Raw genomic sequence first — 57671 nt, 5'->3', positions numbered from 1 at the left:
CAAGACAAACAAGCCTTTTTACTCACTGAGCTTAACTCGCGCAGGCCGCTAATACCTAAGCGTTGGCAGCCAAGCCCAGAGGTGCAAGAAGTACTCGACACCTTTGACGTGATTGCACAGCAAGACGAGCAAACATTTGGCTTATATATTATTTCGATGGCGCGCACAGCCTCCGATATTTTAGCGGTACAATTGCTGTTAAAAGAAAGCGGTTGTAGTTTTAAACTACCGGTTGCGCCGTTATTTGAAACCTTAGATGATTTAAATGATGGCCACAATGTTATTACTACTTTGTTGGATAATGACTGGTACAGAGGCCAAATTAACAACACCCAAAACGTTATGATAGGTTACTCAGACTCAGCAAAAGACGCCGGTATGATGGCAGCTGGTTGGGCGCAGTACGAAGCAATGGATAAGCTAGTACAGTTAGCCGACAAACGCGGCATAGAGCTGGTGTTATTTCATGGCCGTGGCGGTACGGTAGGGCGAGGCGGCGCACCCGCTGCACAAGCCCTACATTCACAACCACCGGGGTCATTAAAAGGCGGACTGCGAGTAACCGAGCAAGGCGAGATGATCCGCTTTAAATTTGGTTTACCCGATGTTGCGCTACAAAGCTTAAATATTTACGCCGGCGCTGTACTGCAAAGTAATTTATTACCACCGCCAGAGCCTAAACCACAATGGCGCGAAGTAATGGCTTTGATCAGCGAAGAGTCGTGCGAGCATTATCGTAACGTGGTACGCCACGATGAAAACTTTGTACCTTACTTTAGAATGGCAACCCCAGAACTTGAGCTTTCTAAACTGCCGCTTGGCTCGCGCCCTGCAAAACGCAACCCTACAGGTGGGGTCGAAAGCTTGCGGGCAATACCGTGGATTTTTGCATGGAGCCAAAACCGTTTAATGCTGCCAGCATGGTTAGGCGCATTAACAGGATTACAAGCGGCCTTGGCAAAATACGGCGTTGAAACCTTGCAAGAAATGAGCTTACAATGGCCATTTTTTAGATCGCGCCTAGAAATGCTCGAAATGGTATTTAGTAAGGCCGACAGCTGGTTAAGTGAGCATTACGATAATGCGCTGGTGGAAGATATGTACAAACCACTTGGTGTTACCTTGCGCAAAGAGCTCGCTGAAGCGATTAGTTTAGTACAGTCGCTTAGCCCGCAAAAAAGCTTATTGGCCGATCAGCCATGGATCAAAGAGTCAATTGCGCTGCGTAACCCTTATACCGATCCGCTTAATGTGTTGCAGGTAGAGTTACTTCGCCGTGCGCGCTCAAGCGACAACGGCAGTGAAGGCGATATAGATAACGCGTTAATGATCACCATGACCGGCATAGCTGCAGGTATGCGCAATACTGGTTAATAGCCAAATAAAAATAAGGGGGTTGCGCAGCGCCGTAACCCCTTATTTTATGCATATGCGCTGGCATTTTATGCGCTAACCTTTTAAACTACTTAGCCATTGAATAACAAAAAATATATTATGGCTTCTGCAACCTTTTTAGTACAAGCAAACACCGCACTTAGTAATACCCACATCTCTTTAAGCGTAGCGCAAACACAGGCTTTACGTAGCCAATTAAATACCCAGCGCGGTATTTTAAACGCAAATAATATTAACCAACTATGCGCGCAACTTAATGTAACAAACGACGCCTTATTACAAGGTTTAGTGCCTTTAGCGTCTGAGTTTGCGGTAGCACCCGTATCGAGCTTTCATGTAGGTGCAATCGTTAAAGCACTTGATGAAAGCGGCGAGGTTAATTTTTACTTTGGTGCTAATGCCGAGTTTAACCGCCAAGCACTTAGTTTAGTGGTGCACGCAGAGCAGTCTGCAATTAATAATGCTTGGTTAAATGGCGCGAAAAAAATACTAAAAATAGCGATTAGTGACGCACCTTGTGGTTATTGCCGCCAATTTATGAACGAATTAGCTGATGCGCGTGAATTTGATATTTTACTGCCCGAGCAGCAATTTAAACTTGCAGACTTGTTACCGCATTCGTTTGGCCCCACCGATTTAGGCAATCAGTACAGCTTATTTAATCCAGCCCCGCAGGCTCGCTCATTTAACAATACAGAAGTAGAGCAACAGCTGGCAGCCTATGCGTTAGCAGCCTATGTACCGTATAGCCAAAACTACAGCGCAGTAAAAATCACTACGTTTAACAACGGTGACTTTTATGGCAGTTACGCAGAAAACGCTGCATACAGCCCTAGCTTATCGCCATTGCAAAGTGCATTAAGTCAGTTGTTTTTAGCCGGTTTGAGTTTTGATCAACATACCGTAAAGGGAATAACACTGTTAGAAACCGCTGGTCATGAAAACCAAGCAGGAGTGGCTCAAGCAGTGCTAGCAAGCTTTGTAAACTTGCCACCACTTGAGCTAATTAGTGCGCCATTAAGTGAGTAACTTGGCAAACTGACACACTAAAAAGTACTGTTACTTAGCGAGCAGTACTTTAGCTGCTTCTAATACTACCGCAACTGATTTTCTTTCAATTTCGCCGTGGTCAACATTAGGAATTTCTTGGCGAGTACGATTAACTAATACACCGGCTACGCACGCTGCTTGTAAACCAAGTGCCGCACACATAGTAAATAAGGTTGCCGATTCCATTTCGTAGTTCATCACACCCAATTTTTGCCACTCTTCACAGCTGCCTTGTAACGACTTTGGTACATAACCAGAGTGCGTATCGTAACGCTCTTGCCCTGGGTAAAATGTGTCGCTTGATGCAGTAATACCAATATGAAAATCGATATTAAGGTTTTCACAGGCTTTAACCATAGCTTGGGTAGCAAAAAAGTCAGATACCGCAGGGTAGCTAAGCGGCGCAAAATGCTGGCTTGCACCATCTAAACGCACAGAGGCTTGGCTAATTAAAATATCGCCTTCGTTAATGTGTGGTTGAATTGCGCCAGTAGTACCAATACGCAAAAAGCTGTGCACGCCAAGTTGGGCTAATTCTTCAACGGCAATCGACGTCGATGGACCGCCAATACCGGTAGAGCATATAACCACAGAATGGCCATTAAGCTCACCTAAATAAACATGAAATTCACGCGTTTTAGCCAGGCAAGTTGGGTTATCTAAAAATTGCGAAATACGTGCAGCACGATCCGGATCGCCCGGAACAATAGCCAGTTTTGCACCTTTAAGATCGTCAATACATAACCCTAAGTGAAATACCTTTTCCATAACTAAGCCTTTATAAAATTACTATCAATTTAGCATCATTACTATAATTGTTTGTTTAGTACAGGACGTATGTCCGTGTTGATTTGTTTTGATTTATTCACCCACATTGAATATTCAAGCATATATTAAAATTACCCGTAAAATGAGGCGGTTGACTTGTATAGGCAGACATTATATTGATCGTCTAAAGTAATGAGTAAATTATCATAAACAACAGGCACATTTACACTAAGTTGTTTTTATTCATATGGTTAGTTGTTATTTTTTGGATGGTATATACATTAGTGAAGCAAGGCTAATTTAACGTTAGTTTGCTTTTAGCAAGCAGTACTAATGTTATTGTTAGTATTTAAATATTAGCAATTTTGCATAACTAATCAGTACCACGCAAAACATATAGATTTATAAGGGTTTACCATGAGCACCGAATTTCAGGAATTTAAAAGCAAAATTGAGCATTGTTTGTGCGCACCAGGTGATGGTGTATATACAGTTAACACTGCAAAAGAGCGCAAAGCTGCATTAAGAAATAAGCTTTATGGGCAAACCGAAAACATTGGCCCATTATGGCGTGAGTCGCTTAACGAGTTACCCAATTCGCCGCATAAAGCGGTTATGCTAGGTATTAGCTCAGATTGTGGCGGCGGTATTTTACGTGGCGCAAACTGGGGGCCGTTATTTTTACGCTCAGCGTTACTTGATCAGCAACCTCAGTGCCGCTCATTCGATTTAGGCGACGTACGCGTTATTCCTCATTTATTACATGATAAATACTTAAACAAAGCCACTATAACCAATTGCCAAAAAGCATTATACGGCAACGAAAATAACGACTATTACGTTAGCCCACTGTCGATCACTGAAGATGTGTGCGACAGCTTTTATGCAACATTTGAAAATAAAGGCATTTTTGGTATTGGCGGCGATCATTCAATTAGTTACCCATTAACAAAAGCGTATTTAAAAGCTAAGCGCGCACAAGGCAAGCGTACCGCAATTATTCATTTTGATGCCCATACCGACTTGTTGGTTGAGCGCTTAGGCATTGATTTATGTTTTGGCTCTTGGTGTACGCATATTTTAGAGTTTTTACCTGCGCCACATCATTTAATTCAATTTGGTATTCGTTCAAGCGGTAAACCGAAAGAGCATTGGGAAAGCACCTTTGGTGTTAAACAACATTGGGCGCATGAAATTATAGAACGCGGTGCAGCAGCCGTTGCCGCAGATGCCATTGCCCAGCTTAAAGCCGACAACGTTGACGAAGTGTATGTTAGCTTTGATATTGACGCCCTTGATGAAAAATTTGCCTCTGCAACAGGCACACCAGAGGCAAACGGCTTAACGCCACAGCACGCACTGGATATTTTATCAGCCATAGCCGATGAATTTCCGATCACCGGTGCCGATATGATGGAAATTGCGCCTTTTACCGACAGCTCGTTAGTAGGGCAGTCAAGTTCAGAAACCACCTTACGAGAAGGCGCTAAAATTTCGGCGTTTTTGATTAGTGCGATGAACAAGTAATCTTAAAGCAGGTCGAAAGGCCTGCTTATTGTATTGATAATAAAAGCCTTTTAATAAATATTAAATTTAAATTGCCCCGTTTAAAAAAGCGACTATAATCCAGCTGCTTTTGCTATAAAAGCGTATTTTATTGGAGCTATAAATGGGTGATTTAGTCGGGATTGGCTTATTAATCTTGATCAGTGCGTTGTTTGCAATGTCGGAAATTGCGATTGCAGCATCGCGTAAAATAAAATTAAGAGTAATGGCTGATGAGGGCAATGTTCAAGCAGCGGCAGTATTAAAGCTACAAGAACAACCTGGGGCATTTTTTGCCATGATCCAAATAACCCTTAATGCTATTGCTATATTAGGCGGCATTGTGGGTGAGCAAGCACTTTCGCCTTATGTGCAAAATGTTTTGCAGTTTTTTTATCAAGGCCCATTACTGGCACAAATTAGTTTTTTACTGTCGTTTTTAACCATTACTTCACTGTTTATTTTATTTGCAGATTTACTACCTAAACGTTTGGCAATGATTTTGCCAGAGGCCGTTGCTGTGCGCGTGGTAACAATAATGCGCTGGGTTACCTATGCCTTAACGCCCTTGGTATTATTTTTTAATGGTTTAACAAATATTATTTTGCGTATTTTTAAAGTACCAAGCGAGCGCGAAGATATTGTAACCACAGAAGACATTGTTGCCATGATGGATGCTGGTGCAGAATACGGCAGCCTACAGCAACAAGAATACGATTTAATCGGTAACGTATTTGACCTAGAAGCGCGCTTTATATCGAGTGTGATGTCGCCGCGCGACCAAATAGTTTATTTTGATATTAATGAGTCGAGCCATGATATTGCTAACAAAATAATAGAGCATCCACATAATCACTTTTTAGTGTGTAACGATAATTTAGATAAATTAATCGGCTCTGTAGAATCAAAAGATATTTTACGCCAAGTACTTAAAGGCGATGCAGCGAATATTAATAGCGAAATGCTCGAAAAAGATATTTTTTATCTGCCCGAAACCCTCAGTTTATCAGAGGCATTAAATGCGTTTAAAACAGCCGTACAGCCTTTTGCTGTGGTAGTTAACGAATACGCATTAGTAGTAGGCATAGTAACGGTAAAAGATTTAATGAAAGGCTTTATGGGCGACTTAATTACTCACAGCGATGATGAGTTAATTGTTGAGCGCGACCAAAACTCCTGGTTAGTTGATGGTTTAACCCCCATAGTTGAGCTGGCTAAAGTACTTGATATTGATGAGTTTCCTCATCAAAGTCATTACGAAACCGTGGCCGGATATTTAATTTATACCATGAAACGCATTCCAAAACGTGCAGAATACATTCAATACGCCGGCTTTAAATTTGAAGTGGTAGATGTTGAAGGCATTCGGGTTGAGCAGTTACTGGTATCAAAAATAGTACCCACGCCAGAGCCACCGCAAAGCTAAGTACAAACTAAGTTAGCTCGCTATCAGCAAGTAAAAAGTAGCAAGTAAACAGTCAAAATCACAAAGTAAAAACACCTTATTTTATTATTTTAAGGTGTTACTACGTAGGTTGGTTTGAGCGCAGCGAAACCCAACGAAAAAAGGCAGTGCCAGTTAACATTAGCGTTATGTATTATCGATTACCTAAAAAGTACCGAATGTAGGTCGGATAAGCAAAGCGCCATCCGACACAGTAAAATATCTTGCCAATTATTATTATCAGCATTTTATATTGTCGAATTGCTAGAAAGTGCCATGAACGGACCTTCAAGGCGTTAATTTGAAACTTTGTTGGGTGGCGCCTTCGGCTTAACCAACCTACCTTTTGACGTTGATTGAGGTAGGTTGGTTTGAGCGCAGCGAAGCCCAACGAAAAAAGCAGCCTCAATTAACATTAGCGTTTTGTATTATCGATTACCTAAGGAAGCACCGAATGTAGGTCGGATAAGCGAAGCGCCATCCGACACAGTAAAATATCTTGCCAATTATTATTATCAGCATTTTATGTTATCGAATGGCTTGAAAGAGAATCGAAGGGGTCAAATCTTGACTTCATACATCACAATTCTTGACTGACCGTTTATCGTTCTATGCAGCTCAACTAAATGTCTATACCAATCACCATTCAAAGCATAACCACGCTGAATTCAGCCCTATTTGGGCTTTACCCAATGCCCTAGGGGAGTTTTGACTGTAAGCAAATAGTCGCTTTAGTCAACCAAATTTACATATGTTTACAGCATTAAATCTAGTTAAAAATAATTCTTAATTAGCATTGGAAAGTGCATGCAAATAATTTAGAATGAACGTTCATTCTAAAGTTTAAATTCAAGTTAAAAGGTAATTTAATATGCAGCGTTCCCGCATCGCGCTATTGGTATTTTCGGCCCTCGTTGGTTCTGTCGTTTTAACTGGTTGTGATCAGGCTGCTGAGCAACCTAAAGCTACTGCTTCTCAAGGCACTCCAGTAGGTGTAGTTACGATAAAAAGCCAAACACTTACACTTAAACAAGAATTACCAGGGCGTGTAAGTGCATATCAAATAGCAGAAATTCGTCCTCAAGTTAGCGGTATTGTGCAATCTCGTTTGTTTACAGAAGGTACGCAAGTAGAAAAAGGCCAAGCGCTATATCAAATAAATCCAGCCATTTTTGAAGCTGAGCTTGCAGCAAGTGAAGCAGCTGTAGCCCGTGCTGAGGCGAGTATTGCCAGCAGTAAATCAAAAGCTGCGCGTTATAAAGAGTTGTTGGCAATTAAAGCTGTAAGTCAGCAAGACTTTGACGAAGCAGATGCAACTGCTAAACAGGCAAAGGCTGAGTTACTTACTGCGAAAGCGCAATTACAGGCTGCACAAATTAATTTAGATTACAGCCATGTAGCATCGCCTATTGGTGGTCAAATTAGTAAATCGAGTGTGACTGTTGGTGCTTTGGTAAGTGCTAATCAAGCAATGGCATTGGCAACAGTAACGCAGCTTGATCCAATTTATGTTGATTTAACACAATCGAGTAATGAGTTAACCAAGCTTAAAAAAGCATTGTCGTCGGGCTCGTTAAGTGTTGATGCAGATATTCAAACCGAGGTTGAGCTTTATATGGAAGACGGTTCGGTTTATCCGCATAAGGGCACCTTACAGTTTTCAGAAGTAACGGTTAATCCAAGTACGGGTTCGGTAACATTGCGAGCTAAATTTTCTAACCCTGAGAAACTACTTTTACCGGGTATGTATGCCCGTGCATCTATTGTTGAAGGGGTTCAAGAAAATGCTGTTTTGGTTCCGCAGCGTGGTGTAACGCGTAATACCAAAGGCCAGCCAACGGCTATGGTGGTAAGTGAAAATAATACAGTAGAGAGCCGAGTACTAGAGGTTGATAGAACAATAGGTTCGAACTGGTTAGTGACTAAAGGTTTATCTGCTGGTGATAAGTTAATTGTTGAAGGCTTACAAAAAATTCGTCCTGGCGCGCCAGTGATTGTCACTGAAGCAACACCTTTAGCCACTCAAGCGCAATAACGGAGAGTTTAAATGTCACGATATTTTATCGATAAACCGATATTTGCTTGGGTACTCGCTATTATTGTTATGTTAGCGGGTATTTTAGCAGTTAAAAGTTTACCTATTGCACAGTATCCTTCTATTGCACCGCCTGCGATTAGTATTACTGCAAATTACCCAGGTGCATCAGCGCAAACCTTAGAAGACTCTGTAACGCAAGTTATTGAGCAAAAAATGAAAGGGCTAGACGGCTTGTTATATATGTCGTCAACGTCAGAGTCGAGTGGCTCAGCAACGCTTACATTAACGTTTAATGCTGATACAGACCCTGATATTGCTCAGGTTCAAGTACAAAACAAATTAGCAACCGCAACGCCGTTGTTACCAGAGGAAGTACAACGCCAAGGTGTTGTAGTAGCCAAAGCGGCGCGTAACTTTTTATTAGTATTAGGTTTTGTGTCTAAAGATGGCAGCATGACTAATATTGATATTGGTGATTATGTAGCCTCAAACGTGCAAGATATTGTTTCTCGTGTTGATGGTGTAGGTGAAGCGCAGTTATTTGGCTCGCAGTACGCTATGCGTATTTGGTTAGATCCAGCAAAATTACAAAACTTTAAGTTAACGCCAAACGATATTGGCGCGGCAATTACTGCACAAAATGCGCAGGTTTCTGCCGGCCAACTCGGTGGTATGCCTGCGATTGCAGGGCAGCAGTTAAATGCGACAATAACGGCACAAAGCCGTTTGAAAACACCTGATCAGTTTGAAAACATTTTAGTTAAAACCAATAGTGATGGCTCAGTAGTGCGTCTAAAAGATGTAGCTAGAGTAGAACTGGGCGGTGAAAATTATGGTGTAGTTGCACGTTTTAATGGTGATCCGGCTGCGGGTATTGGTATAAAGCTTGCCAGTGGTGCTAACGCACTAGATACCGCAGAGGGCGTTAAAAAAGCATTAGAGGACTTAAAACCGTTTTTTCCTGAAGGTTTAGATGTTGTTATTCCTTACGACACCACACCATTTGTATCTTTGTCGATAGAAAAAGTAGTACACACGTTAATTGAAGCTGTGATACTTGTGTTTGTTGTAATGTATTTGTTTTTACAAAACTTTCGTGCAACGTTAATTCCTACTATTGCAGTACCTGTTGTACTACTGGGTACGTTTGCAATTTTGTATACCTTTGGTTATTCAATCAATACGTTAACTATGTTTGCTATGGTACTTGCCATTGGCCTGTTGGTTGATGATGCGATTGTTGTAGTAGAAAACGTAGAGCGCTTAATGACTGAAGAAAAACTCTCGGCATTAGATGCAACACGTAAATCAATGGACGAAATTAAAGGCGCATTGGTAGGTATTGCTATGGTGCTGTCGGCAGTATTTATTCCGATGGCGTTTTTTAGTGGCTCTACCGGTGTTATTTACCGTCAGTTCTCTATTACTATTGTGTCGGCAATGGGCTTGTCGGTATTAGTGGCGCTTATTTTAACGCCTGCATTATGTGCAACCTTACTTAAGCCAAGCCATGTACACGATAAAACATCATTTATTGGACGTTTTTTCTCTGGCTTTAACCGTGGCTTTGATAAAACAAACCGCGGCGCGCAAGGTATTGTTGGGCGTATGATCAGCCAATCAAAGCGCTACTTACTTATTTATGGTGTGCTTGTGGGTGGTATGGTATATGTGTTTTCAAGCTTACCAACTGCTTTTTTACCAGACGAAGACCAAGGTATATTATTTAACCAAGTAATGTTGCCTGCAGGCTCTACCATTGAGCGAACGTTAGGTGTAGTTGAAAAAGTAGAAAACCATTATTTGAATGATCAAACCGAAGCGGTAAGTTCTATCTTTACGGTAACAGGCTTTAGTTTTGCCGGTTCTGGGCAAAACTCAGCAATTGGTTTTGTGAGCTTAAAGCATTGGGATGAGCGCCAGCGTGACGACTTATCGGTAAATGCAGTAGCAGGTAAAGGGATGGGGTATTTTTCAACCATAAAAGAAGCGTTTGTATTTGCTTTCCCACCACCGGCAATTGTAGAGCTTGGTACAGCTAATGGCTTTAATATGTTTTTACAAGACCGCGTAGGCTTAGGCCATGACGAGTTATTAAATGCACGTAATATGCTATTGGGTATGGCAAGTAAAAGCCCTGTTTTAGCGGGTGTGCGTCCAAATGGCCAAGAAGACATGCCAGAGCTGCAACTTGATATTGACCTTGCAAAAGCGGAAGCATTGGGCGTTACTCAAACCGATATAAATAGTACTTTGTCTACCGCATGGGGTAGCCGCTATGTTAATGACTTTATTGACCGCGGCCGCGTGAAAAAAGTATACATGCAAGGCGAAGCTGATTCGCGCATGGTGCCAGAGGACTTAAATAAGTGGTACGTGCGTAATAATAATGGCGATATGGTGCCGTTTGCAGCATTTGCTAGTTCGCACTGGTCTTACGGCTCACCACGCTTAGAGCGCTACAATGGTTTTTCTGCGATGGAAATTCAAGGTAGTGCAGCACCTGGCTATAGTACAGGGCAGGCTATGGATGAAATGGAGCGTTTAGTTAAGCAATTGCCAAACGGTATTGCTTCTGAGTGGTCGGGTATATCTTATCAAGAACGCTCAAGTGGTGGGCAAGCGCCTTTACTGTATGGATTGTCGCTGTTGTTTGTATTTTTATGTTTAGCTGCGTTATACGAAAGTTGGTCAGTACCATTTGCTGTAATGATTATTGTGCCACTGGGTATATTTGGTGCGATTATGGCGGCATTAATTGGTAACTTATCAAACGATATTTACTTACAAGTAGGCTTGTTAACCACCATAGGTTTGGCTTCTAAAAACGCGATATTAATAGTTGAATTTGCTATTCATAAAATGGAAGAAGGCCTGAGCTTAGTGGATGCTGCAATAGCTGCTGTTAAACTGCGTTTACGCCCAGTATTAATGACCTCGCTGGCCTTTATTTGTGGTGTTGTACCTTTGGCTATTGCGTCGAGCGCAGGGTCGGGTGCACAAAATGCGCTGGGTATCTCTATTATTGGTGGTACTTTAGCTGCCTCTACCTTAGTGGTGTTATTTGTGCCTTTGTTTTTTGTTTTAGTACGTAAAACATTCTCAAGTAAATCGGCAGTAGCAACGAAGGAGAGCGAATAATGAACTTAAAAACATTAGGTTTAAACGCACTTACTTTAGCTGTATTAACGGGGTGCCAACTTGCCCCAGAGCAACAAGAAATAGCTTTACCTGTGCCTGATGCGTATGCATCGGGTGCAGAGCAAACGCAAGCTACGCAGCTAAATTGGCAGCAGTTTTTTAACGATGAAAAACTGCAAGCGTTAATTGCACAGAGCCTTGAGCATAATAAAGACTTACAAATTGCTGCATTAAATGTGCAGCGCGTGCGTGGCTTATATCAAATAGAAGACTCGGCATTATTTCCATCGCTTGATATAAATGGATCTGGATCGCGTCAGCGCTTGCCGGGTGATTTATCGAGTACTGGTGAGCCGCGTATTAATTCGCAGTACAGTGCTACCGTAGGTATTACCTCGTATGAGCTTGATATATGGGGCAAGGTGCGCAATCAGTCAGCGCAAGCACTGCAAACCTTATACTCTACGCAGCTGAGCCAATACAGTATGCAAGTGTCGCTTATTGCTGAGCTTGCTAATGCCTGGCTTAACTATGCAACCGACCAGCAGTTATTAGCACTGGCCGAGGAAACCCTAACGTCGCAACAGTCGTCGTTATCACTTACTCAACAAAGTTTTGATTTAGGTGCTGCATCAGCAATTACCCTAGAGCAACTTAAAAGTACGGTTGCTACAGCTAAAGTTGATATAGCAAAGTATAAGCGTTTATTAAAACGCGATAAAAATGCGCTTGATTTACTAGTAGGTAATAGCGTTGCCAGTGATTTACTGCCAAATGCGTCACTTAATCATTTACTCGACTTACCAGAAGTACCAGTTGGTTTACCGTCTGATTTACTCACGCAACGCCCTGACATTAAAGCGGCTGAGCATCAGTTGTTAGCGGCTAATGCAAATATTGGTATTGCGCGTGCTGCGTTTTACCCAAGTATTAGTTTAACCGCTAATGCGGGTACTGCATCAAGCGACTTAAGTGGTTTATTTGATGGTGGCTCGGGTACGTGGAGTTTTGTACCTACTATTAATTTGCCTATTTTTAATATGGGCCGTAACCAAGCTAATTTAGATGTTGCTAAAGCGGCGCAACAAATAGCGCTTACCACCTATCAGCAAAAAATTCAGCAAGCGTTTCGTGAAGTTGCTGACGTACTTGCAGATAGAGAAGGTTATAACGCCCAGCTAAGCGCACTTGAGCAGTTAGTGCAAAGCCGTCAAGCAACCTTTGATATTTCGCAAGCGCGTTACGACAAAGGTGCCGACAGTTACTTGCAAGTTCTTGATTCGCAAAGAACTTGGTACAGTGCCCAACAGCAGTTAATTACGGGTAAGCAAGCATTACTTGCCAGTAAAATTAACTTATACAAAGCAGTTGGCGGCGGTTGGCAAGTTACCTCACCAGCGGTGCAAGATTAAGTAGTCTATATGGCCTATAGCTTTTGCTATAGGCCATCACTAGAATGTTAAATTTATAATACTTCTAATTTAACAGCGCTTTATTTGCTGTAACTAAATATTTAGATGCAATTGGTTTTTATAATAGACAGGTTAAATAGTGGAGTTGTAAGTGACCCATAAAAGTAAAAGACATGCAGATCCTGCATTAGTCGAAGCACGGCGCACACAAGTACTAGATGCTGCAGCAGACTGCTTTCGTCGCAAAGGCTATCATGGGGCAGGCATGGCTGAAATTGCAAGAACTGCGGGTATGAGTGCCGGCCATATCTATAACTACTTTGAAAGTAAAGAAGCAATAATAGAGAGTATTATTGAGCAAGATATGCAAGAAATGTTTTCTATATTTCAAGAGTTTGAAGAGCAGCCTGGCGATATCCTCACAATACTTTTAGGCAGTTTGCACAAAGGAGTGCAAAGGCATATGGATACCGGGGCGTGTGTAATCGATTTAGACATGATGGCAGAAGCGGCCAGAAACAATAAAGTGGCTACGTTACTACACGAGGCTGATACCCAAGCGCGCGATAGAATGAGACAGTTATTAATTAGCGACAGAAGCTTGTTAAAATCACACTCAGAGCAAGAACTCGATAGCCGTATTAATGTTATTTTTTCGATGATGGCGGGCTTATTTCTTCGAAAAATGCTCTACCCAGAACTCACCGAAGAAACAGTATTAATAGCACTTCGCCCAGCGATGAAAACGCTACTCATGCCTTTTGAAGTGCATGACGAAGTACTGTAAAAAGCACTATAAAAAGTGCTCAAAATTGGTATTAGGGCGGTTACAGGTTAAAACCGCTCGATTGACCATTGTAATGCAATCAGTGCTATAGCAAATGAACCCACCGGCATTAACCATTTCTTATACCACTGATAGCCTCTTATGCTGATTAACACCGGCAATGCTATGAGTAAAATACTGAGCTGACCAATTTCTACCCCTAAGTTAAATGCTACAATACTCAATAGCTGATAATCGCTCGACAACCCCAACTCACCCAATACACTAGCAAACCCCATGCCGTGCAATAAACCAAAGGCAAATGTTACCCAACCTAAACGTAATACCAGTGGCCATACATTATTAAGTGCAGCAAAAAGTACTGACAGGGCAATACCTAGCTCTACCCAGCGGCTATTTGGCGATACTAAATTCATAGCGGTTGTAGTAAGCGTAATTGAATGGGCTAGGGTAAAGGCGGTAACTATCCACGCGGTGTGTTTAATAATTTGTTTTTTTGAGCTAATACCTTGCCATTGTTTTTCGGTGCGGGTAAGTACGCAGGTAAGTAATAAGGCGATTAAAAATAAAATATGATCAATACCAATCCAAATATGCAATATTCCTTGATATACATATTGATTAAAGGTGCTTAAGTAGCTTGATTGGCTAAAATTAAATGTTTGTTTTGCGTTAGCTGCGCTAAACACTCGCGATAAATTATTAATATTTACAATGGCTTTGTGGTTACCATCGGTATTAAAAAAGGCGCTGTAATGTAAGCTAGTTTCAGTTTGATCAGCGCAGCTAAACAGCAGCGGTATTACTAAATAGGGTTGATTAAAGTGACTATCTAATTGATACGCCCCTTGGGTAGAGAGCGTGCATGCCTGTTGTTGCTGAACTAGCTGTAAATTAGCATACACAAAACTATTAATAGAGCTGCGTTTGGCTTTTATTTCAGCCCAGGTTATTTGTTTATCGTTATTAATATCGAACGCCACGACTTGCTCTAAATCGGTTATATTTACTTGCCACTGACCACTATACTGATTTTGGCTAGCAGCGGTATTATTTAAAGTTATATAGCCGGTACTTAACTGATGAGCAAAGCTATTAGTGGCCACTAAACTCGTTGCTAAAGTGAGAATAAATACACAAAATGTTTTCATAGTGTTGCTCGCTGCATGGCTTTGGCTTGTATTAATAATTGCTTATCGGTGCTCATTTTAGCTTGTTGCCAATTTATATTGGCCCAGTACAGAGCTTTATCACTATTTGGCGCTACTGCAATATAATAGTGGGCTAGATCACTGGCATGAAAGGTATCTTGACGTAGTTCGCGCAGCGCCACACGGCTTTTCATCATTGTTTGCCACTTTGTACTAACCGCATTAGTATTTTTTTCAGCAATAGCCAACCTGAGTAGAATAGCATCTTCTAAATTACTGTTATCTGTTAGCAAACCAGCTAAAGTATTGAGCACTTGCTGCGTGTTATTATGTGCTAATTGAGTATCGGCCCACAGTACAATAAGGCTCACCGGCGCAGACTGTAAATCGACATAGCTAATGTAGCTCAGCGCAGTTTGGTAATTATTTAATCGATAGCTCATTTCACTTAGTACATGGGCAGTGGCTAAGCTAATATTTTTATTATGGGTAATCTTTTTTAATGCATTATAGCTTTGTATTAGTTGCTCTTGCTGGCTTTGTACATCTAACACGCAAGTACTTACGGTAATAAGGCTTACTTGCCCAATTAATGCCGTACAATGCCCTTTGGCAGCAGTAAATTCACCTTTGGTCATGTAAATATTAGCCAGTAATAAATGACTATTACTGTGATTTGGCTCAGCAACTAATACTTCAGTGGCAATTTTAATTGCAGCATCAAATTGGTGCTCTTTTTGTAGTACTCGTGCATATAAATAACCAATTAGTGGAGTGGGGTTTTGGTTATACAAAGTTGCTAAATGTGTTTTTAACACACCTTGCAAACGTTCAGTTTGCCCAGCATATTGGCTATTTATAACTAGTTCGTTTATTTCAGCAACAGACAGTTGAGCTACTATATTTGAGTTGCTAGGGGCAATAATTGCATTATCGGCGGGGGTAAAAGCGCTGGCAAATACATTGCTTGAAAATAACATACCCATAAGTAGCAAAATTAATTTAGTGTAAGGTAATTGCATTTTATAGTCCTTTTGAAAAAGCCATCCGTGGCCTGTCAGCTTTGATTATGACTTACTGATTAATTACCTGTTGCAGGGTGGAGGCCACCAACATCTGTTTCGGTGTTGGTAAATACTCGGCCGTTAATAGACAGTGGCTCAGCGTTAGTAGGTTGATTAAATGCATCGGTTGCAAACTGAGCAAAATCGACTTGCAATGCTTCAATAGTAATACTTATCGTTGCTGTTACTTGGTTGTTAACCCCATCAGACACACCAAACATAAAGCTATCTGACCCTGTTTGTTCTTTATTGGGCGTGTAGGTGTATGTGCCATCGGTATTTACAACTACGCTGCCGAGTGTGGGCTGTGTTGTTATGCTGTAGGCAAGTGTGTCGCCATCGGCATCTGCTGCGTCAAGCATGTCGTTAATAGCCACCTCAGTTTGCGTGGTTACCATGGCATCGCTTGCTGTGGGAGCAACATTAACAGCCACTGTTGGCTCGTTGTCATTATCGCTACCACAGCCGCTTATTGCTAAAACACTTATAAGCAAACATGCCTGTGTATATTTTAAATTACGCATTGTTTTACTCCTTATTTAGAACCCGCAAGTGGGGTAGTAAGGTAGGGAAAGCTTGCATCCATCATAGTGGCATTTATTGGTGCGCCATCGGTAAATTGCACAGTACCTACTTCAGCATCCTCTGGTTTACAAAGCCCTAAATCAGTGTCTACGCCTGCTACCGGGATAGGGTGACATAAACGACCCATAACAACTCTTAGTGCTATATCAACAACGTCATCACCTGGGCGACGGCCATTTGGAAATCCGGCTAAATCATTACCTACTACCCCAAATGTTGATTGTTCAGCTTGTGCTGTTGCTGCAATTTTAGTGTTTAAACGCAGCATTTCTGATGGCGTTACTGTTGTTTGCTGGTTAACACCGGAAAAACCAGTTAAAAATGCGGTTATAAGGTCATTACGTGGAAAGTTTGTAGGTGCAAGCGTTGCAAAATTTGTCCCTAGGGTGGTATTAACCGCATCTTTAAATAAAATATTTAATAGTTCAGGCAGTGAAGGATGCGACACATAATCTAAAAATTGGCCATCATCTTTAGGATGCGCAGTAGAGAAGGTGTCTTTATCTTTAATACCAATTACTAGCTCATTAACCAGTGGGTTACCTAAACGCGAAACTTGCGTTAATGCGCCGCCGTTAACTGCGTTATTTGCAAACTTAGCATTAGGATTTAAAATACGCGCTTGCGGTAAGCTTGCTGTTGTCCACGAACCAATTACGCCATTACCTGAGCCAACCACACAGCTTTTAGGTACTTCAATTGCTATAGAGGTAATGTTTTTATCAGCTAAATCATCGTTATCTGCCGATTGTGTTATGCCACCAGGAAAGCCCGAGCCATCACCAGCACCCGCAGCACTGTCGCCTTCAACGGGTACGTAGTTTACTAAATCAAAGGTTTTGCCTAGGTTAACTACAAAAGGGTCTTTACGTTGACCAACGAACACTTTAGCCATGCCATCACAGTTCGCAATAGCGACTTGATACATAAATTGGTCGGCATACATTTGGTAATCTTGCTTTGAGGTAAAGGTTTTATTACCTACATAATCAAGCGGTTTATTAAAAGTAGTTGAGCTAGTAGTAGTGTTACTAAGCTGTACGCTAGTGCCTGTTTTTTGCGGGCCGCTGATCATTCTTACGGTGTAAGATTCACTAAAGTTAGCAGCATTATCATTACCTGCCGTAATACCGCCGACATTTTTTAGTGGTACAGATACAGTACGCTGATTGCCCTCAGGGCCTACGGTTAATTGCACACCTTGATTATTATTAGGCAACATACTTTTAAAGTTAAACGCAAAAGTAATATCTTCAACAGCGTCACCATCGTTATCAATGTGAATGCTGTAAGTAGCATCAGGATCCATGGCAAAGTAATTAGGACCACCGTAGGCATCTTGCAATGGAATGTAATTAGCAATCAAGGTAACAAAGTCACCACGACCTTGCTCATAACTATTAAAAACATAAAAGTCGGTAGAGTCTAATGTTGGAAAGCGACTAATATTAGGCGCTTCTCTGTGGCTTGATGCTTCACTTGGTGCACTTACAAAAGTAGCACATATAACAACTGCGAGTATTGATGGAGTAAAAGCTTTCATGACTTTGTCCTTTAGTTTTTGATTGAAGTCATTAGTAATACGAGGCAGGGTTTAAATTGGATGCAAGAAAGTTAACTTATTTTTAATTAATGTGCTTTATTTGTTAATTCACGCTATTTAGCTCTAATACCTTATTACTGAGAAAAGATAAAAGAGCTGTTTTTAGTAATTTATAAAAGTACTAATTCAGTAGTATAGAGTACTTCGCTTGGCTCGCCGTTTGGCGAGCCGCCAATAGGTTCTAAACTTACAGCCAATAGAGCAACATTACTGGCTTTAAAAAGGCTGTTTTTAGCTAGCGTTTTGCTACCTGTTTTAGGGAGTAAGCCCAGCGATATTGGTGCGTCTTGGTCTTTTAGTATCATCCACAGCTCATAGTCTTTATCTGTTTTAGCAACAAGCTGACTACTTGCCTTAATTGATAAAGCCTGCTCATTAACATCAATAAACCATAACGGTTGCTGCGCTTTATTTTGCACTAATGCAATTTGCTGAATATTGCTAACATTAGTGGCCGGTTGCATTACTAAAAAGGCTAATACAATTGAAGCTGCTGTAGCAACAAGCGACCAAGTGCGCCAAATTGAAGGTTGTGTACGAATTATTGTTTTCGTTGGTTGGGGCTGGTTTTCAATTTGTTGTAATATTTTTGGCCATAAGTCGTCACTTGGTGCTAGTGGCGTAATAGCGCTGGCTAAATTATTTAAATTTTGCTCCCACATTGTTGTGGCCTCACGTGCTTTGCTGGAGTTGAGGAGTAATCGCTGAAAACGCTTACGGGTTGAGCTTGATAGCGTACCAAGTACATATTGCCCTGCAAGTGCATTTAATACCTCGGGTTTATTATAATTCATAGGGTTAAACACCTTTGTAGCTGAACTAGTCCACGGCGGATCCAACTTTTTACCGTACCTAAAGGCGTGTCGATATGTTCAACTAATTCACTGTGGCTTAAGCCTTTGTAATAGGCCAAGTGAATCGCTTGTTTTTGCTGTGGCTCTAATTGCTCTATACAGCTTACGAGTTTGGTGTTTTCGGCATAACTTACCTCAATATCGTGCTCGTTTATATCGTCGTCGCCTAGTGATTGCTCCTTGCGCACTTTGTTGTAGCGCAGCGCATCAAGGCTTCGGTATCTAACAATGCTGATCATCCAGCTAATAACCGTTCCCTTAGATGAATTATACTCAGATGCGTTATGCCAAATTTTAATAAAAGCTTCTTGCAATACTTCTTCCGCATGCGCTCTGTTTGTTAACATATTTAAAGTTATAGCAAATAATTTTCCGCTGGTTTGCTGATAAAGATTAGCGAATGCGTGTTTATCGCCTTGAGCGGTTGAACACAAAAGGGGGAGTAAATCGTCGTTTTCCATGATTACCTTAATATTTTTATTATTAGTTAAATAAACGTGTGAGAGTTGTTTGTGGATGCAAAAACATGCTTAGATGTGCTTATAGATTAGCTGTAATACAGCTCAATACAAGTAAACAAAGAGTATTGCTGTTACTTTATACCAGTGTGAACAATTAACCTACTATAGTGTAAAAGTAGCTACGGTTTATAAGTGGGCTAATAAAAGGCTTAATAAATAGAAATTAAAATGTTAATTATCAATAATATAACTAACGAGGAATAAGTGAATGCTGGCGTGAAATTTGCTTTTACAATATTAAGGCATGATTAATAAATATAACAACAACGAGCATATATTATAAAAGGAGAACATATGTGGGCTGCAATTAGTTACTTACTATTGGCATTTATACTCATATTTATTGGCTGGGAAGTTAACTCAATTTACTTTTCGATTGTATTTTATTGGAGTGCATTGTCACTACTTTTAGTGGGGGGCGCTTATATATTCGATATAGCAAAAGTGTTTAGAAAACGAGAAAACGGCGTTATCCCTTTTTATATTCGCTGGGCGTTTATTCCTTTTTTATTTGGCGCACAATTATACAATGCGTGGGCTCGTAAACACGATAAAGTGCCGCCTATTCAAAAGATTAATGAACATTTGTTTTTGGCATGTCGATTATTTCCCTCTGACATAGATACGCTAAAAGAAAACGGTATTACCGCAATACTTGATGTAACGTGCGAGTTTGACGGTTTAGAGTGGAGCTCTACGCAAGAAAACATTAATTATTTAAACATTCCGGTACTCGATCATAGCGTTCCTACGCATTCGCAGTTAAACCAAGCAATTAATTGGATCCATCATCATGTACAAAAAGATCGCCGTGTGGTGGTGCATTGTGCTTTAGGGCGCGGGCGCTCTGTGTTTGTAATGGCGGCCTACTTGCTTAGCCAAAATAAAGATGCCGATGTGCATCAAATACTGGCACAAATAAAAGAAACTCGCGAGACAGCTAATCTTAATAAACGCCAATTACATCACTTAGCTAAGCGCCATAAAAAAGGTGAGTTAGTAATTAAAAACAAAGCATTTTTGATTGCAAATCCAGTGTCGGGCACAAAAATGTGGCAAGACAAACAACACCTAATTATTGCTAGTTTATCGGCTTATTACGACTTAACCGTATTAACAACCTCAAAAGAAGTTAACGGCGTAGCGCTTGCTAAACAGGCAATAAAAGAGCAGCCAGATATTATTATTGCTTGTGGTGGTGACGGCACAGTGACAGAAGTGGCCAGTGTATTAGTGCACACTAAATGCAGGTTGGGTATTATTCCGCTGGGCACGGCTAACGCATTAGCGCATGTGTTAATGGGCATAAAATCAAAATTTATTCCTGTTGAACAAGCCTGTGATTTAATTATTGATGGGCAAACAAGTTTAATCGACACAGCTTATTGTAACGACGAGCTAATGTTACTACTGGCAGGAATTGGCTTTGAACACTCCATGATTGAAAAAGCCGACCGTGAAGCTAAAAACAAATCTGGGCAACTGGCCTATTTAAATGGTTTTTTACAAGCTTTTGGTGAACAAAAAGCACAAGTATTAACAATAAAGCTTGATGATAACGAACCAACGCAAGTAAGTACCAATAGTTTTATTGTTGCTAATGCCGCACCCTTTACTACTTTGCTAGCTCAAGGTGGCGGGCAGCCCGATCATAGTGACGGGCTTCTTGATGTGAATTGGTTAATACCCAATAAAGAAAATGGCACTACAGTACTGAGTATTGCCGAGCTTATGTTTAGCAGCATTACACAAACACATTTAGCTATTAATTCGCATCATACAAATGCTAAAAGAGTGGAAGTAAGTGCAGAGCAAGAGATTAAATACGTAGTAGATGGAGAGGTGAAAACTTCTAACAAATTAGTTATTACAATTTCACCTGGATCATTAAACGTTATTTGCAAAGAACAGCTAGATAAATAATACACGGCTATAAAACGGCGTTATTACACGCCGTTTTATTATTTATTTTTTGATCGAAGGCCAAACAAAGCCCGATGTATCAGGTGCTCTATCGGAAGTGGGCCTTGGTGCACTTTTGGGTCTACGAATTGGCTTGTTATTTATGGTATGAATATAAAGCGCTTCTACTTTATCTCGTGCCCATGGGGTTTTACGCAAAAATTTTAAGCTCGATTTAATGCTTGGTGCATCAGTAAAGCATTTAATTTTAACCTGTTCACCCAAAGTTCTCCAGCCAAGTCGTTGCTCTAACTCAACAAGTATTTGTTCTAACGTTACCCCATGTAAAGGGTTTTTAGGTTGATTATCCATAGCTACACTACTTATTTAAACTGCGCATAGTGTAACTTAATTCACTCGTAGAGGCTAATTCACTGTAATTGTAGCGGGCTTAGTAGGGTAAATAGCATTGCCTTGTTTGTCGAGTTTAAGCCAAATTAGTTGACTGTTGTTATGTTGTACAAATTTAGCCCCGCAAATAAGCGTAAATGAGTGTATTTGTATTAACGCTCCTTCGCTGTAGCGTTTATTGTCGTACCAACAACTTGTGTCGGTATTTACAAACTGATTAGCATCGATAACAGAGTGGGTTTTAATTGTATTAGCATGGCTGAGTAGCGAATAGCTTAAGCAGCTAATATAAAAACATAAGATTAATAAATGGCGCATTTTAGTCTCAAATTGTCGCAGGTTTAAAAATAATACACTAAGCTAAAAAACATGCTAGGGTAAGGTATACACAAACACCATAAAAATGCGTAATTGGGTATTTTATAGCACCTTAACATTAGACAGCTGCTTATAGAAAAGGCGCTTTCTTGACTTGGGTATATTTATATTTAGTAAAACACAGAACAATAAATAGGTGAAAATATATGCAATTTAACCAAACAATGATCGATGAATTTACACTATTAGCTAAATTTCCGCGTGAAAGTAAAATGCAGGGAATTAAACTTCATTCAGACGCAGAGCCTAGCTTGTTAAGCGCCGCACAACGTTTATTTGATAAAGGAATTATAGATAGCCCAGATGGCGGTTATTTAACTGATCTGGGCTTAGAATTAATTGACCATGTAACTGTGGTGCACAGTGCCTTACAAGGCTAATTTTCTGGGTTAATTACCTAGGCTAATTATTTAGACTAGGTTGCATCAGGTTGATTTTGTGGTGCGGCATCCATAAATGCATCGAGCTTATTACAACGCTCATAAATGGCTGCTATTTTAGGATATGCGGCCATATTTACATTAAAACGAATAGCATTAAATACCTGCGGTACTAAGCACACATCGGCAAGGCTTGGTTGCTCACCCACACAAAAAGCGTTATTACTATCAAGTAGATGCTCTACTTTTTCAAACCCTACTTCTACCCAGTGGCGATACCAAGTGTTTTTAGCCTCATCGTCTACCCCTAGTTCGTTACTTAAATACTTGAGTACGCGTAAATTATCTAACGGATGAATGTCGCAGGCTATGGCGTAACTTAAATTACGGATTTGTGCTTTTTGCCACGCGTTACCAAATAATAATGGCGTTGTGTTTGGATGGCTTTCTTCAAGATACTCTAAAATAGCCAGAGATTGCCCAAGCACACCGTCAGCTGTTTCAAGTGCTGGGAGTAAACCTTGTGGATTTTTATCTAAGTAGGCTGCACCTAATTGTTCAGACTTTAGTAAATTAACACCAACCAATTCGTGATCAATGTTTTTTAAGTTAAGCGCAATACGCACCCGGTATGCGGCAGATGAGCGAAAATAACTATAAAGTTTCATGGTTTATTATCCTTGTGATCCAGTAAATTGCTTTTTAATTGTGCGCCAGCAATCAGTGTAGTTAGTTTGGCGCTCTTTGCCCTCAAGAGCGTATTTAGTTGGGGATATGATATAACGTGATTCAAACATAAATGCCAGCGTATTATCATAACGTTGTGGCTCAAGCTGGGCATTAGAGGCTTTGTCGAACACGTCGGCTTCAGGTCCATGTGGCGACATACAATTGTGTAGACTCATACCCCCAGGAACAAAGCCATGCTCTTTAGCATCGTAAACGCCTTCTATTAAGCCCATAAATTCACTCATTATATTGCGATGAAAGTAAGGAGGGCGAAAGGTGTTTTCGGCCACCATCCAGCGTGGAGGAAAAATAGCAAAATCAATATTAGCCACGCCTTCAGTACCTGATGGCGATGTAAGTACGGTAAAAATAGAAGGATCTGGGTGATCAAAGCTCACTGTATTCATTACATTAAAACGTGCTAAGTCATATTTATACGGCGCACTGTTACCGGTCCACGCAACTACATCTAGAGGCGAGTGGCCGATATCACAACGAAACATGTTGCCGTTAAATTTAGCCACTAATTCAAACTTACCTTCTATATCTTCAAAAGCAGCAACTGGGTATTGAAAGTCACGATCGTTGGCAAAACCGTTAGAGCCGACCGGGCCACGCTCAGCTAATTCATACTGATGGCCATAGTTTTCACAAATATAACCGCGCGCAGTCGCTGTTAATAGTTGTACCTGAAACTTTATACCACGGGGAATAACCGCTATTTCGCCCGCTTTTATGGTTAAATTACCACACTCAGTTTTGAGCAATAATTCACCTTGCTGCGGTACAAACAACATTTCGCCATCGGCATTATAAAAATAACGTCCGTCCATCGATTTATTAGCAACATAAATATGAATACCAATACCGGTTTGGCCATTTGCACTACCATTAGCGGCCATAGTAATTAAGCCATCAATAAAATCAGTTGGTTGCTGCGGAATATCGATAGGGTTCCAGCGTAGCATAGTTGGTGGAGTTACTACTTCGGTAATAGGCGCAGTGCGAATTAAGCCATTATCCATTGCGATATAATCGCCTTGAATAACAGAGGGACGAATACGGTACAGCCAACTACGACGGTTTTGTGCACGCGGCGCAGTAAACGCGGTTGTACTAAATTGCTCTGCATATAAATCGTACTTTACTTTTTGCGGACTAAATTGTCCGATAGGCAATGCACCAGGCAAAGCTTCGGTTTCAAACTCATTACCAAAACCAGTCATGTATTTTAATTCGGTAGCCATTAGTAACTCCTGTGAGAGTGGGGTAGTTTAATCTTGTTATTATTTAGGTTAAGATACTCTCAAGTGAGACTAATTTCAAATTGCGTAAGTTAATTCACTGTAAATAATAATGAACAGTCATTTCCAGTTGAATTAAAACGCAGGCCCAACGAGTGGTGCTACAACGATGAAGATCAATTTAGATACGTTTTTACCTTATCAATTAACCAATATAGCTACGCTTGTGAGTAACGATTTTGCCAAAGTGTATAAACGTGAATTTGGCTTAAATATTCCGCAGTGGCGCATACTCGCTAACTTAGCGCAATATGGGCAAAGCACAGCTAAACAATTATGCACGCAAGCTGATATGGATAAATCAACGGTATCGAGAGCGGTAAAAGCTTTAATAACTAAAGGTTTTATTTGCAGCAAAGTGAATGAGCAAGATAAACGTGCTGCATTTTTAATGCTATCTGATGAAGGCGAGGCTCTGTATAAAAAAATCACCCCTGAGGCACTTGCATGGGAAGCGCAGCTCCTAAATACACTCAGTGACGATGAGCGCCAGCAAATGATGAGCATTTTTGAAAAATTAAAACATCAGTTACAGCCATAAAAAAAGCCCATCATTAGATGGGCTCTAAACTAAATAAAATTATTACCTAATTTTATTAGAAAGTGTAACGAACACCTACGCGCATTTCCCAAAGAGAAGCATCACGTTGCACGGTTGTATTGGCATTATTAGGATTGAAATCCGAATAAATATAACGACCTTGAGCGTCAATATCGGTTTTAATCATACGAGAACCAACAAATGGACCTTTCTTAAGAACACCCCAATCATCATTTAACATATTAGTTAAGTTATCGATAACAAAGAATGCCTCACCTTTGTGGCCATCCATAAATCCAGGGATTTCTTGGGTTAGCTTAAAGTTGAACTTAACGAACCAATCTGCATTTTGAGCATTACGCCCAGCAATTTCACCACGTTTAAGACCTTGTGATGCTATAAACTCATTAAACTCAGTAATTTCAGCAGCGCTCATATTGTAAATAACATTAGGATCGTTTTCTAATGGTACGTATAAAAGCTGGCGAGAACGATTTGAGTTTTGATCGCCAAATTTACTATCACTTCCATTAAATGTAAAGCTGTATGGTAACCCTTTGTATGCTTCACCGAATAGGTTGAAGCGCGTGTTATAGCCATTGAAAAATTCATGGGTATAACCAAGGTTTAAAGTAAAGCGGTGTGGTATTTCATAATCAGATGATGCAACACCTGGGTTACCAGGATTAGCCGTTGCGACATTACCATAGTTAGAATCAGCAACAGAGCTGGTCATTGGGTTTACATCATCAGAATCAGTGTAAGCATAAGAAAATTGAACTTTAATACCATTATCATAAGCTTTACTAATAGCTGCAGAAATAACAGATGATTGACCACTACTACCATCTACATTAGTTAGTAGTAAATCGCCATCACGTCCTTCAATTGATTCGTATAATGGGCGGCCGTCAAAACTTACATCACCAGATGGACGAAGTGCGATATCTCTTAATATAGCGGCATTACGCTTTTTGGTATAAAGGTAATCAAGCGCAATTACATATTCATCTTCAGTAGTATAAGTTGCGCCAAGTGAGTACTTCCACTCAGATGGAATATCAAAACCAGGATCAACAGCTTTTACCGATGCATCACCAGAACCAGGTACTACACCAGCTACACCATCAAATAACTCTTGTGGAACTTCAAAACCAGGCTTACCACCATTCACATTAGGTGTGTTAAATAAGTCGACATTATCAATGCGAAGACCAATATTTGTAATACCGTCATTTGAATATGAGTTAGATAACCATACATTTGGGTTACCGCCTGAGAATAAGCCCATGCCCGCACGCACTTCTAGTGCATCGGTGGCGTACCATTCAAAACCAACACGTGGCTGAATTAAATCAATGCCATCAAAGGTTGATTGGTTACTAAACCCATAACGGTCAGTAAAGTTTTGATTAAGAGTTGGTTTATCATCACTGCTGTAGCTGTCGTAACGTAAGCCGAAGGTTAATGATGCATCAATATTTGAGAAGTTATACTCATCTTGAACATAAAAGGTATTTTGTGAGTAAGAAAAGTTAGCAGCGGCATCTGCAGGGTTATTAGTTCCAGCGGCATTATTATAATATATGCGCGAAGCTAAACCATTTTCAAAATCATCAATAGATGCAAAGCGCCATTCACCTTCAGTCTGCTGAACAAACTGATTGAATACTTCTAGTTCTTCATATTCAAAGCCAGCAGTAATAGTATGCTGATCTAAATAATATGTACCTGCTATTTTAGCTGTAATAGTATCGTAGTTTAAGTCATTTGATTGACGAGAATCATCAGGACCAAGGTAGACAGTGCCGCCGTCAGTTGCTTCAATTTGGAATTCACCAAAACTACTTGCAGCATCTAGAGAGTTTACACGTGCATCGAGTTCAGATTTACCAAGGCGAACTTCAGTTGAAAAACTATCATTCCAATCTGAATATAATGAACCTACGATTGAGGTGAATTCAGCGCCTTGTTCAAAAAAATGGCTATCTAAAGATAAGCGAGTAGACCCCGTATCTGACTGAGATAATGTGTAACCATCATTATAATTATAAACTAAGTTTGCACGATGAGAGTCGTTAATGTTCCAGTCTAACTTTATTAATATTTTTTCATCTTCAACTGGTGAACTTGCAGGCATACCACCGGCATCATAACCATATACAGTTTGAGATATTTGTTGAATACGTTCTAAATCAGCACTGGATACACTTGAACCTAAAGGATCGTAATTAAACTGTGCAACACCTTCAAGCTTTTCGTATGAGGTGAATAAGAATAAAGTGTCTTGAATAAGTGGCAAGCCAACGTTAAAGCCATAACGCTTTTCGCTGAAGTCTCCGTTATCAACTTTTTCACCTTCAATTTTATCGCCTTTCATTGAATCGTTAGTGTAATCGTAAAATACGGCACCATGAATATCGTTGCCGCCAGACTTAGTTACCGCATTAATGTTACACGAGGTAAAACCACCGTATTGCACATTGAAAGGGGCTAATTCAACGGCTACTTGCTCAATTGAGTCAAACGAAAACGGAGCGCGAATAGTTGGGTAGCCATTAGAGCTTAAGCCGAAGTTGTCGTTCATACGAACACCGTCAAGCGTTAAACTGTTAAAACGAGGGTTACCACCGCCACAGTTAATTGAACCACGACTGTCATCAACAGCAACGCGTGGGTCAATACGAATAATATCTTTTAAATCACGGTTAATTGCAGGTTGGTTTTCAAGATCATTAAGTGTGAATGTTGAAGCTGGCCCTGTACCACCAGACATAGTGCTGATAGCACGACCTGTTACTACAATTTGTTCAATATTTGATTGCGGCGCAAGTGTTACATTTACAGGGTAATCACTGCCTATATTCAAAATAATATTATTAAATGTTTGGTCAGCATAAACATCTGAATCAACAACAACTTTATATGGGCCGCCAACGCGAAGGCCTTTTGCAGTAAAATAACCAGCGGCATTTACTTCGGTAGATTTAACTGAGCCAGAAGGAACATGTAAAATTGTTACTTTAGTTCCTTGTGCAGGGTTGCCATTTGGGCCCATTATCTGACCTTTAATTGCAGACGTTGTTTCGTTGGCGATTGCAGCACCACTTACGCCTACACAAGCTGCAATAGCGAGTGATAGAGCTGTTTTACGAAGTTGAGTTTTCATTTTGTTTTCCCATGTAGTTTATTAAACTTTTTATATTTATAAAGTATTTGCACTAAACAAACGAACCAAATTCATGCAGTACTAAATCTATACATATTATACATTAGTTTATGTTTACAAATAAGCTACAAGTGTAATGTTTTTTTAATGTTTATAGATTAATGCTACGGATTATTAATGTTAATAATGAAATGTTCGTGTTGTAAAAGAGAGTAGATACTATTTATGACAGATAGATGAAAAAAGGGAGTTTAAATGAAAAAACCCATTACAAAGTTGTAATGGGTTTAACTAATATAAAACGTAATACTTTATTAGGTATTAAAACTTATAGCTCACACCAATTTTAGCTTGCCATGCAGATGATGACGTAGAAATTTGGCTATAGTTACGTACATCAGCACCGTTATGACGATTGTTGATAATGTAACGGCCTTCATCATCTATTCCAGCTAGATCATATACAGCTTGGTCAGAGAAGCCTAAACGCTTTTCAACACCCCAGTCGCTATTAAGTAAGTTAGCAAAGTTATCAATCATAAAGTAAACCTCACCTTTATGACCTTCAGCAAAACCTGGTATCTCTTGTTTAACGCTAATATCCATAGTAGTAACCCAAGGTTGAGTTCCTGTATTACGGTTTAGAATTTGGCCACGCTCAGAAATACCAGCACGGTTAAGTAGCGTTTCAAGTTCGCTCCACGACAAACCAGATTCATCCCAGTTTACATTTGCATCATCAGCACCCGTTGGGATGTATGCAAGGTAAGCAGAGTTTGAATAAAAGTCACGTGTATCGCCTAAATCATCTTTTTCATAAAGACCCATTGTATAGCTAAATGGACGGCCAGAGCGACGCTCAAAGTACATATTAAACTTGGTTTGGTAGCCAGAGAAAAGCTCAGTGTTATAACTCACATTAACTTTAAAGCTATGTTCAACTTCGTAAGCGCCACGCTGTGCTAAATCAACATTACGGCTTTGCGTTATGCTATGTTTATAATTACTTTGTGCTTGTGATGATGAGCCTGCAGATGCTTCTGTAATATCTTGATGCGCATAACTGGTAGATATGTATAGGCCGTTATCCCACTCTTTAGCAAGTGCAGTAGAGAAAATTACTGAACGTCCATCTTCCGCTGAGTTGGTCATTGCTATATCAAAGTTATCTTTTAAGTCACCTTCGTAGATACCTTCATAAATAATACGATCGCCATCAGCGGTTGTTCCAACAGGCTTGATTGCAGTGTTATGCCATACAGCCTCATTTTCTTTTTTATGGTAAGCAATTTCTGCTTGCCATTTAAAGCCATTACCTAAAAATTCTGAGTCAAATTCATAATCAAAACCAACTTGCGCACGGATGCTTGAAGGTAATTTAAAGTTAGGATCAATATAGTTAGTGCTACCCGCACCTTGTACTAATGAACCTTTTATTTCGTCTGGAACTTGAGTGATATCAACAGGGTTATTTGCGTAGTAACCATCAATTACGCTTTGTGGTGCGTCAACAAAAGTAAGACCGTCTTTTTGGAATGAGTTGTTATACCAAACGTTAGGAATACCGCCTTGGAAACGACCTACGCCACCATTGATAGTAAGAGCCTCTGTTGCATAATATTTGAAACCAACACGAGGTAAAATAATATCTACACCATCAAGGTTTTCTTGGTTAGTAAAACCATAGGTTTCTAAAAACTTTTCATTCAATGTTGGTTTATCGTCAGATGCCAAACGCTCATAACGTACACCCGCAGTTACTTCTAAATCATCAGTAGCATAAAACGTATCTTCTACGTAAAGAGCAAACTGACTGCGCGTTGCATCGTAAGCAGTATCTGCTGAGTTGTTGGTATAGGCATTACTGTAAGTAAAGTCATGTTTACCTTTGTAATTACCTACTTCGCGGTTTTCGAAACCTGCAAAGTTATCAAACTCCCATGAACCTAAAGAGTTTGCTGCAAATAAATTATATAAATTTAAAGATTCATACTTAGCACCAAACTTAATTTGATGTTCGTCTAATAAGTATGTGCCATCAAAAGTTAGTGTTAAATTTTCAGTCGCTGCTTTATTGGCATGACGGTATTCATCAGTACCAAACTGATAAGCTGGTCCACGGAAATATTCTTCAACTTTAACACTACCAATTTTAGAATTAGTGATGCTGTCAGATGTTACATCTTTATAAGCAATACCAATTTCAGTAGAGAAGTCTTCATTCCAATCTGAGTAAAGCTTGGTAGCAAAGTTGTTGAATTTAGTCGAGTAAGTGTAACGATTTGAAGCAAGTGAAACGGTACTGCCACCAGTACCAAAATTACGCTCGTCTTTATCGTCTTGCCATTGGTATGTAAAGTCTAAACGATGGTCATCGTTGATGTTCCAGCTTAACTTAACCAATAATGACTCATTGGTGTCTTTAGGATCGCCACCAAGAGAATCTTGCATACCGTACACGTTATCTAATATAGATAAAAACTGATCAAAGCTTTCTTTAGTTACATCGTATTCATTAGCAGCACCAGAGCCTTCAAAACCATAGTCTAAATCTAACTCGCTCTTCCATGCATTGTAGTTTACAAAGTAAAAAAGCTTATCCTCTAGTATTGGTCCGCCAAAGTTAAAGCCGTAACGCGCTTCTGTTTGGATTGGCTTTACTTGTTCAGTAACAAATGTTCTGTGGCCATCTTCATCTAAAGCTGGTCTGCCATTTGCGTATACTTGTGAAATACTGTCTACATCACCCGCCATATCTGGGGTTGATGTTTCGTAAAAACCAGAGAACTTAAACTCGTTAGTACCTGATTTTGTTACTGCATTTATAGTACCGCCACCAAAGTTGCCTTTAGCTGCTGAAAAAGGAGATACGTCTACAGAAATTTGTTCAATTGCATCAAGTGCAACAGGTGGTTGCGAAGTAGGGTAACCGCCGAAGCTCAAGCCAAAATCGTCGTTTTGACCAATACCATCAACAGTTAAGCTATTACTACGTGGATTATTACCAGCAAAGGTTAGCTCTCCATTACCGTTAATATTTGCAAGTGGATTTAAGCGAGCAATATCTTTAATATCGCGGTTAAAACTTGGCATGTTTTGAATTGTATCTTCGCCAAAAGAGCTGCTAGAACCACCTGATTGTTGTACTATTTTATAGCCAGAAACTTCAATTTTTTCCATGTTTAATGGTCTAAGCTGAGAGTTTAAGCGATAAGTATCACCTAATTCTAGGTAGATGTTTTCAAGCGTAGTGTCGTTAAAAGTATCAGAGTCGATTATTACTGTATATGGACCCCCAACACGTAAACCATTAGCTATAAAAGTACCACTTGAATTGGTTGTAAGTTCACTTACAGTTCCAGTAGGACCATGAATAACTTTAATTTTTACATTTGCAGCACTTTCACCAGATGGAGTAGTGATTTTACCGCGCATTGCAGATGACGTGTCAGCAGCCATAGCACTTGCAGAAACACCAAGAGCTAAAATAATTGCTCCGGTTAATTTCGAAAGGCGAAGTTTATTCATTATGTTGTTTTCCCGTATTAAAAGTTACTTAGTTAGTTGTTTTTTCGCTAGTTTGCATCTTAAGTGCACTGACTAACGGTGTTGCTGATTCATCAAATAAACTATTTAATAAACCAGCGAGTCTTATTCCGCCTTGTTGCAGCCGAGTTTTAATTATTGGCATATGGTCGAAAATGTAGCTGTAGCTAATATTTGTTTCATTTTTATTATAAATTGATTCTGCTAAGTTGTTTGATTCTACTAACCAACTAGTAGGGGTACTGGTTAGGTACTCACTAATTAAAGTTTGATTATTAGTATTGATAAAGTCAGCAAATTCAGTGTATGAGAGGTTTTCGCCTTCAATTAACTTACTGTCCCACAAACTGTGTAGGTTGGTTTCTTGACCAAAGTGCTTCACTTTAATATTGTTACCACCACGGTCATCTGCACGCCCAGCATGAAAAGGTTGATGGCTGTCGCCTACCAGGTGTACTAAAAAGCGTAAGCTAAACTGCTTAGCATCTAATGAACTTTGCTCGTCTTGAAGTACTTTAATTGAGTAATGAATACCTTCAAGAATGTTGGTAACAGATTCTTTATTTTTTGTATGAGAATGATTGAGTGAAATAGGTTTGTTTGCAGATGTATTAATATAATGCCAGCGTGATGATTTTCTTTGCCAAAACTCACCAGGAGCAGAGCGCATTTCATCTGGCCAAGTAGACACTTGTGCTAAAGATTCATTATTTAATAACGGCAAAAGTTTTGTTTTTGTTGTTTCACTAAGGTGAGACTCTGCAATTTTAGCTATGATCCTGTGTCCATTTTGACCCCATGCATGAGCATTAGTACAAACAAATACAGCGCTGACGACCAGCGTTGCTTTAACTGAGGACATTAAGTTGTTACGCATTTGGTTTCCTTCAAATTATTATAGGGTCAAAATCACTAATCCGGTCAATTGTCCTTGTTTATTTGGAGGATAGGAAGGCGTTAAGAATATTCATATTAACTTGTAGGTAAATTAATTAAATCAGCTGCTTATAGTTAATGGGTAAAATTACTTATTGCAATAAGTAATTAAAATTGTTCAAATAGGCTAATAATAATATTAGGATGTTTTGTTTGAACATTAAATGCGTCATTTACAATAAAATTCTGTTAATTGTATTTTTATATTTGTTAATTGTTTTGGTGTGGGTGTGCGGTCAACTAAGTGTTGATAGCAGTGAGTTACGCTTTGTAAAATTAATAGAAACATCAATTGAATGCCAAACATCTGCAATTAAAAATGAAAACCAGTTAATCATTTTTGCACCATCAAAAAAAATAGCAGGTACATTAGCACATAGCTTGTGTACCGATGAGGTGGTAGCTAAGCAGTACGGTTCGGTTGTAAGTTACTGGCGCTATAACACGACTGAGAGCTTTGAATTTGTAGGAAAAGGCATTGCCGATCTCATTTTAACTAAAAACAATATTATGGATGCATTTAAAGCCGAGACTACCTATAACTACCAACCTGTAGTTGGGTTTTCTGATTACACTGCATTTTTTATTTCGGCTAAAGAAAAACCTAAAATAACAAAAGAGTACTTTTTGGGTAAGCGTATTGGATTATTAGATTATCCAACCAGTCGCTCAGGCCATACATTGCCCAAGCAAGTATTTAAAGAGTTGGATATTAACCTCGAAAACTTAAATATTATTTATGCCAGCTCTCATGATGCCTTACGTGATTTATTGGCTAACGGAAAAGTAGATATTATAGCTTCGTTTTGGCAAGAAAGTGATACAAACCGCTTTTCAAAAAACTATATTACACCACTAAAAAATAACATTGCAGGCACGCGTTGGTATTTAAAAATGCCACATAATAATACCGATTTATTGTGCTCGGTACAGGCGCATTTATTAGCCATGTCGCAAGAGCAATCTCTTCATTACTATAAAGGTGCGCAGTCATTTTGGCAGTGTGATAATGACGTTGTAACTTATAAGCGAGATGAAATATGAGTAAGCAGTTATTTTCATTTATTACGCTATTCATTTTTTTATTACTTTGTAGCGTATTTTATTACTCAGTAAGCTATAAACAGCAGCAAGTGCAAAAGCTTAATATAGCCACGATAGAAAAACAGGTAGCGTTGGATTTACCTTTACTCGAGCTATCTAATGAACTGCTTAAGTACTCCAGTAATATAGATAATATAAATAGTTATTTAGAGCAGTTAAATTCGCAACTAATCGGCACTAATTTATTATTGTTAAATATTTTCGCTGAAAAAAAGCTATCAACCACATTAACCGGAGCGCAGTTTTTTACGCGTTTAACGACCAGTATTGGCCCTGTTTTTTTAGTTTTTGATATAAAACCACAGCCATGGCCGTGGCGTTATATTTATTATTATGTCGCTATTTTTATTTTAAGTGCTTTTATTAGCCACTGGCTGAAAACGGTTATTACAATAGAGCAAAAAAGTAAGCAATTAGCTACGCTGCAGCCTGAACCTGTTGAGGAAAGTAAATCACCCGTGTTAGTTATTAATCTAAATACTAAGACGGTGTCAGTTAATATTAATCCGCAATACCAAGTATGTTTAGCAAATAAACCACTTAGCTTTTATTTAGCGCTTATTGAATTTTGTAACAATAATAGCGATGTTGTGCTCAGCCATAATAAAGATGTACCTGATGAGCTAATTGAATTAGCTAATAAATATTTTTATCGATTAGTAGAGCTGGGACACACGATCCGCAAGCGCCCTAACTTTAATAATAGCCTTGAAAAAACATTGAGCGAAATACGCGCGGCGTTAGATGAAGTGTTGAGTGAATACCCGCAACAAAAAGAAATTTTTTATCCGCCTAAGGCATTTGGAGAGGGTTCTCGTTCGCGGCTACACAGTTACGGGTTAGTTAATATTGTTAAAGGCGATTTAGAAATAGTAGGCAAGTAATATTAGGGTCTGTTTATCTTTCAAGGTTGAATTTGCAGCAGTATGTTTGGTATTTAGGCAAGGCAGAGCCTATGTGATGTGGTTATTCCCCATAAATAGGCGATAACGTAGCATCAATGCCAAACATGCGCTGCCCGAAGGGTTCTGCCTAGGGGCGATTGACTCTTTGTTGCCTACATGGATGTAGGTAAGGGGCGTGAGCAGGACGCGGAAGCTTTGCTTGGTTTTTTTACTTATTCTTACATGAATGTAAGCCAGTAGAATAATGCAGGAGCAGTTATCGAGCCCACTAGGTTACAAACCTCACGCCGTGATTAAATCGCCCCTAGTTTGAACAAATTTTAATCCGCAAAGGTCAACAGACCCTCGTTCCTACTATCTCCAAAATATAGATTATTTAGGGGCAAACTGGGCCGCATCTATTGGGCTGTGCTCTGCAAAAAAACGCTTCAATGCGTTAGAGTCTGTTTCATCAGTAACTACAAAACCTTTTGCTGTGGTTAGTGCAGGGTAGCCATCACCACCTGAGGCGTTAAAGTTATTAATGCTCATACGGTAAGTTTTACTTTTATCTAATGCTTGCCCATTTATTAATACCTTTACTAAGGTGTTGTTTTTATGCTCAAACGATAATTTGTGGTACTGCATGTAAGCGCCTGAATCAGGCGGGAAACGCGTTACAACTTCTAAATATTGCCATAAATCTTCTCCTGCAATATCGATATAAGCCACTCGATTTTGAAACGGTTGGGCTTTTAAAATATCTTTATAACTTACTTCGCCTGCAGCAATACTGTCGCGTACACCGCCGCCACTCATAATACCAAAGTCAGCATCGGTACTGTTCATTTGCGCTTGAATAATAACGCGAGCTAAATTTGTTTGTTGGTAGCGTACTTTATTACGATCGCCCTCAAGTCTGGCATTTACATAACCAATTTTACCTTCAATTTGTTTAGCGCCTTTTTCCTGATACTCGGCTAAAAATGCGTTTAACTGTGGGTTAGGTGTAATGTACTCGTTAGCTAATACACTCGACGTTGTGCCATCCGGGTGTTGTTTATCAACATATAAATTAACGGGTAGCAGTTTATAATTTAAGAGGGTTAGCTGGCCATTTTCAAGCTTAAACTCGGCTTTACCAACATATTTACCCCATTCGTGGGCTTGCATTATCCAAGTGCCATTTTGTTGATCGGGCGTGCAGGCTAGGCCGGGTTTAAAGTTATCGTCATTTACGTTTTTAGCCGCCATACATACAGGCTCTTGAGAGTGACCACCGATGATCATATCTAAGGTGTTAGTTGGCAGTGAGCGCGCAAGTGTTACATCTCCAGGCGCATTAATTGCGTGGCTGGCATCCACATAATGCCCCATATGAGTGAGCGCAATAGTAATGTCGGGGTTATATTGTGCTTTAATTTTTTGTGCTAATTGTGCCGTGATTTCGATTGGATCTTTAAACTCTAATTGGCGAATATATTCGGGATTACCTATTTTGGCTGTATCAGTGGTGGTTAAACCTATAACAGCAATACTCAGCCCATTTTTATTAAATACTTTATAGCTATCAAATACATTTTTACCGGTCGATTTTTCAAATATATTTGCCGATAAAAAAGGAAAGTTAGCCCATTGCTGTTGCTTTTTAAGCACGCTCATCGGGTTATCAAATTCATGATTTCCAAGGGCCATCGCATCATAACCAATTAACGACATACCTTTAAAGTCAGGCTCAGCGTATTGTAAATCTGACTCTGGAATGCCGGTATTTATATCGCCACCTGAGAGCAGCAGTACTGTATGCCCCTGCGCGATTGCTTTATTGCGTAGCGAGTCAATCAGGGTTTTACGGGCAGCCATGCCATACTCACCTTTTTCATTGTGCCAAAAGCGACCATGGTTATCGTTAGTATGCAGTACGGTTAAATATTGTGGGGCGGGGCTAGTGAGTGTAGTACTACACCCAAGTAGACTAAAAGCAATGACAAACAAAAAAATTATGCGCATAAAACACCTATTGATTAAAAGCACTTACGTTTATTGGCGCATAGTTTAACTAGTTTGCTACAAAAACACACTTTTACATTCTTTAATCACACTTTAATTTTTTAGTAGCAGCTAACTCTCTACGTTTTAGCTCTTCGCTGGCATATCTGGCTTTTTGATGATTAATACCTACCATCCAGATTAAAAAACTAGCAGGTAAGCGTGTGTAGGGCTCTCCCTTATGTAAACCAAAATCACAAATTTGGTTGTTTTTTTCTGACATTACAATTCTCCATTTACGAATTTGCAGAGGAATCATAACAAAAATAAAACAATTTATAAGTGCATTTTCATTAAACAGCGTTTTTACAAGGATAAGTTCAGTAGGAAGGTGATGAAATGTAATTAAGTTGTAACCGACTTGGTTTGAATTGTATCAGGGGCTATTTTGCAGTCGATTTTTAGTCTTACTCGCATTACTCTAAGTATCACTAAACTCTACACTTAAATAAAATAATAATAGGGAAAAACGATGAAAAAGCTTTTATTAGCCTCGTTACTTAGCGCAGTAAGCTTTGCCAGCTCAGCAACTATTGTCGAAATTAAAACCAGTCAAGGTATTATCAAAGTAAACTTATTTGATCAACAAACACCTAAAACGGTCGCTAATTTTTTAAGTTATGTTGGCGATGCAGCTTATAATCAAACTGTTATTCATCGCTCAGTAAAAGATTTTATTATTCAAGGGGGCGGTTTTACCTACTCTGATGGTTTTGATCGAATTACAACCAAGCCAGCAGTCATTAACGAACCTATTTACTCTAATGTTAAAGGCACGATTGCCATGGCTAAATTAGGTGGAAACCCTAATAGTGCAACCAGCCAATGGTTCTTTAACTTAAAGGATAATAGTGCAGGTAATCCTAAATTAGATACGCAAAATGGTGGCTTTACCGTGTTCGGTCAAATTATGGATGACAGCCAAGCGACTTTAGATAAAATTGCAGCTTTAGTACACTGTGAGGAAGTACCAGTAGTTGGCATCACTAAAGATCAATGTGCAACGATCAGTAATGTGAACCTTGTAAGCATTGATAATATGTATGTGTTGGATGACGACCCTAATACCGCACACGATTTATCACCGGTTGAAAATACGTTGATAGGTAAAATGAGTAATGATTCAAGCGGTAGTATGGCTTGGTTACTAGGGGCTTTATTATTAGTGTTACCACGTTTAAAACGCGCTAAATAACAAATACTTAAAATAAAGAAACCCCGCTATGGGTGTTAAATAGCGGGGTTTTTAGTTGTTTAATGTAAGAGTTAAAACAGTAATACCCGCCAAATTATTACCAGCCATAACGCAAATACACTGCCACAGCCTATTAAGAATAGATTAAAGCGTATTCTTATTTTATTACTGCCTAAGTGAACAACGCTATGTAAAATACGCGAAATCACAAACAGCCAAGCTAAAACAGCCACCAGAATGCTTGCACTATTGAGTTGCATTGCAAGTAAGCACCCAGCATAAAACAACACGGGTATTTCAAATTGATTGGTAAAGTTTCTATCAGCAACACGCACATTGTCACCTGCATTATCTAAACGCATAGTGGCAAAGTCGGTTAAATTGATGTGTTTATTTTTAGCTGCGGCAAAACGTCTTTTACCCATAATAATCATTACAATGAGTGAGAGTAAAACTTGGGCGAACATAGCTAAAATGATCAACTTTTCCATGGTTTTTCCTTATTATTATTTGAATTAGTTGCAGTATGCAGGTGTTTTTCACAATGTGTTACACAATTAACGGATAAATTGTGGCAAAACATTAATCTAAAATGTTAATTTAGGCTGTAAATAGCTTTTTAAATAAGCGTAGATCGCAGTTGCGACATACTTTTAATGGAAATAAAATGAAAAAAATTATTGGCTTTAGTGCCATTGCACTTGCTGTACTAAGCGGTTGTTCAAATACATCATCTGTATCTCAAGCACCTCAAACTGTTTTATTATCAGACTCGCTGGTTGTAAGCCCTAATGATAATCGCGAATATAAAACGCTTAAATTAGCTAACGACATTGAAGTTATTTTAGTATCAGACCCCAGTGCTGAAAAATCAGCCGCGGCATTAAGTGTTGGAGTGGGTTTATTACATGACCCAATGAGCCAACAAGGCATGGCCCATTATTTAGAGCATATGCTGTTTTTAGGCACAGAGCGCTACCCAGATACTAAAGGGTACTCTGACTTTATGACCAAAAATGGTGGCGCACACAACGCCTATACTTGGCTCGATATTACCAACTATATGTTTAAAATTAACAACGATGCGTTTGATGAAGGGTTAGATCGTTTTGCTGATTTTTTTAAAGCACCCAAGTTATACCCTGAATACACAGACAAAGAAAAAAATGCAGTAAATGCAGAGTGGTCAATGCGCCGCGAAATGGACTTTTTTGGGCAGTTTAAACTAGCGCGTAAAATGATGGGTGACCACCCAGCTAACCGTTTTTTAATTGGCAACCTAGAAACCTTAGGTGACAAAGAAGGCAGCTCATTACACAAAGAAACAGTTGATTTTTATAATAAATACTACTCTTCAAATATTATGAAAGTAGCGCTTATTTCTAATTTGCCAATTGCGGCAATGGAGCAAAAAGCACAAAAATACTTTGCTGATATTAAAAATAAAAACATCGAAAAACCAACAGTAACCGCCAAGCTTAACTTTGATAATGCCGGTGGTAAGCGCGTGTTTTATGCCCCTAATGAAGATGTAAAACAGTTACAACTTGATTTTACCATTAGCAATAACAATAACGAATTTGCACTCAAGCCTAATCGCTTTGTGGCCTACTTATTAAGTAATGAAATGCCTGGCAGTCCAGCGCAAATATTACGTGATAAGGGGTGGGTATCGCAATTGTCAGCATCGGCAGTGCCAACCCACTATGGCAACTACGGGTCGTTAAACGTTAACGTAGAGCTTACCGATACAGGCATGCAAAATCGTGAAACGATAGTGGCGACTATAATGCAGTATATTGAATTGATTAAAAAAGAGGGCGTTGATAGTAAATACTTTAACGAAATTCGTACCTCGTTAAATAATCAATTTAAGTTTTTAGAAAAAGGTGATGAGTTTAACTATGTAAGTACATTGACTCAAAGCATGCAAGACTACCCGTTAAATCATGCCATTAATGCGCCTTATTATTACGCTAAGTTTGATGCAGACTCAGTAAATAAAGTGCTTAAACAATTAAATGCCGACACTTTACGCATTTGGTATGTATCGCAGCAAGAAGAAACCGACTCACAGCTTCACTTTTACGACGGTAAATACCGCATTAGTGACATAAGCGCACAGGAAGTTGCAAGTTGGAACAAAGCGAGCCAGTTTAATTTAGCGCTACCGAGCGTAAATAACTTATTACCAGAAAATTTTGCTATTAAAACCCAAGCATTTAAACAGCAAAAATCCCCAGAGCTTGCTTATGATAAAAATGGCGTGAAAATATGGCGTCAGGCAAGTCAAAAATTTGCCGAGCAACCAAAGGGACTTGTTGAAGTTTATATAAATACCCAGCCGGGGCTAAACGATGTAAAAGCGGAGGTTTTATACTCTGTTTGGGCCGATCTGTACAACATACAGCAAAGCCAACTAAGCACTGAGGCTGCTATTGCAGGTATGAGCGTAAACCTTGCACCAAGTAATGGTTTAGTTTTGTCTATGAGTGGCTTTACAGATAAGCAAAATGTACTGCTTAAACAAGCATTAAGTGGGTTAAACAGTGATATTAGTGGGCAAGCATTTAACCAAGCTGTAGATCGTTTTAAACGTAATTTACTTAACCAGCAAAAACAATTTCCTTACGCGCAAGCATTTGCTGAATATACAAAATTAAGCCGTACCGGTAGCTTTGATACTGATACTTTAATTAGCACAGCCAACACTTTAACTTTAGCTGATTTTAATGCTTTAAAACAAAACACCTTTGCTAATAACGATTTACGCGTATTTAGTTATGGTAACTATAACCAGCAAGACATAGCAGCAATAGCATCCGAGCTGAGTGCTATTTTGCCAAGTAACTATAAACACACTGAGTTTGCGCGAAGTGAAGCATGGTTACCACAACCAGGTGAAACCATAGTGTTACAAAAAGATATAGATGTAGCCGATGTAGCCGTGGTTGATATGACAGTTCATCCAACACCGGGTTACAAACAAAAAGCACAAGCTGCCGTGCTACAAGGGCATTTTAGAACCATTGCATTTGATAAAATGCGTACCGAGGAGCAACTTGCGTATGCCGTTGGTGCGTTAGCTCGCCCCATTGAGGATTACTCAGCGATTGGTTTGTTTATTCAAACACCAGTAAAAGGGCCAAAAGAAATACAAACGCGTTTTGATCTGTTTAAAAAAGAGTATGCAATTGAGCTCGACAACATGAGTGAGGAGACGTTTGCACAGCTTAAAAATGCCACGTTAGTATCGCTTAAAGAGCAACCTAAAAACTTAAGTGACGAAATGAGCCCACTATTAAATGATTGGTATCGTGAAAACTTTAATTTTGATTCAAAGCAACAGTTAATAAATGAAGTTGAGAAAGTAACGCTTAGCGATATTAAAGACTATTACCAACAAACAATGCTTAACCCTAATGCGGCACGTTTAAATGTGCAATTACGCGGGACTAAGTTTATAGAAAGTGACTTCGCCGATTTACCAAATCAAACAAAAATCACCACGCTAGATGCCTATTACAATGGTATTAAACTACAAAAATAAGCTTTATTTATACAGCTAAAAATAAACCCCAATGTATTGCTACATTGGGTTTTTTTTAATTTAAGCCATTAATAAAAAGCCTATCACCGCAAGTGCTGCAGCAATAAGCGTATAAGGCAATTGTGTAACAGCGTGGCTCATTAAGTTACAGCCAGCGCCTTGGGCTGCTAATACCGTTGAGTCTGAATAAAAACATGCTTGGCTGCCAAACGATGATGCTGATAATAACGCGCCAATGACTAATGGAATATTAGCATCTACCGCCGTTGCCAGCGGCATAACAATAGGAATAGACACAGCAAATATTCCCCAGCTTGAGCCCGTTGCAAATGCTAAAACAGACATTGCAATAAATACCACTGCAGGCAAGTAACCCGCGGTCATGTATGGGCTTAAACTATTAATAACATATTGCGGCAAGCCAATTAAATCGCACACATCTTTAAATATAAACGCGGCTATAACCGTGCCTATAGCCGGTATCATGCTTTTAAATCCATCGAGCATACGTTCAATCATTTCACTAAACGACATTAATTTTTGTAACGCATAAAATGGCAAAATTATAGCCATAGTGGCCAGTAAACCTTTATAAACGTCTATCTCAAAGTAAACGGTAAAGCCGACTAATAAAATAATAGGCAATAAAAAGTTATGTAATTTACCTTTAGGATCAGCATCTTCAAAATTTTCTTCTACTGCTTTTACCGCGTACTCGTCTGCTGTTTGTACTTCACTGTATTGCGCCGGATCGACTTGTGCTTGCTCAATTTGTGCCATCTGTTCTGCTTTTTTCATTGGGCCAAAAGCAGGGATCACTCCAAGTACCACTAACAGCACAACGAGTACCGCAAACCATGCGTAAAACATATACGGAATAGCCTGAATATAAACAGCAATGCCTTTACCTTCTTCAGCAATACCGTTATCTACAAGTAAACCACCAAAAAATACCGCCCACGTAGATAGGGGCACAAGTACGCAAATTGGTGCCGCAGTTGAGTCGACAACGTAGGCTAGCATTTCGCGGCTTACTTTAAATTTATCGGTAATGCGTTTCATGGTTTCACCCACAGTAAGCGCATTTAAATAGTCATCAATAAAAATAACTAATCCAAGGCAAAAGGTCATAAATAATGAAGAGCGTTTGCCCTTAGTGTATTTAAGTGCCAACTTACCAAATGCAGAAGCACCACCGGTACGGACTAATAAGGCGATTAACGCACCAAAACCACCACACACTAATATTAGCCAGCCAATGGTTTCGTCACTCATTACTTTAAGTGAGGTGCTGGCAAAATTAGCCAATACCTGCGAGGGATCAGCCATTATGAGCCCAACAAGGGCACCAATTAATAAAGATAAAATAGGGCGGCGTAGTACTACAGCCAAAATAACTACCACTAAAGGCGGCAGTAAGCTTAACGCAGAAGGTTCAAGCATTTAAGTATTCACAAAATTAAAAGCATATTTAAAAATTTAAACTGCTTAACAAAAACAAAGAAGATGATAAGTTAGTTGTCTTATCACTTTCCAAGTCACTGCTTTTGCACGCGATATCACTAGGGAACTGTTATTTTAAATTAATAATCAGCAGTAATATGCGTTGGCTTGGCGCCAGACGGTGCAAGGAGTGCAACCGCTTTTGTTATGCCTATAAAAACATCGGCGCAAAAGTAATCTGCTTTACATCTTCAGTCAACAAATAAATGCTTTAATTGACTCATTTTTATAATTTAGGTGACTATAGCGCTACAAACCAAAAGGATAACAATACATGCGAAGGCAATTTAATACCGAGCGATTAATTATTCGCCATGCTGTTGAAGCAGATGCTGGCGATTTATTAAAGTTAGTAAATCAAAAAAGTTTTATAAAATACATTGGGGATAAAAAAATTTATACCCTTGAGGATGCTATAACCTATATTAAGCAAGCTTTTAGTGAGGCGCACCAATCGCAAGGGTTTGGCCCTTATGTGATCACTTTAAAAAATCAGCAGTTAGTGGGGGTTGTTGGTTTTTATAGCCGTGCAATGTTGCAGCACCCCGATATAGGGTTTGCGTTATTAACAGCGTTTGAAAAACAAGGGTATATTTACGAAGCTGCAAAAGCGTTAGTTGAAAATAAAAGTATATATGGCATTAATAAATTATGCGCCATTACCTCAATAGATAATAGCGCATCACAAAATGTGTTAATTAAGCTTGGCTTTAAGCCACAAGGGCAAGTAATAATAGATAAAGAAAGCCGCAGCGTTGTTTCTTTATTTTTATATCATTAAATAATTTTAGTAATGATTATTTAAACCGCGTTTGTTCAATTTGCTTGGCTACTGCTAGGTTGATTTCTTGCCAGGTTTTTTCAAGCGTTGCTACTAGCGCATCATAGCCGTCACCGTCGAGTTGCGTTACATTAGCAAAATTGTGCAAACTTAATAAGCGTCGGCCTGTTTCGGGATGGGTATAATATAAACGCCATAGCCCAGATATATCTGCGTTGCCTTGTAGGTCGCCATTAAAATGATGAATTTCATATTCTAATTCATAAAAAGTTTGTTGATCTAGCTCGGTGATCACCGGTAAACCTTTTATTACCATCCAGTTAGGTAGGGCATTAAAGAGTGTTTGTTGGGCACTTACGGTGAGCATCGAATCAGGTGACTCACCCCATAAGTGATAGTTTGCTGCATGAATTTGATTGTGATCTATTCTCATAGCAATGCCGCGATTATTTAAGGCACCTCTCAGTACAACTGTTTGTACTCTTAATTGCGCATCAGTTGCACTTACATCTCTAGAGGAGGCAACAATAGGTTGTTCAAACTGATAATACGCGATGGCAGTTTGAATTGATGAACTACAACCGCTAAGCAGTAAAACGAGTAAAATAACAAAAAAAGATGATTTAACCATTATTGCTTCCTTGGTTTTGGGTCTGCGGGTAATGCTTTATCAAATATAAACATATTAGGCTGCTCATTTAGGCCTTTAGTTAGCGGCTGTAGCTGCTCACTTAAACGTTTAAACTCTTGTAAGGTTTGCTGTAGCTGATTATTAAACTGCGAACCTGCTTGATAGCTGGCCATGGTTTTATCAAATTGGCGCATAGTGACTTCAAATTGTTCCATACTCTTAGTCATTTTTTTGAAATTTTGATTAAAGTCACCCGGTAAATTTTGTGTGTCTTTTTGGTTTAGCAAATCGCGCATGTCGTTGGCCAACCCTTGGTAGTCGCTAAAAGTGGCTTGCATTTGTGCTAAGCTATCTTCGATTTTTAACTCGTTTACCTTATTAAGTACATCAGAAACCTGATCGGCTAATACAGTAATACCGCTAGATATACTTGGAAAAACATCATATTGAGCCAGTTTTTCTAGTTTTGCATCAGGCGCATCGGTATAAATGTCAAAGTCGACATACACAGCACCGGTAAGTAAATTACCTGGTTTAAGCGAAGCGCGCATACCATTGCTTACCCAGCCATTTAAACTCGTTTGCCAATACTCTTTAGCTAAATCGTTATCGTGGTACAGGCGCCCATATTCTATTTTAATAAGCACAGGTACAGCCGTATTTTGGTTTTTAAAGTGAGCTGGTTTGCCGTTAATAATCACATTGGCAGGGGCTTCTACTACTGTACCAATTCGAGTTCCTCGGTATTCAACCGGAGCGCCAGCGCGCAGGCCGCGAATTGATTGCTCAAACTCAATAAGATAGTAGTCAAAGTCGTAAAAGCGCTCTTCTAGTGCTTCTTTATAGCTTTGACTAAGCGAAAAGCTATGCTCATTTTGGGCAATATCGCCAGGTGCTTGTTGATCGGGTAAGCCCACCGATATACCGCCTTTTAAAAGTTTACTAAGCGATCCGGTATTAATGTTTATGCCATCAGCAGAAAGGTCAATTTCTATACCTGAGTTAACCCAAAAAATAGAATTTAAGGTGATCAGGTTTTCGTAGGGTGCTTTAATAAAAATACCGTACTTCATGGCTTGGTTTTTCCAATCAAATGTCGCGGTTTCTATTTGCCCAATTTTATAGTTTTTGAAAAATATACCGGTACTTACTTCAAGTACCTCAGCGTTGTAGCTCAATAACTTAAAGCGTCCGCCTTTAACATCTTTACCGATTAAGGCCGGCTCGTCTTGTAGTTCAAACTTTTCTTTTTTCTTTTTACTTTCTCCAGGCGAAAACTCTAAATATACACCTGATAAAAGCGTACTCATGCCACTAATGCCGGTTTCATCTATACGCGGTTTTACCACCCAAATTTTGGCATCTTCGGTGAGTAAGTTATCGTAGTTTTTATCTATTTGAGCGCGGGCAATAACACTGTCTTGCGAGTCGGATAAACGCACATGATCTATTTGGCCAATTTTAACACTGCGTACTTTAATTTCGGTTTTTCCCGCAACTATCCCCTCCGCTTGTGGCATGGTTATATAAATAGTGGGGCCTAAATTAGTTTGGTATTGATAAAGCATCCAAACACCCACAAACAGGGCAATAACGGGAATAATCCAAATTGCAGAAATTTTTGATTTTTGTGTAATATTAGCGGTTTCGGTCATGCATTATTCTCTGCGTTATTATTTTTAGGTGAATCCCATAGCAAACGTGGGTCAAAGGCGTGAGCTGCCATCATTTGACATAGTACCATAACAGTAAAAAAGGCAACGCCTAAGCCGGGCGTTACCGACATTAAGTTACCCAATTGTACCAAAGCAACTAAAATGGCCACAACAAACACATCAATCATAGACCATTTCCCAATAAATTCAGTTAGTTGATAAATACGTGTATACCCTATGGTGTGATCATTTGCGGGTTTGGCAACCATAAAGCACAAAAAGCTCAATACTAAAGCCTTTGCAAGTGGGACTACAACACTGGCAATAAATATAATCATGGCAATAGGGTATGAGCCATTTTGCCACAGTGCAATAACACCAGCAATTAAGGTTGAAGGGCTTTCATCACCTAAACTGGTGGTATACATAATGGGTAAAACATTGGCTGGAATATAGCAAATAATAGAGGTAATTAACCAAGCCGTAGCTTTTTGTACACTGTTGGGGTTTCTAAGATAGGTTTTACTATGGCAACGATTACAAACACTTTGCGTGCATAGTTGATGGCACACATGGCAAGCTTTTATATCGTTATCAATGGCGCGGTGAGTAAGGTTTATATTTTCAAGTTTTTCTACTGGGCCAATTTGTGCCCACAAGCGGGGGCGGTTTAAATGTGTTAACGCACTAATATATAAAATAACAAAGCCCACATAAGCCCAAAAGCTCACCCCAAAACTAATATCGGCGAGAGACATTATTTTAACCATACTGACAAGTACGCCAATGAGAAAAATCTCCGACATAATCCAAGGTTCAAGCGCTAGGGTAAATTTTAATAATCGTCGAGCAATACCTTGAGGTAGCGCTCTAAGCGCGCCTAAATGTAATGGTATTAGTATAATAAGTAAGCTCATAGGCAGGGCTATAATACTTAAATCAATAAATAGCCCTAACAAGTTACTATCGTAATTAAATAAAATACGCGCGGCATCGGGCAAGGTTATAGTTTGCGTAATACCGCTGCTGCTAAACGAAATAAAAGGATAAAACATGCTGCTGAGTAGCATTAACAAGGCACTAAAGCTCAGGGCTACAACTCGGCTGTCGTGATCTGTATCTGAGTCAGAAACCTTATGCCCGCAATGGGGGCACGTTGCGACATTTTTAGCCTCAACCAGGGGGACCTCAATAATATAGTCGCAACAAGGACACGCTATTTGCAAAGTGTTCGCTTAGAATTAAACAAAGAGTTAAATTTTGCTATAATTATCGCCTAAATACAAATGTTATAACTGTTGTTGAGCGTAATTAATTATTAGTTAAGAGTGCATTGCAGTGGCACTCGCTACATTATATATAGCTAATACCACTGCTTATACATCAATCAAATAATGCCACTGTTTGGCGAGTAAGGGCAATCAGCTCACCCGATTGCGACCAAATACAGCCGTCTTCTAAGCCGTAACCACCTTTTGCATGATGGGTAATTGCTTCAAAGCCCAACCATTGACCAGGAGTTAAGTTAGGCGCTTGCACAAACTCTAAATACCACGACATACTACTAGCAGGCGCTGGTTGTTTAAACATTTGTAATAAGGTAGGAGGCCATGCATCGGTTAGCGCTATAACATGTGCTTCTGTAATGGCCGCTGGAGTTTCTTTAAAGCGCATCCACCCACCTAAATGGGAGGTTTCTGCACTGCTAAAAGGCATAGCACCTTGTTGTGGGCATAAATCAACATGTTGAAAAAACTCCGGCATTTGCCCTTGTATAAATGGCAATGTATGGCGCTCATTAACTTCTTGTAAGCCTAACGACTTTGCAACGGGTACATTAATAGCTGAGTTGCGGTTACTAGCAAAGCAGGCTTGTACAATGACACACACTTGTTCATTTTGAATTGCTTTGGCCAGTACTTGAGTACTACTTTTGCCTTCACGCAGTATTTCTACAGATAAAGAAAATGGCGTATCGGCAAGCAGCGGGCCAACAAAGTTAGTACTTAAAGATAATAACCGGCGCTCACTATTTACTTGAGCTCTCATTGCTTGATATAAAAGTGCTGCAGATAACCCACCAAAAGCGGTGCGCCCTTGGCACCAATTAGCTTCAAACTGCATGGTGTTTGCCACATTATTAGTGTCGTCTTGATTATTAATATTAGCGGCTTGTTGCAGTAAATGATCGAAATTCATTAGTTAGCGTGTCCTTAAAAGTACGAATTACTAAATATATAACACAGCCAAACTTGTCAGACCAGCAATTAAAGTTCAATACAAACGGCGTAAAAACCAGCGTTGCTAGCAAATATTGCACTTTATTTAGCTTATTTTGTAAAAAAATCAAAAAAAATGATATTTTTTTCATTTTTACAGTTGAATTAAGTTTGCAGCATCCCTATTAACTAGTCATCGAACGTATTAACGAATATTGAAGTTGGAGAAATTTCATGGGTAGAATTATTGGAATAGACTTAGGTACTACAAACTCTTGTGTTGCAGTACTTGATGGTGGCAAAGCACGTGTTATTGAAAACGCGGAAGGCGATCGCACAACCCCGTCTGTTATTGCTTATACGCAAGACGGTGAAACTTTAGTTGGTCAGCCAGCTAAACGTCAAGCGGTTACTAACCCAACAAACACAGTATTTGCTATTAAGCGTTTAATTGGTCGTCGTTTTGAAGACGAAGAAGTACAGCGCGATATCGGCATCATGCCATTTAAAATTGTTAAAGCCGATAACGGTGATGCATGGGTTGAAGCGGGCGGCGAAAAACGCGCTGCACCACAAATCTCTGCTGAAATCCTGAAAAAAATGAAGAAAACGGCTGAAGACTTCTTAGGTGAAGCAGTAACTGAAGCAGTTATCACAGTACCGGCATACTTTAACGATTCACAGCGTCAAGCTACAAAAGATGCGGGTCGTATTGCTGGCCTTGAAGTTAAACGTATCATCAACGAGCCAACTGCTGCAGCACTTGCTTACGGCATGGACAAAAACCGTGGTGAAAACATTGTTGCAGTATACGACTTAGGTGGCGGTACTTTCGATTTATCAATTATTGAAATTGATGAAGTTGAAGGCGAGCACACGTTTGAAGTACTTGCTACAAATGGTGACACGCACTTAGGTGGTGAAGATTTCGATAACCGCGTAATCAACTACCTAGTAGCTGAATTTAAGAAAGACCAAGGTCTAGACTTAAAAACTGACCCACTTGCAATGCAACGTGTTAAAGAAGCAGCTGAAAAAGCGAAGATTGAACTATCTTCTGCACAATCTACAGAAGTAAACCTTCCGTATGTAACTGCAGATGCGACAGGTCCTAAGCACATGAACGTGAAACTAACACGTGCTAAGCTTGAGTCACTTGTTGAAGACTTAGTAACTAAGTCAATTGAACCATTAAAACGTGCACTTGCTGATGCTGATTTATCAGTAAGCGACATCAACGACATTATTCTTGTTGGTGGCCAAACACGTATGCCTTTAGTACAAAAAACAGTTGCTGAGTTCTTTGGTAAAGAGCCACGTAAAGATGTTAACCCTGATGAAGCTGTTGCAGTAGGCGCGGCAATTCAAGGTGGTGTACTAGCTGGTGACGTTAAAGACGTACTATTACTAGACGTTTCTCCATTATCTCTAGGTATTGAGACAATGGGCTCGGTAATGACAGCACTAATTGAGAAGAACACCACGATTCCTACTAAGAAATCGCAAACTTTCTCAACAGCTGAAGATAATCAGTCTGCAGTAACAATTCATGTACTGCAAGGTGAGCGTAAGCGTTCAAGCGACAACAAATCTCTAGGTCAATTTAACCTAGAAGGTATTCGTCCAGCACAACGTGGTACACCACAAATCGAAGTAACATTCGATGTGGATGCCGATGGTATCTTACATGTATCTGCTAAAGATAAAGATACAGGTAAAGAGCAAAAAATTACGATTCAAGCATCTTCAGGCTTAAGTGATGAAGAAGTTGAACAAATGATTCGTGATGCTGAAGCGCATGCTGAAGATGACAAAAAATTCGAAGAGCTAGTAGCGACTCGTAACCAAGCAGATGCAATGGTTCACGGTACACGCAAGCAAATTGAAGAAGCTGGCGATGCACTTCCAAGTGAAGACAAAGAAGCGATTGAAGCGGCTGTAGTTGACCTTGAAACTGCTATTAAGAGTGACAAGAAAGACGAAATTGAAGCTAAAACTCAAGCGCTTGCTGAAAAGTCTCAAAAGCTTATGGAAATTGCACAAGCTAAAGCTCAACAAGGTTCAGCTGACGCAGGCGAGCAACAACAATCTGCTAAGCAAGATGACGACGTAGTTGATGCAGAGTTTGAAGAAGTTAAAGACGACAAGTAATTGTTGCTTACGCTTCTAGCTAACACAAAGCACTGTAACTTAGTTAAGTGTTTAAGTTAGAATGAACGATTGAGGCGCGCAGGCAATAGCTTGACGCGCCTTTTGCATGAGAATTAGGTGGTAAATCGATACGATTTATCGGTTTATCAAGCAGCCTAGCTGCAAATAGAAAAGAGTAGTGTGGTAGATATGTCAAAACGCGATTATTACGAAGTCCTCGGCGTAAGCAAAGATGCGAGTGAGCGAGACATTAAAAAAGCGTATAAACGCTTAGCGATGAAATATCATCCAGATCGTACTTCAGGCGACAAAGAGCTTGAAACAAAGTTTAAAGAAGTAAAAGAAGCTTACGAGATATTAACTGACGCGCAAAAACGTCAAACTTACGACCAATACGGCCATGCAGCTTTTGAGCAAGGTGGCGGCGGTGGTGGTCATGGTGGTTTTGGCGGCGGTCATGGCGACTTTGGCGATGTTTTTGGTGATGTTTTTGGCGATATTTTTGGTGGCGGCGGTGGTCGACGTCAATCTCGTCAGCAACGTGGATCTGATTTGCGTTACAACATGGACTTAAGCTTAGAAGAAGCGGTTCGTGGTAAAGAAGTCGAAATTAAAATACCAACCTGGGTAGGTTGTGATCCATGTGATGGCAGCGGTGCAAAGGCTGGCTCTAAGCCTAAAACATGTACTACGTGTCATGGTGCTGGGCAAGTACAAATGCGCCAAGGCTTTTTTGCTGTTCAGCAAACGTGTCCTACGTGTCAGGGGCAAGGTCAGATTATATCTAACCCTTGTGACAGCTGTCATGGACAAGGCCGCGTAGAAAAAACGAAAACCTTATCGGTTAAAATTCCTGCGGGTGTTGATACCGGCGATCGTATTCGCTTAACTGGCGAAGGCGAAGCGGGAATGCATGGTGCGCCTTCTGGCGACTTGTACGTGCAAGTATCTGTTCGTGAACACCGTATTTTTGTACGTGACGCAAATAACTTACATTGTGAAGTTCCTATTAGCTTTACTACAGCGGGTCTTGGTGGCGAAATTGAAGTGCCAACACTTGATGGTCGCGCTAAGCTTAAAATTCCTTCTGAAACACAAACGGGCAAAATGTTCCGTATGCGTGGCAAAGGCGTTAAATCTGTTCGCAGTGGTGCAATAGGCGACTTAATTTGTAAAGTGGTTATTGAAACACCAATAAACCTGAACGAACGTCAGCGTGAATTATTAAAAGAATTAGAAGAAAGCATGGGCAAAGATAGCTCAAAAAACCGTCCTAAAGAGCAAGGCTTTTTTGATGGTGTTAAAAAGTTTTTTGATGATTTAACTAAATAATTAATGTGTTTTATAATATTAAACGGCGCTTTTTAGAGCGTCGTTTTTTTTTGCTTAAAATAATAGCGTAGCAACATATGACACCAGCAATAGAGTTACTGAAAAAACAAAAAATTGGTTTTGAATTATTAAGCTATGAGCACGATCCAAACACCACTAACTTTGGCCTTGAAGCAGCCCAAAAGCTCAACCTTAATAGGGATCAGGTGTTTAAAACCATAGTGCTGGAAAACCAAGATGGACAGCTCATAGTCGCCATTACACCTGTTTCTCAGCAAGTTAACTTAAAGCTGCTTGCCTCATTGTGTGGCGCTAAAAAGGTAGCTATGGCTGCGGCAAAAAAAGTGCAAGCAAGCACAGGTTATGTATTAGGAGGCGTGAGCCCATTGGGACAAAAAAAACGTCTTGCTACTTTTTTGCACAGCAGCGCTGCACAATTTGCATGTATTTATGTAAGTGCCGGTAAACGAGGCTTAGACATTGCAATTAACCCCCATGAGTTAGCCAAATTAACAGCAGCAGTGTTGGGGGAGTTTTAATCAGCATTGATTTTATAACGCTTAGTTAATTAAATTACTGCAAAAATGGAGGACAAATGGCAAAGCCAAATAAAAAAGGGCCAACCAAAACGGTCGATATATTTTGCTCAAGCTGCAGGGCACCTTTATTTAAGTATCGTAAAGGGGGAAAAGGTGCGTTAGTTAAATGTTTTATTGAGCGCATTAGCCAAGATTATACTAAGCAGCCTTGTATTTGCCCAAAATGCGAACGCCCATTTGCGCGGCCCGCGATTATTAAAGGCACTGCTGCGTATAAAATGATTGGTGGAAAAGTTACTTTTAAATAAGGCATCTGTTTATTTCAATATTCCGATTAGGGCGGACATAAGCCCTTGATTGAATTTGCTACATTGATAAACTTAACCGGTTTTGCTGTTTCAATGATTGAAAAATACCCTCCCCACGGATCGGGCCAGTCAATTGGGTTTTTAAAATGGAAAAGGATAGACGTGTGATTGCACTTTTATTTGATATTGTAGGTATGACGGGTACTGCTTTAGTAGTGGGTTCATTTTTTTTGTTACAACTAAATAAAGTATCACCAGCGAGTTTGCTTTATAACATGATGAACTTAACCGGCGCTATATTGCTGCTTATTAGTCTTTGTTATAACTTTAATTTAGCCAGTTTTGTAATTGAAATATTTTGGATTGCAGCCTCTTTAATTGGTTTATATAAATATGTTAAAAATAAACCAAAGCTAGGCAAAGCTTAATTATACTTTTATACCGTGAAATTGCCTTATTTCACGGTTTTTATGTTTTTAATACAATTGTTAACAAAAAGTTTATATCTCTCTTTGCATTATGCAGATAAACTATACCCCATTATTAATAGCTAACATTACCCGTTTTATAGGCGTTTATGTTCTTCATTCCTAAAAAAATTATTTTCGCATTTTTATTGCTACTCTTGTTGTTAACAGTCACTTTTTGGTTTGGTCGAATACATGACTTAGAGCAAGCAAAAAAACAAGCCGACCAACAAGTAAGCCAATTAAATAACTACATTGATAATGAGCTTGCTCGATTTGCTGCGATCCCGCAATTACTCACCAATAACAACTTACTCATTCGCTTTACTAATAACGAAGAAGAGCATTATAGCGCTATTAACAACTACTTAGCGGATATACAAAAAGCCAGTGGCGCATCTGATATTTATATACTTAATACTCAGGGCGAGGTTGTTGCGAGCAGCAATTGGCAGGCCGATTATACTTTTTTAGGTAGTAACTTTTCATTTCGACCGTATTTTAAACAAGCATTTGCGGGTGAAAAGGTAGCTTATTTTGCGCTTGGTCAGCGTTCAAAAGAGCGTGGATTATATTTTTCGCAGGCTATTTATCATGAAGGTAAAGCAATTGGGGTTGTGGCGCTAAAAGTAAATGTTGCTAAATTTGAAGACTACAGATCGCTGCTTAATACGGCAGCAGGTAGTCATTTTTATTTACAATTAGCAGATAATGTTATTGCTATGTCGGATGAGCCTAATTGGCGTTTAAACAGTTTTCAAGAGCTGGATATTGCAGCCAGGCGGGAAATAAATCAACGTCGTGCTTATTTAGACTACCAGCCGGGTCTTATTCCTTTACAACAATTTAATAGCCAAAACATTGCACAATTTAAAATTGCTAAGCGTTTATATGTAGTGGCCTCTAAGCCATTAAAACACTTTAATGCCCAAATGAACGTATTAGTAGATGTTTCTAACATAGCAGCCATGCAGCTACCTCGGTTGTTATGGTTGATGATTTTTTATTGTGTGTTTATTTTTATCGTTTATAGCTTACTTGCACGTTTTGCTGGTTATAAAAAACTACTTTATTCTAGGCACAGTTTAGAGCAAAAAGTGATTGAGCGTACCCAAGCACTTGAAAAAGCTCAAACCGCTTTAGTACAGTCTGCAAAACTTGCCACCATAGGGCAATTAAGCGCAGGCATAAACCATGAAATTAACCAGCCTTTGTGTGCCATGAACGCTTATTTAGCCAGTGCAAAAATATTGCTAAATAAAGGTAAGTTAACAGCATTAAACGAGAACTTAGTCATTATTGAGGGCTTAGTAGAGCGGGTGCATAAAATTGTTGCGCAATTAAAACACTTTAGTAAACCTTCAAAAATGCAACTAAGGCCGCACCCCTTGTCGGCATTATTAAATAACGCTTTAATGATCACTCATTCACAACTAAAACAAGATGATATTAGCGTTATTCCTCCGCAGTTTGAGCAAAATATTACCGTTTTGGTCGATTCGCTTAAGTTTGAACAAGTATTAGTTAACGTTATTACTAATGCATCGCAGGCAATGAGTAACTGCGCAACGCGGCAATTAAGTTTTGAAGTTGAATGCTTTGATGGACGCGTAAAACTGTCGATATTAGATACAGGATCTGGCATAGAACACCATACTTTAGGCTCTATTTTTGAACCATTTTATAGTACCAAGTCGAGTACCGGTTTAGGCCTTGGTTTATCAATATCTAAGCAAATCATCGACTCGTTTGATGGTCGTTTAAGTGCGCATAATCGCCCAGAAGGGGGGGCGCAGTTTATTATTTGTCTTTGGAGTACTGCGGAGTCACAACATGATTGAGCCACTGCTTTGTAAACAGGTAATGGTTATTGATGATGAGGCGATGATCCGCGATTCGTTAAATCAATTACTCACTTTGGAAGGCTACCAAGTTCAATGTTTTAGTGATGGGGCAACGGCGCTTAGTCGCTTAAGCCGAGGCTATAGCGGCGTGGTCCTTAGCGACATTAATATGCCAGCAATGGACGGGCTTACGTTACTTGAGCAAATAAAAGCGTTTGATAGTGAGTTACCGGTTATATTTTTAACTGGGTATGCCGATGTGTCGGTGGCGGTAAAAGCGATGCAGTTAGGCGCTTATGATTTATTTGAAAAACCCCTTAACGAGCATTTAATAGATTGTATTGCTAGAGCGTGCGATAAACGCAGCCTGGTAATGGAAAACCGCGCTCTTAAACGCGCGGTAGAAAAAACCTCAGCGCCGGGTGTGCGTATTTTAGGTGATACGCCTAAAATGCAGCACATGATGAAGCTGCTTAATACTGTGATAGATACTCCTGCAGATATATTAATTGAAGGTGAAACTGGGACTGGCAAAGAGCTGGTTGCACGTTACTTACACGACCACAGTAACCGTTCAAGCTGTCAATTTGTGGCGATTAACTGTGGTGCTGTGCCAGAGCAGCTCATAGAAAGTGAACTGTTTGGTGCTGTAAGCGGTGCATACACTGGGGCCACAAAAAATAGAAAGGGTAAATTTGAATTTGCCCAAGGTGGCACTGTTTTTTTAGATGAAATAGAAAGCACCCCGTTGTCGTTACAAGTAAAGTTACTGCGTGTACTAGAGGAGCGAAAGGTAACGCCGGTTGGCGCTAATCATACCGTTAACTTAGATATTCGCATTGTTGCTGCTACTAAAGTTGATTTGCTGGCATTGGTGAATGAAGGTGGGTTTAGAGCCGATTTATATTATCGCCTTAGTTTGGTCAAAGTAAGCATTCCAGCGCTGCGCGATCGAAAAGCTGATATTCCTTTATTATTTAAGCATTTTAGCTCAATTGCGGCAACGCGGTTTTATAAACCACTTGGGGCATTAAATGTAGAGTTAGAACAACGTTTATTAGCCTATGACTGGCCAGGTAACGTGCGTGAACTAAGAAACCAAGCAGAACGAGCAGTATTGTTAGGGCCTGAATTAGCATTTGCGCAAAGTGATTCAGCTGATCAACAAGTGTTATCACAAGATTTAAGTTTGGCCGAAAAGGTCAGTTATTATGAGCAATCTTTAATAGAAGAAGCGTTAGAGCGTAACCATGGCAGTATAAAAAACACCATGGGCACGCTGCAAATTGCGCGTAAAACCTTGTATGACAAAATGAGTAAATATGGTCTAAATCGGGATATGTTTACTGATTAGGGCATGTAGTAGTGTGTGATAAAGGTGATGTTTTTAAATAAAAGTGTGCGGATATCCGCACACTTTTTTGCTTTAAAAACAGTGTTAATCATTTAACTTGCTGAAATTTATGTTTATTTAGTAGTTGGCCACCATTTTGCTTTAATGGGTGTACAACAATAAGTAGATTCTAATTTTTAGGACACATGATGATAAACAACACACACGTTAAACGCTCTGCGCTTGCTTTATTGTGTAGCATAACTGCCTTACCTAATATGGTATTAGCTGCTGAATATTCTGTGTATGGTAAAGCAGAAGTACAAATAGCTAAAACCGATACAGGCGTTATGCGCTACGCCGATGAAGGCACACAAATAGATGCGCCATTTTCACGCATAGGGATCAAAGGACAACACACACTTAACGAGTACGTTAGCGCAGTATTTAAATACGAAGTACAAGTAAAGGGCTTTGAACATGACGATACTAACGAGCCGTTTGCAGCGCGTAATACCTATTTAGGTTTAAAAGGTGCGTTTGGTGAAATAGTTGTCGGTAGAAACGATACCCGCTTTAAATACTCAGAAGGTAAGCTGGATAATTTTAACGAAACACAAGCCGATATAGCACAAGTTATTGCTGGGCAAGACCGCCTTGGCGATACCATAACTTACACATCAAACTATTGGCATAATGCTCAGTTTTCATTTACTTATGCCCCCAAAGACGATAATAAAGATAACCAAGCGGGTTTTGCCGCTACACTTATTTACGGTGATCGTAATTTAAACAATACGCCATATTATATTTCTTTAAGCCATGTTGACTCACTTAATAATATTAAAGCGAGTCGGATTGCAGGTGTTTATAAGTTTGAGCAGTTACAGCTAGGTGCTTTGTATCAACACTCAGAGTCAATAGATGGCACTAAATCAGGCAATGGCTATGTACTAAGTGCAAGCTATACATTAGATAAATGGGTTCCTAAATTACAGTTTGCAAAAGATGACTCAGCACTGCGTCAAGAGTCAGAAGCCACTCAGTGGAGTACAGGTTTAGACTATATATTTGATAAACAAACCACGGCTTATCTTTTATATACAGACTTAGACTTAGAAGAAAACGCCGATAGCAGCTTAGCGCTTGGTCTTAGGTACAAATTTTAAGGTTTAGATAAATGACACAACAAATTTTGCAAAATAACGCGCCTAAAAACCAATTTAAGCAATGGTTATTACTGCTACTTGGGCCAAGCATAATGCTATTGACCTGTTTACTCGATCCCCCTACGGGCATGTCCAGTGCAGCGTTTAAAACTGCTGGGTTAGCATTTTGGATGGCGTCGTGGTGGGTAAGCGAAGTAGTGCCTATTCCGGCGACTGCTTTATTGCCACTTATAGTTACTCCGTTCCATTAATTAATGTATTTACCTATCTCATTAATACATGGAATATGCTTCTGTTGATCAC

General features: G+C 39.6%; 46 protein-coding genes and 1 pseudogene (1 of these 47 running past the window's edge). 25 read left to right on the top strand and 22 right to left on the bottom strand.

Going from position 1 to position 57671, the window contains the following annotated elements:
- Positions 1-1374, top strand: the 3' portion of a protein-coding gene (ppc, locus tag AAEZ22_RS10845) for a phosphoenolpyruvate carboxylase (protein WP_182677989.1). The gene continues 1272 nt to the left of window position 1, outside the view; 1374 of the gene's 2646 nt are visible here — the last part of the coding sequence; the start codon falls outside the window, past its left edge; it ends in the stop codon at positions 1372-1374.
- Positions 1375-1494: 120 nt separating this feature from the next.
- Complete coding sequence (cdd, locus tag AAEZ22_RS10840; protein WP_338411844.1) at positions 1495-2424, top strand: cytidine deaminase; 930 nt, start codon at positions 1495-1497, stop codon at positions 2422-2424.
- A gap of 30 nt (positions 2425-2454) precedes the next feature.
- Here the strand turns inward: cdd and udp are convergent, their stop codons facing one another.
- Positions 2455-3213, bottom strand: a complete 759-nt coding sequence (udp, locus tag AAEZ22_RS10835) for a uridine phosphorylase (RefSeq protein WP_011329945.1) — start codon at positions 3211-3213, stop codon at positions 2455-2457.
- 417 nt (positions 3214-3630) lie between these two features.
- Between udp and AAEZ22_RS10830 the strand changes: the two genes are divergently transcribed.
- From AAEZ22_RS10830 to AAEZ22_RS10805, 6 genes are all read left to right on the top strand, one after another.
- Complete coding sequence (locus AAEZ22_RS10830; RefSeq protein WP_058374934.1) at positions 3631-4740, top strand: arginase family protein; 1110 nt, start codon at positions 3631-3633, stop codon at positions 4738-4740.
- Between the two features lie 142 nt (positions 4741-4882).
- Entirely contained in the window at positions 4883-6184 is a 1302-nt protein-coding gene (gene paeA / locus AAEZ22_RS10825) for a polyamine export protein PaeA (RefSeq protein WP_011329947.1), read from the top strand.
- Positions 6185-7073: 889 nt separating this feature from the next.
- Positions 7074-8237, top strand: a complete 1164-nt coding sequence (locus AAEZ22_RS10820; RefSeq protein ID WP_179807154.1) for an efflux RND transporter periplasmic adaptor subunit — start codon at positions 7074-7076, stop codon at positions 8235-8237.
- A 12-nt stretch (positions 8238-8249) separates the two neighbouring features.
- On the top strand, positions 8250-11381 hold the full coding sequence (locus AAEZ22_RS10815; protein ID WP_350627911.1) for an efflux RND transporter permease subunit: 3132 nt from the start codon (positions 8250-8252) through the stop codon (positions 11379-11381).
- Positions 11381-12793, top strand: a complete 1413-nt coding sequence (locus tag AAEZ22_RS10810) for an efflux transporter outer membrane subunit (protein WP_338411819.1) — start codon at positions 11381-11383, stop codon at positions 12791-12793. Before AAEZ22_RS10815 ends, AAEZ22_RS10810 begins: the two co-directional genes overlap by 1 nt.
- Before the next feature lie 151 nt (positions 12794-12944).
- Entirely contained in the window at positions 12945-13580 is a 636-nt protein-coding gene (locus AAEZ22_RS10805; RefSeq protein WP_011329955.1) for a TetR/AcrR family transcriptional regulator, read from the top strand.
- 47 nt (positions 13581-13627) lie between these two features.
- Here the strand turns inward: AAEZ22_RS10805 and AAEZ22_RS10800 are convergent, their stop codons facing one another.
- From AAEZ22_RS10800 to AAEZ22_RS10775, 6 genes are all read right to left on the bottom strand, one after another.
- Complete coding sequence (locus tag AAEZ22_RS10800; RefSeq protein ID WP_339683968.1) at positions 13628-14731, bottom strand: HupE/UreJ family protein; 1104 nt, start codon at positions 14729-14731, stop codon at positions 13628-13630.
- A complete protein-coding gene (locus AAEZ22_RS10795) occupies positions 14728-15753 on the bottom strand; it encodes a tetratricopeptide repeat protein (RefSeq protein WP_338411771.1) in 1026 nt (341 codons plus the stop codon). The genes AAEZ22_RS10800 and AAEZ22_RS10795 overlap by 4 nt, the downstream gene beginning before the upstream one ends.
- Positions 15754-15812: 59 nt before the next feature.
- Positions 15813-16319: a cadherin-like domain-containing protein gene (locus tag AAEZ22_RS10790; protein ID WP_338411770.1), complete on the bottom strand. Its 507-nt coding sequence runs from the start codon at positions 16317-16319 to the stop codon at positions 15813-15815.
- Positions 16320-16330: 11 nt separating this feature from the next.
- Positions 16331-17923 (bottom strand): DUF4331 domain-containing protein, encoded by a 1593-nt coding sequence (locus AAEZ22_RS10785; RefSeq protein ID WP_338411769.1) that lies wholly within the window; start codon positions 17921-17923, stop codon positions 16331-16333.
- A gap of 170 nt (positions 17924-18093) precedes the next feature.
- Positions 18094-18777, bottom strand: coding sequence for an anti-sigma factor (locus AAEZ22_RS10780; RefSeq protein ID WP_182683661.1), 684 nt, complete (start codon positions 18775-18777; stop codon positions 18094-18096).
- Entirely contained in the window at positions 18774-19298 is a 525-nt protein-coding gene (locus AAEZ22_RS10775) for a sigma-70 family RNA polymerase sigma factor (protein WP_011329961.1), read from the bottom strand. Before AAEZ22_RS10775 ends, AAEZ22_RS10780 begins: the two co-directional genes overlap by 4 nt.
- A 354-nt stretch (positions 19299-19652) precedes the next feature.
- Between AAEZ22_RS10775 and AAEZ22_RS10770 the strand changes: the two genes are divergently transcribed.
- Positions 19653-21281 (top strand): diacylglycerol kinase family protein, encoded by a 1629-nt coding sequence (locus tag AAEZ22_RS10770; protein WP_011329962.1) that lies wholly within the window; start codon positions 19653-19655, stop codon positions 21279-21281.
- Between the two features lie 42 nt (positions 21282-21323).
- Here the strand turns inward: AAEZ22_RS10770 and AAEZ22_RS10765 are convergent, their stop codons facing one another.
- Both AAEZ22_RS10765 and AAEZ22_RS10760 read right to left on the bottom strand, forming a co-directional pair.
- Entirely contained in the window at positions 21324-21632 is a 309-nt protein-coding gene (locus AAEZ22_RS10765) for a VF530 family protein (protein WP_011329963.1), read from the bottom strand.
- A gap of 54 nt (positions 21633-21686) precedes the next feature.
- Positions 21687-21989 (bottom strand): YnjH family protein, encoded by a 303-nt coding sequence (locus tag AAEZ22_RS10760; RefSeq protein ID WP_011329964.1) that lies wholly within the window; start codon positions 21987-21989, stop codon positions 21687-21689.
- 206 nt (positions 21990-22195) lie between these two features.
- Between AAEZ22_RS10760 and AAEZ22_RS10755 the strand changes: the two genes are divergently transcribed.
- Positions 22196-22429, top strand: coding sequence for a TIGR02647 family protein (locus AAEZ22_RS10755; protein WP_011329965.1), 234 nt, complete (start codon positions 22196-22198; stop codon positions 22427-22429).
- A gap of 35 nt (positions 22430-22464) precedes the next feature.
- Here the strand turns inward: AAEZ22_RS10755 and maiA are convergent, their stop codons facing one another.
- A complete protein-coding gene (maiA, locus tag AAEZ22_RS10750; RefSeq protein ID WP_338411784.1) occupies positions 22465-23097 on the bottom strand; it encodes a maleylacetoacetate isomerase in 633 nt (210 codons plus the stop codon).
- A gap of 6 nt (positions 23098-23103) precedes the next feature.
- A complete protein-coding gene (gene hmgA / locus AAEZ22_RS10745; RefSeq protein WP_339683975.1) occupies positions 23104-24405 on the bottom strand; it encodes a homogentisate 1,2-dioxygenase in 1302 nt (433 codons plus the stop codon).
- Positions 24406-24571: 166 nt separating this feature from the next.
- Between hmgA and AAEZ22_RS10740 the strand changes: the two genes are divergently transcribed.
- Entirely contained in the window at positions 24572-25003 is a 432-nt protein-coding gene (locus AAEZ22_RS10740) for a MarR family winged helix-turn-helix transcriptional regulator (protein WP_011329968.1), read from the top strand.
- Between the two features lie 55 nt (positions 25004-25058).
- Here AAEZ22_RS10740 and AAEZ22_RS10735 read toward each other — a convergent pair whose 3' ends face one another.
- The 3 genes from AAEZ22_RS10735 to AAEZ22_RS10725 form a co-directional block, all read right to left on the bottom strand.
- Positions 25059-28172: a TonB-dependent receptor gene (locus tag AAEZ22_RS10735; protein ID WP_197182289.1), complete on the bottom strand. Its 3114-nt coding sequence runs from the start codon at positions 28170-28172 to the stop codon at positions 25059-25061.
- A 321-nt stretch (positions 28173-28493) separates the two neighbouring features.
- Positions 28494-31700 carry a TonB-dependent receptor gene (locus tag AAEZ22_RS10730; RefSeq protein WP_197182290.1) on the bottom strand — a complete coding sequence of 1069 codons (3207 nt, stop codon included), beginning with the start codon at positions 31698-31700 and terminating at the stop codon, positions 28494-28496.
- A 28-nt stretch (positions 31701-31728) separates the two neighbouring features.
- Positions 31729-32595: a S1/P1 nuclease gene (locus AAEZ22_RS10725; RefSeq protein WP_197182291.1), complete on the bottom strand. Its 867-nt coding sequence runs from the start codon at positions 32593-32595 to the stop codon at positions 31729-31731.
- 212 nt (positions 32596-32807) lie between these two features.
- Between AAEZ22_RS10725 and AAEZ22_RS10720 the strand changes: the two genes are divergently transcribed.
- Complete coding sequence (locus AAEZ22_RS10720; protein WP_231617964.1) at positions 32808-33698, top strand: type 2 periplasmic-binding domain-containing protein; 891 nt, start codon at positions 32808-32810, stop codon at positions 33696-33698.
- A complete protein-coding gene (locus AAEZ22_RS10715) occupies positions 33695-34642 on the top strand; it encodes a hypothetical protein (RefSeq protein ID WP_197182293.1) in 948 nt (315 codons plus the stop codon). The genes AAEZ22_RS10720 and AAEZ22_RS10715 overlap by 4 nt, the downstream gene beginning before the upstream one ends.
- 393 nt (positions 34643-35035) lie before the next feature.
- Here the strand turns inward: AAEZ22_RS10715 and ushA are convergent, their stop codons facing one another.
- Positions 35036-36652, bottom strand: a complete 1617-nt coding sequence (gene ushA, locus AAEZ22_RS10710; RefSeq protein ID WP_197182294.1) for a bifunctional UDP-sugar hydrolase/5'-nucleotidase UshA — start codon at positions 36650-36652, stop codon at positions 35036-35038.
- Between the two features lie 82 nt (positions 36653-36734).
- On the bottom strand, positions 36735-36914 hold the full coding sequence (locus tag AAEZ22_RS10705) for a hypothetical protein (protein WP_041454917.1): 180 nt from the start codon (positions 36912-36914) through the stop codon (positions 36735-36737).
- A gap of 249 nt (positions 36915-37163) precedes the next feature.
- On the opposite strand from AAEZ22_RS10705, the gene AAEZ22_RS10700 reads away from it, so the two are divergent.
- Positions 37164-37886, top strand: coding sequence for a peptidylprolyl isomerase (locus AAEZ22_RS10700; RefSeq protein ID WP_197182295.1), 723 nt, complete (start codon positions 37164-37166; stop codon positions 37884-37886).
- 71 nt (positions 37887-37957) lie between these two features.
- On the opposite strand, the gene AAEZ22_RS10695 is transcribed toward AAEZ22_RS10700, so the two are convergent.
- Entirely contained in the window at positions 37958-38377 is a 420-nt protein-coding gene (locus AAEZ22_RS10695) for an MAPEG family protein (RefSeq protein ID WP_086995727.1), read from the bottom strand.
- A gap of 176 nt (positions 38378-38553) precedes the next feature.
- On the opposite strand from AAEZ22_RS10695, the gene AAEZ22_RS10690 reads away from it, so the two are divergent.
- Complete coding sequence (locus AAEZ22_RS10690) at positions 38554-41436, top strand: insulinase family protein (RefSeq protein WP_352297220.1); 2883 nt, start codon at positions 38554-38556, stop codon at positions 41434-41436.
- A 60-nt stretch (positions 41437-41496) separates the two neighbouring features.
- On the opposite strand, the gene AAEZ22_RS10685 is transcribed toward AAEZ22_RS10690, so the two are convergent.
- Positions 41497-42879 (bottom strand): Na+/H+ antiporter NhaC family protein, encoded by a 1383-nt coding sequence (locus tag AAEZ22_RS10685; protein WP_011329979.1) that lies wholly within the window; start codon positions 42877-42879, stop codon positions 41497-41499.
- Between the two features lie 334 nt (positions 42880-43213).
- On the opposite strand from AAEZ22_RS10685, the gene AAEZ22_RS10680 reads away from it, so the two are divergent.
- Positions 43214-43720 (top strand): GNAT family N-acetyltransferase, encoded by a 507-nt coding sequence (locus AAEZ22_RS10680; protein WP_089369217.1) that lies wholly within the window; start codon positions 43214-43216, stop codon positions 43718-43720.
- A 16-nt stretch (positions 43721-43736) separates the two neighbouring features.
- Here AAEZ22_RS10680 and AAEZ22_RS10675 read toward each other — a convergent pair whose 3' ends face one another.
- The 4 genes from AAEZ22_RS10675 to AAEZ22_RS10660 form a co-directional block, all read right to left on the bottom strand.
- Positions 43737-44351 carry a PqiC family protein gene (locus tag AAEZ22_RS10675; RefSeq protein WP_350550785.1) on the bottom strand — a complete coding sequence of 205 codons (615 nt, stop codon included), beginning with the start codon at positions 44349-44351 and terminating at the stop codon, positions 43737-43739.
- Positions 44351-46006: an intermembrane transport protein PqiB gene (gene pqiB, locus AAEZ22_RS10670; protein ID WP_193038797.1), complete on the bottom strand. Its 1656-nt coding sequence runs from the start codon at positions 46004-46006 to the stop codon at positions 44351-44353. Before pqiB ends, AAEZ22_RS10675 begins: the two co-directional genes overlap by 1 nt.
- On the bottom strand, positions 46003-47232 hold the full coding sequence (locus AAEZ22_RS10665) for a paraquat-inducible protein A (protein ID WP_197182297.1): 1230 nt from the start codon (positions 47230-47232) through the stop codon (positions 46003-46005). The genes pqiB and AAEZ22_RS10665 overlap by 4 nt, the downstream gene beginning before the upstream one ends.
- A gap of 157 nt (positions 47233-47389) precedes the next feature.
- Positions 47390-48205, bottom strand: a complete 816-nt coding sequence (locus AAEZ22_RS10660) for an acyl-CoA thioesterase (protein ID WP_011329984.1) — start codon at positions 48203-48205, stop codon at positions 47390-47392.
- A 254-nt stretch (positions 48206-48459) separates the two neighbouring features.
- On the opposite strand from AAEZ22_RS10660, the gene dnaK reads away from it, so the two are divergent.
- The 9 genes and pseudogenes from dnaK to AAEZ22_RS10615 form a co-directional block, all read left to right on the top strand.
- The gene (dnaK, locus tag AAEZ22_RS10655; RefSeq protein WP_011329985.1) at positions 48460-50376 is read left to right on the top strand and encodes a molecular chaperone DnaK; all 1917 of its coding nucleotides are present in this window, start codon (positions 48460-48462) and stop codon (positions 50374-50376) included.
- Between the two features lie 189 nt (positions 50377-50565).
- Positions 50566-51708 (top strand): molecular chaperone DnaJ, encoded by a 1143-nt coding sequence (dnaJ, locus tag AAEZ22_RS10650; RefSeq protein WP_182677957.1) that lies wholly within the window; start codon positions 50566-50568, stop codon positions 51706-51708.
- 77 nt (positions 51709-51785) lie between these two features.
- The gene (gene ybaK, locus AAEZ22_RS10645) at positions 51786-52247 is read left to right on the top strand and encodes a Cys-tRNA(Pro) deacylase (RefSeq protein WP_086995751.1); all 462 of its coding nucleotides are present in this window, start codon (positions 51786-51788) and stop codon (positions 52245-52247) included.
- A gap of 56 nt (positions 52248-52303) precedes the next feature.
- A complete protein-coding gene (locus AAEZ22_RS10640; RefSeq protein WP_041454920.1) occupies positions 52304-52555 on the top strand; it encodes a hypothetical protein in 252 nt (83 codons plus the stop codon).
- Between the two features lie 164 nt (positions 52556-52719).
- Positions 52720-52983: a CBU_0592 family membrane protein gene (locus AAEZ22_RS10635; protein ID WP_041454922.1), complete on the top strand. Its 264-nt coding sequence runs from the start codon at positions 52720-52722 to the stop codon at positions 52981-52983.
- Between the two features lie 149 nt (positions 52984-53132).
- Positions 53133-54863, top strand: a complete 1731-nt coding sequence (locus AAEZ22_RS10630; RefSeq protein ID WP_352297215.1) for a sensor histidine kinase — start codon at positions 53133-53135, stop codon at positions 54861-54863.
- A complete protein-coding gene (locus AAEZ22_RS10625) occupies positions 54856-56220 on the top strand; it encodes a sigma-54-dependent transcriptional regulator (RefSeq protein ID WP_011329990.1) in 1365 nt (454 codons plus the stop codon). Before AAEZ22_RS10630 ends, AAEZ22_RS10625 begins: the two co-directional genes overlap by 8 nt.
- A gap of 188 nt (positions 56221-56408) precedes the next feature.
- Positions 56409-57368 (top strand): porin, encoded by a 960-nt coding sequence (locus AAEZ22_RS10620; protein ID WP_197182332.1) that lies wholly within the window; start codon positions 56409-56411, stop codon positions 57366-57368.
- Between the two features lie 11 nt (positions 57369-57379).
- A pseudogene (locus AAEZ22_RS10615) lies at positions 57380-57610 on the top strand (anion transporter); the annotation flags it as partial.
- Between the last annotated feature and the right edge of the window lie 61 nt (positions 57611-57671).

It is taken from the genome of Pseudoalteromonas sp. 20-MNA-CIBAN-0454, from assembly GCF_040308685.1.
In the GTDB taxonomy this organism is placed as follows: Bacteria; Pseudomonadota; Gammaproteobacteria; order Enterobacterales; family Alteromonadaceae; genus Pseudoalteromonas; species Pseudoalteromonas nigrifaciens.
This window is presented reverse-complemented; position numbering and strand designations above follow the sequence as displayed.

Coding starts and splice junctions, on each gene's coding strand:
- AAEZ22_RS10800 (WP_339683968.1), bottom strand. CDS start 14,731: ATGAAAACATTTTGTGTATTTATTCTCACTTTAGCAACGAGTTTAGTG.
- AAEZ22_RS10685 (WP_011329979.1), bottom strand. CDS start 42,879: ATGCTTGAACCTTCTGCGTTAAGCTTACTGCCGCCTTTAGTGGTAGTT.
- AAEZ22_RS10785 (WP_338411769.1), bottom strand. CDS start 17,923: ATGAAAGCTTTTACTCCATCAATACTCGCAGTTGTTATATGTGCTACT.
- AAEZ22_RS10820 (WP_179807154.1), top strand. CDS start 7,074: ATGCAGCGTTCCCGCATCGCGCTATTGGTATTTTCGGCCCTCGTTGGT.
- ybaK (WP_086995751.1), top strand. CDS start 51,786: ATGACACCAGCAATAGAGTTACTGAAAAAACAAAAAATTGGTTTTGAA.
- AAEZ22_RS10815 (WP_350627911.1), top strand. CDS start 8,250: ATGTCACGATATTTTATCGATAAACCGATATTTGCTTGGGTACTCGCT.
- dnaJ (WP_182677957.1), top strand. CDS start 50,566: ATGTCAAAACGCGATTATTACGAAGTCCTCGGCGTAAGCAAAGATGCG.
- AAEZ22_RS10715 (WP_197182293.1), top strand. CDS start 33,695: ATGAGTAAGCAGTTATTTTCATTTATTACGCTATTCATTTTTTTATTA.
- udp (WP_011329945.1), bottom strand. CDS start 3,213: ATGGAAAAGGTATTTCACTTAGGGTTATGTATTGACGATCTTAAAGGT.
- AAEZ22_RS10675 (WP_350550785.1), bottom strand. CDS start 44,351: ATGGTTAAATCATCTTTTTTTGTTATTTTACTCGTTTTACTGCTTAGC.
- dnaK (WP_011329985.1), top strand. CDS start 48,460: ATGGGTAGAATTATTGGAATAGACTTAGGTACTACAAACTCTTGTGTT.
- AAEZ22_RS10695 (WP_086995727.1), bottom strand. CDS start 38,377: ATGGAAAAGTTGATCATTTTAGCTATGTTCGCCCAAGTTTTACTCTCA.
- AAEZ22_RS10765 (WP_011329963.1), bottom strand. CDS start 21,632: ATGGATAATCAACCTAAAAACCCTTTACATGGGGTAACGTTAGAACAA.
- AAEZ22_RS10775 (WP_011329961.1), bottom strand. CDS start 19,298: ATGGAAAACGACGATTTACTCCCCCTTTTGTGTTCAACCGCTCAAGGC.
- AAEZ22_RS10700 (WP_197182295.1), top strand. CDS start 37,164: ATGAAAAAGCTTTTATTAGCCTCGTTACTTAGCGCAGTAAGCTTTGCC.
- pqiB (WP_193038797.1), bottom strand. CDS start 46,006: ATGACCGAAACCGCTAATATTACACAAAAATCAAAAATTTCTGCAATT.
- AAEZ22_RS10660 (WP_011329984.1), bottom strand. CDS start 48,205: ATGAATTTCGATCATTTACTGCAACAAGCCGCTAATATTAATAATCAA.
- AAEZ22_RS10760 (WP_011329964.1), bottom strand. CDS start 21,989: ATGCGCCATTTATTAATCTTATGTTTTTATATTAGCTGCTTAAGCTAT.
- AAEZ22_RS10780 (WP_182683661.1), bottom strand. CDS start 18,777: ATGAATTATAATAAACCCGAGGTATTAAATGCACTTGCAGGGCAATAT.
- cdd (WP_338411844.1), top strand. CDS start 1,495: ATGGCTTCTGCAACCTTTTTAGTACAAGCAAACACCGCACTTAGTAAT.
- AAEZ22_RS10755 (WP_011329965.1), top strand. CDS start 22,196: ATGCAATTTAACCAAACAATGATCGATGAATTTACACTATTAGCTAAA.
- AAEZ22_RS10680 (WP_089369217.1), top strand. CDS start 43,214: ATGCGAAGGCAATTTAATACCGAGCGATTAATTATTCGCCATGCTGTT.
- AAEZ22_RS10735 (WP_197182289.1), bottom strand. CDS start 28,172: ATGAAAACTCAACTTCGTAAAACAGCTCTATCACTCGCTATTGCAGCT.
- AAEZ22_RS10620 (WP_197182332.1), top strand. CDS start 56,409: ATGATAAACAACACACACGTTAAACGCTCTGCGCTTGCTTTATTGTGT.
- AAEZ22_RS10810 (WP_338411819.1), top strand. CDS start 11,381: ATGAACTTAAAAACATTAGGTTTAAACGCACTTACTTTAGCTGTATTA.
- maiA (WP_338411784.1), bottom strand. CDS start 23,097: ATGAAACTTTATAGTTATTTTCGCTCATCTGCCGCATACCGGGTGCGT.
- paeA (WP_011329947.1), top strand. CDS start 4,883: ATGGGTGATTTAGTCGGGATTGGCTTATTAATCTTGATCAGTGCGTTG.
- AAEZ22_RS10705 (WP_041454917.1), bottom strand. CDS start 36,914: ATGTCAGAAAAAAACAACCAAATTTGTGATTTTGGTTTACATAAGGGA.
- hmgA (WP_339683975.1), bottom strand. CDS start 24,405: ATGGCTACCGAATTAAAATACATGACTGGTTTTGGTAATGAGTTTGAA.
- AAEZ22_RS10790 (WP_338411770.1), bottom strand. CDS start 16,319: ATGCGTAATTTAAAATATACACAGGCATGTTTGCTTATAAGTGTTTTA.
- AAEZ22_RS10830 (WP_058374934.1), top strand. CDS start 3,631: ATGAGCACCGAATTTCAGGAATTTAAAAGCAAAATTGAGCATTGTTTG.
- AAEZ22_RS10740 (WP_011329968.1), top strand. CDS start 24,572: ATGAAGATCAATTTAGATACGTTTTTACCTTATCAATTAACCAATATA.
- AAEZ22_RS10690 (WP_352297220.1), top strand. CDS start 38,554: ATGAAAAAAATTATTGGCTTTAGTGCCATTGCACTTGCTGTACTAAGC.
- ushA (WP_197182294.1), bottom strand. CDS start 36,652: ATGCGCATAATTTTTTTGTTTGTCATTGCTTTTAGTCTACTTGGGTGT.
- AAEZ22_RS10630 (WP_352297215.1), top strand. CDS start 53,133: ATGTTCTTCATTCCTAAAAAAATTATTTTCGCATTTTTATTGCTACTC.
- AAEZ22_RS10640 (WP_041454920.1), top strand. CDS start 52,304: ATGGCAAAGCCAAATAAAAAAGGGCCAACCAAAACGGTCGATATATTT.
- AAEZ22_RS10795 (WP_338411771.1), bottom strand. CDS start 15,753: ATGCAATTACCTTACACTAAATTAATTTTGCTACTTATGGGTATGTTA.
- AAEZ22_RS10770 (WP_011329962.1), top strand. CDS start 19,653: ATGTGGGCTGCAATTAGTTACTTACTATTGGCATTTATACTCATATTT.
- AAEZ22_RS10730 (WP_197182290.1), bottom strand. CDS start 31,700: ATGAATAAACTTCGCCTTTCGAAATTAACCGGAGCAATTATTTTAGCT.
- AAEZ22_RS10625 (WP_011329990.1), top strand. CDS start 54,856: ATGATTGAGCCACTGCTTTGTAAACAGGTAATGGTTATTGATGATGAG.
- AAEZ22_RS10725 (WP_197182291.1), bottom strand. CDS start 32,595: ATGCGTAACAACTTAATGTCCTCAGTTAAAGCAACGCTGGTCGTCAGC.